Below are 45,302 nucleotides of genomic sequence, written 5' to 3'. Positions count from 1 at the left end.
TATCGGCGCTTTGGTGAAGGGGTGGGGCGAGGTCTCCCACGGTCTGTACTGCGGCTAACAGTCAGAATCGGCTTTGTCGTCCCACCACCCCTTCGAGTATCACCATACAAGCCGGCTTGCCGGCGATGGGGCCGCAACCGTCACATTTCGGTCACGCCGCTGTCGTAATCTGCCGGCCAACTCTATGCCAAAGGTAGCCCGGCATGCTGCGCCTGCTGCTCCTGCTCCTTCCCCTGCTGCCCCTGACGGCGCTTGCCGAACCCGCCCACCTGCGCGTGCAGGGCTCCAACACCATCGGTGCCGCCCTGATGCCGGCGCTGGTGCAAGGGCAGTTGCGCGCCCAACAGGCCAGCGCCATCGAACAACGCCCCGGTGCGCTGGCCAACGAGACCGTCATCACCGCCCACGACGCCCAGGGCCAGGCGCTGCGCATCGACATCGCGGCGCACGGTTCGAGCACCGGCTTCACCGCCCTGGGCCGCGGCGATGCGGACCTGGCAGCCTCTTCACGCCCCATCAGCGATGCCGAGGCGCAGCAGCTCAAGGCCCTCGGCGACCTGCGTGCGGCACGCGCCGAGCAAGTCATCGGCCTGGACGGCGTGGCGGTGATCGTCCACCCGGACAATCCCTTGCCGCAATTGAGCACCCAGCAACTGGCGCAGATCTATGCCGGGCAGATCCAGCGCTGGGAGCAGCTCGGCGTGGCCGGCGGCGCCATCCACCTGTATGCCCGCGACGACCGCTCCGGCACCTTCGAGACGTTCAAGGCCCTGGTGCTCGAGCCCCATCAGGCAACGCTGGCAGCCCAAGTGCAACGCTTCGAGGCCAGCGACGAGCTGGCTGCGCGAGTGCTCGCCGACCGCCAGGCCATCGGCTTCAGCAGCCTGGCGGCCGTGCACGGTGCCAAGGTGCTGGCCATCGCCGAAGGCGACGCCCCGGCCATGCTGCCCGAGCGCCCCTTGGTGGCCAGCGAGGACTACCCGCTGTCGCGCCGCCTCTACCTCTACCTGCCGGCCAACGCCAAGCCCCAGGCCAAGGCCCTGGCCGACTTCGCGCAGAGCCCGGCCGGCCAGGCCATCGTCGCCGAGCAGGGCTTCGTGTCCCAGCAGATCAATGCGCAGCCGGTGCCGGCCCAGGCCGACATGCCGCCGCGCTATCGCAGCCTGGCCCAGCAGGCCCAGCGCCTGAGCGTGAACTTCCGCTTCCAGGAAGGCAGCGCCAGCCTCGACAACAAAGCCCTGCGCGATGTGCAGCGGGTGGCCGACTACCTGCGCCAGGCAGGCAAGCTGCAAAGCAAGGCCGTGCTGGTGGGCTTTGGCGACCCCAAGGAAACCCCAGGCCGCGCCGCCCTGCTCTCGCGCCTGCGGGCCCAGGCGGTACGCCGTGAACTGGCGCGCGATGGCGTCGAAGTGCTGCAGGTGACCGGCATGGGCGATGAGCTGCCAGTGGCGGGCAACGACCTTGAGCAAGGGCGCCTGCGCAATCGCCGGGTCGAAGTGTGGGTGTACTGAGGCGCACAGCCGCGCCAGTGTTGCCGAGGGAACTGTTGCACGGCAGACAGCCCTTCAACACTTGTTCGTGCGGCGCAACACAAAGGCTGCGTTAGTCGCGCCAATCGCCTGATTTCAAAGGCATTTGATTCTGGCATGAGCCCTGCAGACATGGATTCAACCATCCAGTCTCCGAGGTCAACATGCCGACTGAAACCGTCTCTGCGCACTACGACATCCGCCACCCCAACGCCCACCTGATCGCCGACGACGACGAAGCCATCGCCATCGCCCACCGCGTCGCCGCCCTGCTGCGCGAAGGCGCCGCCGAGCGCGACCGCAACCGCGCGGTGCCCGCCGATATCGTCGATGCCTACTCCAACAGTGGCCTGTGGGGCATCACCGTGCCCCGTGAGTACGGCGGCGCCGAAGTGTCCTTCGCCACCCTGGCGCAGGTGATCGCCATCGTCTCTGCCGCCGACCCTTCGCTCGGCCAGATCCCGCAGAACCACTACTGCCTGCTCGAAGACATCCGCCTGCAAGGCAGCGAGGCGCAGAAGCGTTTCTTCTTCGACCTGGCCTTGAAAGGCAACCGCTTCGCCAATGCCCTTTCCGAAACCGGCGGCAAGACCGTGCAGGACATCAGCACCCGGCTGGTCGCCGAAGGTGATGGCTACCGCATCGACGGGCGCAAAGGCTATTGCACCGGCTCGCTGTACGCCCACTGGCTCGGCGTGCTGGCCCTGGACGAACAGGGCCGTGGCCAGCTCGCCTTCGTCCAGCGCGGCACCCCTGGGCTGGTGATCGTCGACGACTGGAGCAGCATGGGCCAGCGCACCACCTCCAGCGGCACGGTGCTGCTCGACGGCCTGCGCGTGCCGGCCTTCAACCTGTTCCCCAGCTACCGCTCCTATGAAGGCCCGACCCTGGCCGGCCCGTTCGCCCAGCTGACCACCGCCGCGATCGACGCCGGCATCGGCCGCGCAGCGCTGGACGACACCATCGCCTTCGTCCGCGAGCACGCCCGCCCGTGGATCGACGCCAAGGTCGAGCGCGCCAGCGATGACCCGTTGACGATCATCCAGGTCGGGTCCCTGGAGATCCGCCAGGAGGCCGCCGAGGCCCTGCTCGAACGTGCCGGCTGGGTCATGGACAAGGCCAAGCCCGCGCCCGACGAAGACAACGTCGCCGCCGCCTCGCTGGCCGTGGCCAAGGCCAAGGTGCTGACCACCGAAGCGGCCATCGAAGCCAGCAACCGCCTGTTCGAGCTGGGCGGCACGCGCTCTTCGCTGACCCGCCACAACTTCGACCGCCACTGGCGCAACGCCCGCGTGCACACCCTGCACGACCCGGTGCGCTGGAAGTACCACCTGGTCGGCAACTGGGCCTTGAATGGCATCAAGCCGGCCCGCCACGACTGGAACTGAGGCCCGCGCCATGACCAAGCAGATTCGCCTCAACGCCTTCGCCATGAACACCGTCGGCCACCTGTCGCCGGGCCTGTGGCGCCACCCGCGCGACCAGGCCACGCGCTACACCGATATCCACTACTGGGTGGAGCTGGCCCAAACCCTGGAGCGCGGCTGCATCGACGGCCTGTTCATCGCCGACGTGCTGGGCGTGTACGACGTATATGGCGCCAGCGCCGACGCGGCCCTGGCCAACGCCGCCCAGGTGCCGGTCAACGACCCGCTGCAACTGGTGCCGGCCATGGCCGCCGCCACCCGCCACCTGGGTTTTGGCGTGACCGCCTCGGTGTCGTTCGAGCACCCGTTCCCGTTCGCCCGGCGCATGAGCACGCTGGACCACCTGACCCAGGGCCGCGCCGGCTGGAACATCGTCACCTCGTACCTGGCCAGCGGCGCACGCAACCTCGGCCAGCGCGACCAGCTTAGCCACGACCAGCGCTACGCCCTGGCCGAGGAATACCTGCAGGTCTGCTACAAGCTCTGGGAAACCAGCTGGGAAGACGATGCGGTGTGCGCCGACCGGGCCAGCGGGGTGTACGCCGACCCGCGCAAGGTGCATGGCATCGAGCATGAAGGCACCTACTTCAAGGTGCCCGGCTTTCACCTCAGCGAGCCATCGCCGCAGCGCACGCCGGTGCTCTACCAGGCCGGCGCCTCCAGCCGTGGCCGGGCGTTCGCCGCCGGCAACGCCGAATGCGTGTTCGTCGCAGCGCCAACCCGCGCAGTATTGAAAAAGCAGGTCGCCGACTTGCGCACGGCCGCCGTCGCAGCGGGCCGGGCGGCCGACAGCGTGCTGGTCTTCGAGCAGCTGACGGTGATCGTCGCACCAACCGATGAAGCTGCCCTGGCCTTGCTGCGCGAGTACCGCGAATACGCCAGTGCCACAGGCGCCTTGACCCTGATGTCGGGCTGGACCGGCATCGACTTTGCCAAGCTGGAACCGGGCCAGGTGCTGCGCGAAGTCCCAAGCGAAGCCATCCAGTCCGTCGTCGAGGCATTCACCCGGGCCGACCCTTCGCGTACCTGGACCGCCGCCGAGATCGCCGACTACTGCGCCATCGGTGGCGACGGGCCGGTGCTGGTCGGTTCGGCGCAGACCGTGGCCGACCAGTTGCAGGCATGGGTCGAGGACACCGATGTCGATGGCTTCAACCTGGCCAGCGTGGTGGCCCCGGAAACCTTCACCGCCGTGGTCGACCTGCTGGTGCCGGAGCTGCAGGCGCGTGGGCTGTTCAAGCGCGAATACGCCCAAGGCACCCTGCGCAACAAACTGTTCGGCCAGGGCGACCGCCTGCGCGCGCCGCATCCGGTGGCGACGCTGCGCCAGGAGGCACGGCGATGAACGAGCTGCTGGCGAACCTGGACTGGGTGGAAATCCTCCAGGCTTGCATCGACACGCTGAGCATGCTCGGCGCCGCGCTGGGCTTCACGGTGCTGTTCGGGCTGCCGCTGGGGGTGCTGCTGTACCTCACCGGGCAACGCCAGCTGCTGGCCAATGCACCGCTGTATCGCGTGCTGTCGGCGCTGGTCAACGTGCTGCGCTCGCTGCCGTTCATCATCCTGCTGATCGTGCTGATCCCGCTCACCACCGTGCTCACCGGCACCTCGCTGGGGGTGCGCGGCACCATCCCGCCGCTGGTGGTGGGCTGCACGCCGTTCTTCGCGCGGCTGGTGGAAACCGCCCTGCGTGAAGTCGACCGGGGCCTGGTCGAAGCCAGCCAGGCCATGGGCGGCAGCATCCGCCAGATCATCTGGCACACCCTGCTGCCCGAGGCCCGCACCGGGCTGCTCGCAGCCGTCACCGTCACGGCCATCGTGCTGGTGGACTACACCGCCATGGCCGGGGTGATCGGTGGCGGCGGCCTGGGCGACCTGGCCATCCGCTTTGGCTATCAACGCTTCCAGACCGACGTGATGGTGGCCACCGTGCTGCTGCTGATCGTGCTGGTGCAGGCGCTGCAGATGGGCGGCGACCGCCTTGTTCGGCATTTCACCCGACGCTGACTCCAAACCCTTTCAGGACACTGCCATGAAAAAGACCCTTGCTGCCCTTGCCACCCTCATCGCCGCCAACAGCTTCGCCGCGCACGCGGCCGAGCACCTGGTGGTCGGCGCCACCCCGGTCCCCCACGCCGAGATCCTCGAGTTCGTCAAACCCACCCTGGCCAAGGAAGGCGTCGACCTGGACATCAAGGTGTTCAACGACTTCATCCAGCCCAACCTGCAACTGGCGCAGAAGAACCTGGACGCCAACTACTACCAGTACCGCCCGTTCCTCGATGACTTCAACAAGACTCGCCACACCGACCTGGTGCCGGTGGTCGGCGTGCACATCGAGCCGTTCGGCGCCTATTCGGCCAAGTACAAGCGCATCGCCGAGCTGCCCGATGGCGCCAGCGTGGCCATCCCCAACGACCCGGTGAACACCGGCCGGGCCCTGGTGCTGCTGGCCGAAGCCGGGCTGATCGGCCTCAAGGAGCCAAGCAACCCGCAGTCGACCCAGCGCGACATCACCGCCAACCCGCACCACTTGAAGATCCGCGAACTGGAAGGCGCCATGCTGGCGCGCTCGGTGAAGCAGGTGGACCTGGCGTTCGTCTTCGCCAACTACGCCCTGGAAGCCGGCATCGATACCAGCAGCGCGCTGATCGTCGAAAAGGGCAAGGACCTGTACGTCGAATACCTGGTGGCGCGCCCGGACAACCTGCACGACGAAGGCCTGCAGAAACTGGCCAAGGCGCTGAATTCGCCAGAGGTTCGCAACTTCATCCTGACCCGCTACAAAGGGCAGATCGCCCCGGGTTTCTGACCAGCGAGAACGTCACCCATGACCCGCTTTCCCCAAGAAGTTCTGGCTGCAACCGCGCAACTGCAAGTGCGCGGGGTGCACAAACGCTATGGCGACCTGCCGGCGCTGCAAGGCATCGATCTGCACATCCGCCGCGGTGAGGTGTTCGGCATCATCGGCCGCAGTGGCGCGGGCAAGTCCACCCTGCTGCGCTTGCTCAACCGCCTGGAAACGCCCAGCGACGGGCAGGTGTTGCTCGACGGCGAGGACATCGCCGCGCTCGGGACTGCCGGCCTTCGTAACTTGCGGCGCAAGGTGGCGATGATCTTCCAGCACTTCAACCTGCTGGCCAGCCGCACGGTCGCCGATAACGTCGCGCTGCCGATGCAGATGGCCGGTGTGCCGGCGCCGGAGCGCACCCGCAGGGTCAGCGAACTGTTGCAACTGGTCGGCCTTGCCGAGCGGGCCAATGCCTACCCGGCGCAGCTGTCGGGCGGGCAGAAACAGCGGGTAGGCATTGCCCGTGCGCTGGTGCTGCAACCGGACATCCTGCTGTGCGACGAGGCCACCTCGGCCCTCGACCCGCAAAGCACCCGCGCCATCCTTGCGCTGCTGCGCGACATCAACCAGCGGTTGGGCCTGACCATCGTGCTGATCACCCACGAGATGGAAGTGATCCGCGACCTGTGCGACCGCGTGGCCGTGCTGGAGCACGGCAGCGTGGTCGAACAGGGCGAGGTGTGGCAGGTGTTCGGGGCGCCGCAGCATGCGGTCAGCCAGTTGCTGCTGGGCAGCCACGAGCGCCCGCGCCAGGCCACGGACGAGGCGCACCTGGAGCTGCATTTCACCGGTGTGAAAGGCATCGAGCCGGACCTGGGGTTGCTGGCCGCCGCCCTGGGCTCGCAGGTGCGCCTGCTTGAAGGTTCGATCGAGCGCATACAGGGCCGGGCCTTGGGCAGGCTGCGCCTGGCGGTGGCCGGTGAGGCTGGTGCTGGCGAACTGCTGCAACGGGCGCAAGCCATTGCCGACCGGGCGCAGTGGGTGCCTTGACCGCCGCCCTGGCAGGCAAAGTTTTGTAACATCGCGCCATTCGGCATCACGCTTTATTGGGTCTAGGCTCAAATCCACGTGATACCGGGCCCCTCTGACGGCAACCGCGCCGCCATGTCGGATCACTGTTGCCAAGCAACGTCGACATTCAAGGAGGGGCTCATGACAGCTCTGCAGACATTCCTCACTTCACCTTTGCTCGGCACCAGCACCTGGTTGTGGCTGGTGTTTCTCACCATCGTCATTGCCTTGCTGGTGCTCGACCTGGGCGTGCTGCACCGCCAGCACCGCGAAATCGAAATGCGCGAGAGCCTGCTGCTGTATTCAGGCTATTTCAGCGTCGGCGTGCTGTTCGGCGCCTGGGTCTGGTACGAGCTGGGCGCGCAGTCGGCGCTGGAGTTCTACACCGGGTTCCTGGTGGAGCAGTCGCTGTCGATGGACAACGTGTTCGTCATGGCGATGATCTTCGGCTTCTTCGCCATCCCCCGCCGCTACCAGCACCGGGTGCTGTTCTGGGGCATCCTCGGCGTGGTGTTCCTGCGCGCGATCATGATCGGCGTGGGCGCAACCCTGGTGCAGAACTTCGAATGGGTGCTCTATATCTTCGGTGCCTTCCTGCTGTTCACCGGGGTGAAGATGGCCCTGTCCAAAGAAGACAGCCATCCGGACCTGGCCAACAACCCGATCCTCAAGTTCGTCCGCCGGCACATCCGCGTCACCGACCAGATCCACGGCGCGCACTTCTTCGTGCGCCTTACCCCGCCGGGCCAGAGCAAGGCACTGCGCTATGCCACGCCCTTGTTCCTGGCGCTGGTGCTGATCGAGTTGGCCGACCTGGTATTCGCCGTCGACAGCGTGCCGGCGATCTTCGCCATTACCCAGGACCCGTTCATCGTCTACACCTCGAACATCTTCGCCATCCTGGGCTTGCGCTCGCTGTACTTTGCGCTTTCGGCGTTGATGCACCGGTTTGTGTACCTCAAGTATGCGCTGGCCTTGGTGCTGATCTTCATTGGCTGCAAGATCTTCTACCACGGCATGGTCGGTAAGGTGCCGGCGCTGTTGTCGTTGGGGGTGACGTTCGGGTTGTTGCTGGGTGGGGTGGTGGTTTCGTTGATCAAGACGCGGGGAGAAAAACCGGCGGTGGAAGATGAATCGATAGTGAGCGAAAACGCTGCGCCTCAGGTGAAGGAAAAGGATCCCGAGTTGCGGACTTGAACCTTCGAAGTGCCACATCAAGAATCACGCATGGCTAGCAACCATGCGTGATTTGTTTTTCTAAAGCGGCCTTCACTACTCTCATATCATAAGAAGAAAAACCCTACATTATGAAAGATTGACTACCCCTCTCCAAATTCCTACTTTCTCATTCCCACCCCTCGGAATGAGACCAGGCAGTTGGATACCCTTAATAATCCCTATCGATGGGTGATCTTAGTTACAGCCACATTCGCTCAAGCCTGTGCCTGCTTCTTCGTCCAGGGCTTCGGCTCCATCGCATCGAATGTCAAGTCCGAGATGAGCCTCAGCGACTGGCAAATAGGCATGCTGATTTCCGCTGCACAATTGATCCCGCTGGCTGGCCTTCTGATTGCAGGCGAGCTGCTGGACAGATACAGCGAACGCTTTGTTGTAGGCATTGGCACATTGATCGTGGGCGCCTCGCTGTGCGCGGCCGCGCTGGCTGACGCCTATGCGCAACTGCTTATAGCGCTCATCCTGTTAGGCTTCGGTTACAGCACTGCCCAACCCGGGGGGAGCAAGTCCGTCTCCAATTGGTTCAAAGGAAACCAGCTAGGTTTCGCCATGGGTATACGACAAGCCGGACTGCCCCTTGGCGGCGCAATGGCTGCACTGCTGCTTCCATTCATTGCCATCCAATATTCGGTTCATGCAGCTTTCCTCGCGGGCGGGCTGATCGCCTTGTTTGGTGCGCTTGTATTCATGGCGCTTTACAAAACACCCCAAACACAACCCCGCATCGCAAAAAAACCGATCGATCTAAAGTTGGCGGCGCTGTCACGACTGTCGATGGCATCGCACCCTTCCATGAGAAAGATCATGTTGTCTGGTGCCAGCCTTACCGCCTCCCAGTACGCCATTTCGGTGTTTCTGGTGTTATACCTCCACACTTCGCTAGGCCTTGAAAATTCCGTTGCCGCCATGCTGTTCTTCGTGGTGCTGGGAGCCGGTATCGCGGGCAGAATTATCCTGGCGGCCTGGAGCGACCGTTGCAAGGCTGGACGGTACTACCCCGTGATGACTTGCCTGGGCGCGGTAACCGCCATCTTGGTAGTTTTACCCTTTCTGCAAACCCAGAACCTGGCAATCCTGAGTGCTTTCATGGCGGTGACGGGCTTCTTTGCCTACGGCTGGTATGGCCCTTGGGTGGCCTATATAGCAGAGACCGCTCCCGAAGATCGCAAGGGTTTCGCGCTGGGGATGGCCATGACAGCCAATCAGGTTTCCGTAGTTCTGATACCGCCGATCATTGGCCTATCGCGAGACAGCCTTGGCACCTATGCCTATGGCTGGGGAGCGCTGGCGCTGGTTTCTGTAATTGTGCTGTTCACTACCAGCACCTACAGAAACTGCGAAAAGACTGCTCAGAAAGAGTCCTGAACCAGCAATGCGGGACAACCCTTGCGCCTGTCCCGCAAAGCAATCAGCTACCGCCCGCTACGCATCATCTGCGCCGGCACATACTTGCCAATCTCATACTTGCCGATCGCCGCCCGATGCACTTCATCCGGCCCATCCGCCAAGCGCAAGGTGCGCTGCATCGCATACATGTACGCCAACGGGAAGTCGCCGCTCACCCCTGCCCCGCCATGCATCTGGATCGCCCGGTCGATCACCTTCAAGGCTACGTTCGGCGCCACCACCTTGATCTGCGCGATTTCGCTGCGGGCGACCTTGTTGCCGGCCGTGTCCATCATGTAGGCGGCCTTCAGCGTCAGCAGCCGCGCCATGTCGATTTCCATGCGCGAGTCGGCGATCTTGTCGACGTTGCCCCCCAGCCGCGCCAACGGGCGGCCGAAGGCGGTGCGGGAGACGGCGCGCTTGCACATCAATTCCAGCGCGCGTTCAGCCATGCCGATCGAGCGCATGCAGTGGTGAATGCGGCCCGGCCCCAGGCGGCCCTGGGCGATCTCGAAGCCGCGGCCCTCACCGAGGATCACGTTGTCGTAAGGTACGCGCACGTTCTCGAACAGCACTTCGGCGTGGCCGTGCGGTGCGTCGTCGTAGCCGAACACCGGCAGCGGCCGGACGATCTTCACACCTGGCGCATCGGTTGGCACCAGCACCATCGAATGCTGCTGGTGGCGCGGGCCATCAGGGTTGGACAGGCCCATGAAGATCATCACCTTGCAGCGTGGGTCGCATGCGCCGGAGGTCCACCACTTGCGGCCATTGATCACCCACTCGTCACCCTCGCGCACGGCGGTGGCGGCCATGTTGGTGGCGTCCGAGGAGGCCACGTCCGGCTCGGTCATGGCGAAGGCCGAACGGATCTCGCCGCGCAGCAGCGGCTCCAGCCACTGCTGCTTCTGTGCTGGGCTGCCATAGCGCACCAGCACCTCCATGTTGCCGGTGTCAGGTGCCGAGCAATTGAATGGCTCCGGCCCCAGCAGCGAGCGGCCCATGATTTCCGCCAGCGGCGCGTATTCCAGGTTGCTCAGGCCGGCGCCGTATTCGGACTCGGGCAAGAACAGGTTCCACAGGCCCTCGGCCTGGGCCTTGGCCTTGAGTTCCTCCATGATCGCGGTGGGCTGCCAGCGGTCACCTTCGGCGACCTGGCGCTCGAACACCGCTTCTGCGGGGTAGACATAGGCGTCCATGAACGCGGTGACACGCTCGCGCAGTGCCTGGACCTTGGGCGAATAGGCGAAATCCATCGGGGCTACCTTCACGGTTGGAAGTACATGGGCAGAGCCTAGAGCAGCCGGCCTCAATCCACCTAGTCTATTTTCTACGTGTATAAACATTCATAACCGATATATGATCGGCCGATAATTCCAACAAAGAGCGGCGCCCATGAACCTCAGCAAGGTCGACCTCAACCTGTTCATCGTCTTCGACGCGATCTACACCGAAGCCAACCTGACCCGCGCCGGGCAAATCGTCGGCATCACCCAACCTGCGGTGTCCAACGCGCTGTCGCGGTTGCGCGAAACCTTCAACGACCCGCTGTTCGTGCGCACCGCCCAGGGCATGGTGCCCACGCCCATGGCGCAGAACATCATCGGCCCGGTGCGCAACGCCCTGGCGCTGCTGCGCACCTCGGTGCAGGAAAGCCGCATCTTCAACCCGCAGCAGGCCAACAAGACCTTCCGCATCAGCATGACCGACCTCACCGAGGCGGTGATCCTGCCGCCGCTGTTCCAGCGCCTGCGTCGCCTGGCCCCGTCGGTGCTGATCGAAAGCTTCCTGTGCAAGCGCCGAGAAACCACCAAGGAGCTGGCCGCCGGGCGCCTGGACTTCGCCGTCGACGCGCCGCTGAACACCGACCCGCAGGTGCGTCATGTCAAGCTCATCCACGACCGCTACGTCTGCGCCCTGCGCCCGGGCCACCCGCTGGCCGACGCCAAGCTCACCCTCGATGCCTACCTGGGCATGACCCACATCCATATCTCCAGCCGCCGCAACGGCCTGGGCTATGTCGACCTGGCGCTGGGCAAGATGGGCGTGCAACGCAAGGTCGCCCTGCGCTCGCAGCACTACCTGATGGCCTCCCAGGTGCTGCAGCAGACCGACATGGCGATGACCGTGCCCGAGCGCTTCGCCCGCCGCCACCAGTTGCGCTACCACCCGCTGCCAGTTGACGTGCCGCCGCTGGAAACCCACCTGTACTGGCACGAAAGCACCGACCAGGACCCGGCCAACCGCTGGATGCGCGAGCAGATCATCGAGTTGTGCGAGCGGGTGGTGGCCGAAGAAGAACGGGCATTGGCGCCAGCTTGAATTAATTTCTACTTGGCTGACATAAAGGAGAAAAATTTTCTCCACCCAACCCCTCAAGCATCAAGAAAAGGACAAAACCATCTCGCCAAGCGCGGGTACGCTTGCTGCCACGATCGACGATTCCACGACGACAGCAACGGACCCGCCCCCATGCCTAGCGCCCCCCTCTATTTCGACTACGCCGCCACCACCCCGGTCGACGACCGGGTGATCGAAACCATGCTCACCTGCCTCGGCCAGCAAGTGAATTTCGGCAACCCCGCCTCCAGCGGCCATGCCTACGGCCAGGCAGCCCGTGACGCGGTCGAGCAGGCCCGCGGGCAAGTGGCCGAGCGCGTTGGCGCCAGTGCCGACGAACTGGTGTGGACCTCGGGCGCCACCGAGTCCAACAACCTCGCGCTCAAGGGCATCGCCCAGGGCATCGGCGAGCCCGGCCACCTGATCACCAGCCAGCTGGAACACAAGGCCGTGCTCGATACCGTCAACGAACTGGAGCGTCAAGGCTGGGCCGTCACCCGCCTGGCCCCGGACGCGGCGGGCCTGATCCAGCCTTACGCGGTGCAAGCGGCCCTGCGCGCCGATACCCGCCTGGTGTCGCTGATGGCGGTGAACAATGAACTGGGCACCGTCACCGACTTCGCCACCATCGGTGAGCGGGTGCGCGCCCATGGCGCACTGCTGCACGTGGACGCGGCCCAGGCGGTAGGCAAGCTGGCCATCGACCTGCGCAACACGGCGGTCGACCTGATGTCGTTTTCGGCGCACAAGGTGTATGGCCCCAAGGGCATCGGTGCGTTGTACGTCGGCCCGCGTGCGCGGGCGCTGATGCGCGCGCAGATTCACGGCGGCGGCCACGAGCGTGGCCTGCGTTCGGGCACCCTGCCGACCCACCAGATCGTCGGCATGGGCAGCGCCTTCGCCCTCGCCGGGCAGCCGGGCGATAGCGAGCACCAGCGCCTGGACCAGCTGGCTCGACGCCTGCGCGAAGGGTTGCTGGCTTTGCCTGGGGTGAGCCTCAATGGTTGCCCGCAGCAGCGCATCCCCCACACCCTCAACCTGTGCATCGAGGCGCCGGGGTTCAACAGCCTGGCCCTAGCCAGCGAGTTGGCATTGTCGACGACTTCGGCGTGCAATTCGGCGAGCAATGCAGCATCGCATGTGCTGCTGGCCATGGGGCTGGATGAGCAGCGGGCGCGCAAGAGCGTGCGCATCAGCATCGGGCGGTTTACCCGTGAGGCGGACGTGGACAAGGCGATCGAGGTGTTTGCGCGGGTGGTTGCGGCGGGGGCGGGGGCGTTGTGGTGAGGTGAGGTGCTGTGAGCTGAGGCCTGGCTTGAGATCTTTTGTGGGTTTTAGACCGAGCGCCGCCCGCGCGGCGCATCGCGGATAAATCCGCTCCTACATTTGTTGCAACGTGCCAATGCCTGATAGGCCATGGTTGCCAGCCTTGTTTGTACGACGCAATATCTCGGCGGGCGGCAAAAGCGGACAACTATGGCCTGACAGACCATGGCACGTTGCAACAAATGTAGGAGCGGATTTATCCGCGATGCGCCGCGCGGGCGGCGCTCGATCTCGAGTACACCATCACAATCACGGCATACACCTTCACGCCCCCATCAAAGGAAGGTGAACACCTTGGCAGCCGGCAACCGCGACTTGTTCAACCCGGCATTGAAGTCCGCCTCGCTGCGATAACCCAGGCTCAACACCACCACACTGGTGTACCCCTGCTCACGCAGCCCCAGTTCGGCATCCATGATCTTGCTGTCGAAACCCTCGATCGGCGTTGCGTCCAGCCCATGGGCGGCGGCGCCCAGCAGCGCGGTGCCCAGCGCCAGGTAAGTCTGCTTCTCCATCCAGTGCTGCACATCCTTGTGCTCGAAACGATGCAGGTTCACATAGTGACGGCGGCTCTGGTTCTGCCCGGCGCGGGCCTGCTCATCGCGAAAACGCCCGTCGGCGGCTTCCTGATCGAGCAGCGTGTCCAGGTGCGCCTCGGTCATCTCGGTGCGGGTGCAGAACACGATGACATGGGACGCATCGACAATCTTCGGCGTGTTGTAGGCATACCCGTCGACAGTGCTCTTGGCCAGGCGCGCCTTGCCCTCGGCGCTGTCGGCGACGACGAAGTGCCAAGGCTGCGAGTTGACCGACGAGGGGCTATGGCGCAGTTGCTCGAGCAAGGCATCGATGGTGGCCTGGGGGATCTTGCGCGCAGCATCGTAGGCCTTGGTGGTGTAGCGGCGCTTGGCCAGCGAGACGGTATCCATGGGGTGACTCCGATAATGGGATGAGGACATGGGCCGCATACTATCTTTCCTGCAGATAAGAAAAACCGGCAAAATGCAGGAACACTTTATCTTCTGGAGTGAAAATGCTGCGCATCACCGACCTCGAACTCTTCGTGCGCAGCAGCGCCTTGGGCAGTTTCACTGCCGCCGCCCACGAGGCCGACCTGTTGCCCGGGCAAGTCGCCGCCGCCATCAAGCGCCTGGAGCGCGACCTCGATGTGCGCCTGTTCGCCCGCACCACCCGCAGCCTGCGCCTGACCGCCGAAGGCGAGCTGTACCTGCCCACCGCGCTCAACGTGCTGGAAAGCCTGCGCCAGGGGCGCGACAACCTGCACGGCGCGCACAGCACCCTGCGCGGCGTGCTGCAGGTGTCGGCGCCTTCGGACCTTGGGCGTAATATCCTGCTGCCGTGGTTGAGTGACTTTCGCCGCGACCACCCCGACCTGAGCCTGCGCTTCTTTCTTTCCGACCAGGTCGCCGACCTGTTCCGCGACCCGGTGGACGTGGCCATCCGCTACGGCCTCAACGAGCACGCTAACTACATCGCCCTGCCGCTGGCGCCGTGGAACCGCCGGGTGCTGGTGGCCTCGCCGGAGTACCTGGCGCGCCACGGTCGCCCGCAGCAGCTGGACGACCTGCAACAGCATGCCTGCCTGCTGTACCTGCAGCTGGGGCGCGTGTATGACAAATGGCGCCTCGGCAACCGCACGGTGCAGGTCAGTGGCCCGCTGTTCAGCGACGACGCCGATGTGGTGCGGCGCTGGGCGTTGCTGGGTGAAGGCATTGCCTACAAGTCGTGGCTGGATGTCAGCGCCAACGTGGCGGCCGGCGAGCTGCAGGTGCTGCTGCCGGAGCACCCCGGCGAGCTCACCCCGGTGACCCTGGTGTGCCCGCACCGCAAGCAGCTTTCGCCTGCGGTTTCGCAGCTGCACCTGTGGCTGCGCGAGCGCTTCAGCGCCCTGCAGCCTGCACAAATGTTCTAAACCCGTCGGCGCCGACGCGCTAAGGTGTACTGCCCTGTACCACAGCAGCCCCACCGCCATGCCCAACTGGATCGACCTCAAGCAAGACGCCGGCACCGGCATCGAGTCGGTCCGTGCGCATTTCGTCGGCCATGCCTACGACCCGCACTGGCACGACAGCTTCCTGGTCGGCTTCACCGAGCAAGGCGTGCAGCAGTTCGATTGCCGCAAGGTGCGCCACCACAGCACGCCGGGGCATGTGTTTCTGCTCGAACCCGGCGACATCCACAATGGCCACGCCCCCACCGAAGAGGGCTTCACCTACTCCACCCTGTACCTGCAGCCGCACTGGCTGGAGGCCGAGTTGCGCGCGCTGTTCGAGCAGGCGCCAAGCGACAGCCTGCCAAGCATCGCCGACCCGCTGTGCCACGACCTGCGCCTGGCCGGTGCCACCGCCCGCGCCTTCCAGGCCGTGCATGGCGAGGAACTGCGCATCGTTCGGCAGACCGCCACCGATGACCTGCTCAGTTGCCTCACCCGCCACCTGCACTGGCGCAAGCGCCTGAACCCCGACCCGCGCCTGCCATTGACCGCTCAGCGGGCGCGGGACTACCTGCATGCCCACCTCGACCAGGACATCAGCCTCGACGACCTGGCGCAGGCCTGCAGCGTCGACCGCTTCCGCCTGACCCGGGCGTTCAAGGCGGCCTTCGGCCTGGCGCCGCACGCCTACCTGATCCAGTTGCGCCTGGCCCGTGCCCGGCGCCTGCTGGCCCAGGGCCAAACGCCCAGCGACGTGGCCATGGCCCTGGGCTTTGCCGACCAGAGCCACCTGGGGCGCTGGTTCCGCCGTGCCTACCAGCTGACCCCGGCCGACTACCGCCGGCGCTGCTCAAACCTTCCAGACTGACGCCAGGCAATCGCCGAGCATGGGGCTCTGATCATTCGGAGCCGTTGACCATGTCCCATTCGTTGTTGCCGTTCATCCTCTTCGCCCTGGTCGCCAGCATCAGCCCAGGGCCGACCAACTTGCTGATCCTCGCCCATGGCGCGCGCCTGGGCCTGCGCGCAAGCGTGGCGCCGATCCTGGCCGGTTGCGCGGCGGCGGCGGCCGTGGTGCTGCTGGTCGGGCTGGGCCTTGGCGAGTTGCTGCTGCGCCACCCGCTGGCCCAGCAGCTGATGAGCTGGGCCGGCGTGCTGTGGCTGAGCTGGCTGGCGTGGCGCATTCTGCGCAGCGCGCAGCAGCCGCTGGAGGTCGGCGCAGACAAGCCGTTCAGTGCCTGGAGCGCCGCGTCCCTGCAGGTGGTGAACCCCAAGGTGTGGATGATGGCCGTGGCGGTGATAGGCGTGTTCGCGGCGCCTGCATTGCCGGTGTGGCAGTTGGCGCTGGTGTTTCTGCTGATCGCCCTGCCGTGCATGACGGCCTGGGCGCTGCTGGGGGTGGGCAGTGCGCGCTGGCTGCAGGCACCGGGGCGGTTACTGTGGTTCAACCGGGGGTTGGCGGGGATGTTGCTGGTGTCGGCCTGGGCCGCGCTGCTGGGCTGAGCTTCTAGGCCGGCTCCCACAAAATACTGGAGTACCCGTGGGAGCCGGCTTGCCGGCGATGGGCCCTAAAGCTCAATCACCTGCCAAGCGCCTCGCGAAAGCGCCGGGTACTGGCCACCGCCAGCAGCAACCCGGCCACCGCCACGCTGCCGCCGACCATGCCGATATCGGCCACGCCCATCTGGCTGCTGACGATACTCCCCAGCAACGCCCCGCCGCCGATGCCGATGTTGTAGATCCCGGAAAACAGCGCCATCGCCACATCCGTGGCATCGGACGCAAGCTTCAGCGTCTTGGACTGCAACGACAGGCTGAAACTCAAAATCGCAATCCCCCAGAACATGCTCAGCGCGGCAAAGGCATAGAAGTTGCCCGACAGCGGCAGCAGCAACAGCAGGCAAGCAGCCAGCAAGCCGATCGAACCCACCAGGAAGCCATGCGGGAAGCGGTCGCTGTAGCGGCTGAACAACAGCGAGCCGAACACCCCGGCGCCACCGAACAGCAGCAACACCAGCGTGGTGCGCTCGCCACCGATCTGCGCCACATGCAGCGCGAACGGCTCGATGTAGCTGTAGGCAGTGAATTGCGCGGTGATCACCAAGGTCACCAGCGCATAGGTAATCACCAGCGCCGGGCGCTTGAACAGGACCGGCAGGCTGCGCAGCGAGCCGGAGTTCTGGCTCGGCAGCAGCGGCAGCGATTTCATCAGGCACAGCATGGTGGCCAGCGCCACCCCGGCAATGCTGAGGAAGGTCACCCGCCAGCCCAGCGCCTCACCCACCACCCGCCCCAGCGGAATGCCCAGCACCATCGCCAGGGTCGTGCCGGTGGCCAGCAGGCCCAGCGCCTTGGCCTGCTGGCCAGGCGGTGCCACGCGCACCGCCAGCGAGGCGGTGATGGCCCAGAACACCGCATGCGCCAGGGCAATGCCGATGCGGCTGAGCAGCAGCATGGCAAAGCTCTGCGCCAGCCACGACAGCACGTGGCTGGCGATGAACACCAGGAACACGAACAACAGCAGGCGGCGGCGCTCGACGTTGCGCGTGAGCAGCATCATCGGCAACGAAGCCAGCGCCACCACCCAGGCGTAGATGGTCAGCATCAGGCCGACCTGGGCGGTGCTCATGTCGAAGCTGCTGCCGATGTCGCTGAGCAGCGCCACCGGCACGAACTCGGTGGTGTTGAAGATGAAGGCAGCCAGGGCCAGCGCGATCACGCTCAGCCAACTGCCGCTGCCGACCGTCGGTGGCAGGTCGTTGGGTAGGGGTCCGTTCATGGGTGGGATGCTTTCTCCGCAGGCATGGCGAAAGGACGCGCGTCAGGGGCCAAGTATCGGCCGCGCTGAGGCACGGGTTTGTTATTGGGGGAATGCGGGCATGGTACGCGCCAATGCCGGGCCTCACAACCGTGGGCGGATTGCGGGTACCATGCGCGGTCTGTCTGAAGGCAAACGGAACAAGGAGTGTGATCCGTCCATGGACAAGCAACACCCCCAGCAGCAGTGGCAGCAAGCGGTCACGGCCTATGCCCAGGCCATCAACCACTACGTTGCGCAAGGCCGCGAACACGGTTGGGACGACCTCGAAGAACCCCAGGCCCCGGCCACCGAACACCTGCTCGAGGCCTGGCAGGCGGCCCTGCAGGCCATCAACCAGCCAGGCGTCGACGAAACCCGGCGCCAGGCCTTCCGCGCCGCCTGGCCGCCCGCGCACCAGCCGCTGGTGCCACTGCTCGATCAACACGGGCAAGGCATCTGCACGGTGCTGCTGCTCGATGACGGCAGCCTGCTGGCACGCATCGGCATGCCCTACGAGAAAGGCCAGGTGGTGCGCATCGGCGAACACGGCGTGACGCCGGTGATCGGTATCGATCATTTCGGCCGTTGCCCGCAGCGCCGCTATTTCGCCCTGGCCAACGCCGAAGGGGTCAGGGTCAGCGATGGCTGGGGCGGCCCGCTGGTCGCCCGCCTGCCCTGGCCCAACGGGTTGGAGGGGTTGCCAACGGGTTATCCGTTCGACCCTCTGGACCTGCCGCCGACCCCCACCACGCTGGTGCCCTTCGCCGATGGCCAGCGGGTGCTGCTGGTCAGCGCCGAGGGCATTTTCGTGCTGGCCGCCGAGGGCGCCACGCGCCTGCTGCCCAGTGCGGCGCAGGTGCTCGAGGAGCTGGCCGAAGGCACCGACCCTGACGACATCGCCCTGGGCCTGTCCATGGAGCATGGCGCAGTCTCGCCAGATGGCCGGCTGATCGTGCTGGGTGAGCAGAGCAGCCGGCACCTGGTGCTGGACGAGCAGCTGCAACCCCTTGCGCAAATCGGCCCGGGCGGCGAATACCCGCACTTCGCCCTGTTCAACCGCAAGGGCGACCAGCTGATCGTCAACGCCTGCCATTTCTACAACGGCGGCACGCTGGGCGTGCGCGTGGCCGACCTGCCGGGGCTGGATACCGAGTACTACAGCGAAGACCCACGCACCCCGCTGCTGCAGGAGGGCGCGCGGGTGTACGCCGGGGTGGCGGGCAATGGCGAATACATCGTCGGCGATGCCTATGGCTACCTGCGGGCGTTTGGCGAGGACGGGGCGGAGCATTGGCAGCATTACCTGGGCTCGACCATCAGCGCCATGGACATCAGCGCGGACGGGCGCACCCTGGTTGCGGCGAGCCATGCCGGGTTCATATCGGTGATTGCCCTGGGCGCTGGGCGGCCTGAGTGGCAGATCGGTACCGGGGAGCATGGCGAGGTGCGGCGCTGGTTGTTCTGGAAGGGGTTGGACAGGGCGCTGGTCTGGTAGATCTGCTGCGCCGCCATCGCCGGCAAGCCGGCTCCCACAGGAAAGCCACTGCCCTCAGGCCTGTGCATCACCTGTGGGAGCCGGCTTGCCGGCGATGGCGGCGCAGCAGACAGCAATCAGCCCTGCAACGTGGCCATGTCGATCACGAACCGGTACTTCACATCCCCGGCAATCATGCGCTCGTAGGCCTGGTTGATATTGCGGATATCGAGCATCTCGATATCGCAGCGGATGTCATGCTCGGCACAGAAATCCAGCACTTCCTGGGTTTCAGCGATGCCACCAATCAACGACCCCGCCAGCACCCGGCGCTTGAGCACCAGGTTGGCCGCATGCAGCGCCGGGTCGATCGGCTCGATCAGGCCCACGAGGATGTGCACGCCGTCGAACTTCAGCGTTTCCAGGTACGGGTTGAGGTCGTGCTGCACCGGGATAGTGTCGAGCAGGAAGTCGAAGCGCCCGGCAGCGGCGCGCATCTGCGCATCATCCGTGGACACGATCACATGGTCGGCGCCCTGGCGACGGGCTTCTTCGGCCTTGGCCTGGGAGCGGGTGAACAAGGTCACTTCGGCGCCCAGTGCCTTGGCCAGCTTGATGCCCATGTGGCCCAGGCCGCCCATGCCGAGGATGCCGACCTTGTGGCCAGGGCCGACGCCATGGTGCTTGAGCGGCGAGTAGGTGGTGATGCCGGCGCACAGGATCGGCGCGGCGCTGGGCAGGTCCATGCCGGCCGGGATGCGCACCACGAAATGCTCGCTGACCACGATGCTGCTGGAGTAGCCGCCCAGGGTGTTGCTGCCGTCGACCCGGTCGGGGGTGGCGTAGGTCATGGTCGGGCCTTCCAGGCAGTACTGCTCCAGGTCCTTGGCGCAGGCCTCGCAGTGGCGGCAGGAATCGACCATGCAGCCGACCCCGACCAGGTCGCCGACCTTGTGCCCGGTGACCTGCGCACCGACCGCAGTGACCCGGCCGATGATCTCGTGGCCGGGCATCAGCGGGTACACGGCGATGCCCCACTCGTTGCGCGCCTGGTGGATGTCGGAGTGGCACACACCGCAGTACAGGATGTCGATGGCGACGTCGTCCGGGCGCGGGCTGCGGCGCTCGAAGGTCATGGGGGCCAGGGGGCTGGTGGGGGTTTGGGCGGCGTAACCGATGGCGGTATACATGCAGGACCTCGCATAGAAGTGAAACGATTCAGGCGGCGAATTCTGCGCGCCGAAAACCGCCCTGCCCACGGCAGATTCTCCGGCATGCATGCCTGATTCTCCGAACCTTGCCCTGGCCACCTGGCGCCTGGCCTTCAATCTGCGATGATGCCAGTGTCTGATTCTCTGCCCTGGTTCATCATGGAACTGACTCGCCACGTCGACGCCAACGCCACGTTGTGCACCCTGATCCGCTGCCTGGCCACCCGCCCAGGCTTCGTGCCCACGCACCTGCCCCAGGTGCAGGTGCTGAGCTGGGAGCACTATGTGGCCAGCAGCCCGCAGCTGTACGAGCCGAGCCTGATGATCCTGGCCCAGGGCAGCAAACTGGCGCGCCTGGGGCCGCGGACCCTGGAATACGGCGCCGGCCACTACCTGGTGCAGGCGTTGTCGGTGCCCTTCATGTGCGAAACCTTCGCCACCGCCGAGGCGCCGTTGCTGGGGGTGGCGGTGGATATCGACCGCGGCGTGCTCAGCGAGCTGGTGCAGAGCATGGGCCTGGCGCCCGGCGCGCCGGTGCAGGCGCAAACGCCCCAGTCGATGACTTCGGCTGCGCTGGATGCGCCGATGCGCGACAGCGTCGAGCGCCTGCTGCGCTGCCTGCAGGACCCGCTGGATGCCAAGGTGCTCGGCCCTGCGCGGGTGCGCGAGGTGCTGTACACCGCGCTGCGCGGCCCGCAGGCCGGGGTGCTGAGGGCACTGGTGGAACAGCAAGGGCACTTCGCCCGCATCGCCGCCGCCCTCGCCCACCTGCGCGAGCACTACAGCGAGCCGCTGAGCGTCGAGGACCTGGCGGCGCGCGCCAACATGAGCGTGTCGACCTTTCATGAGCACTTCAAGCGCTGCACCGACATGGCGCCGATGCAGTACCTCAAGCGCCTGAGGTTGCTCAAGGCGCAGCAGATGCTGATTGGCGAAGGGCTTGGGGTGGCGCAGGCGGCGCACCGGGTGGGGTACCAGAGCACCTCGCAGTTCAGCCGCGAGTACAAGCGCCAGTTCGAACGCAGCCCGGGGGATGAGCTGCCTTATCAGAGTTTGCCTGTGTAATTGCAGGGGCCTGTAGGAGCGGATTTATCCGCGATGGGCCGCAAAGCGGCCCCAATCAATCACCGCTTGACACCTGGATCCTACCAAAAGTAACTTACCAATAGTAGGTTACCTAAAGTAGATAACATCCCCAGGAGAACCCCATGCACGCCCTGATCGTCATCGGCCACCACGACCCACAGTCCCTTACCCACGCCCTCGCCCAGCAAATCGCCGCCGGCCTGGCCAGCGCCGGCCACAGCAGCGAGATCGTCGACCTCGCCAGCGAAGGCTTCGACCCGCGCTTCAGCTTCGCCGACCACGCCGTGCACCGCGGCCAGGCCGCACCACCGGCCGATGTGCTGCGCGAACAGGCGCGCATCGACAGCGCCGATACGCTGGTGCTGGTCTACCCGATCTACTGGTGGTCGCTGCCGGCCCTGCTCAAAGGCTGGGTCGAGCGCGTGTTCAGCCACGGCTGGGCGTTTGCCTACGACAACGGCAGCATCGTCAAGAAACTGCGCGGCAAAAAGGTGCACCTGGTGGCCATTGCCGGCGCCGATGCCGGCACCTTCCAGCGCCACGGCTATGGCGAAGCGATGCGCGTGCAGATCGAGCACGGCATCTTCGACTACTGCGGCGCCGAAGTGCTCAGCTCGACCCTGCTCGAAGACAGCGAAGGCCCCGCCGCCGCACTGCTGCTGCCCAGCGCCCGGCAGCTGGGCGAGCAACTGTTCGATGCCGCCCCATTGCGAGGCATCCAGCGACCCGGCTAATATTGAGAACGATTCACACTCACACTTGGATGTCAGCCGTTGGACAGCACGTCGACCCGCAAGCTGGGCTTTTTCTTCAGCGACCACCACCGCTGGCTGCTCCAACACATCCACAAGCGCCTGCGCAACCGCGCCGACGCCGAGGACACCGCCGCCGAAGCCTTCTGCCAGATGCTCGGCGCGCGCGTGGACCCCGACAGCATCGCGCAACCGCGCGCCTACCTCTCTACCATCGCGCGGCGCTTGATCTTCGATCGCCACCGCCGCCGCCAGCTCGAACAGGCCTACCTCGAGCGCCTGGCGCTGCTGCCTGAGCCGGTGGCCCCCAGCGCCGAAGAGCAACTGCTGCTGATCGAGGCGCTGGTGGCCATCGACCAGGTGCTCGACGGCCTGCCCGCCATCGTCAAGGCCGCCTTCCTGTACAGCCAGCTCGATGGCATGAGCTATGTCGACATCGGCGCCAGGCTGCAGATCAGCGAACGCACCGTCAGCCGCTACATGAAGCAGGCCCTGCGCCAGTGCTACCTGTGCGAGGTGCAGCCGTGAGCCGCGGCAAGCTCGACGCGGTCAGCGAACAGGCCATCGACTGGATGGTGGCGCTCAACGCCCGCACGCCCGACGACGCCCTGCTGCAACGCCTGGCCCACTGGCTGCAGCAGGACCCGGCCCACCAGCAGGCCTGGGAGCGCCTGCAGCGCCGCCTGGGCAAGCCGGTCGCCACCTTGCGCGCCCTGGAGCAACGCGCCCCGGGCCATGCCGCCGAGGCGCGCCAAGTGTTGCTGCAGCCCACCCACTCGCGGCGTGACGTGCTCGCGGCGCTGGCCAGTGTCGGGCTGTGCGGTGGCGCCCTGTGGGGCGGCTGGCGCAGCGACACGGCGCAGAACTGGCTGGCCGACCTGCATACCGGCAGTGGCGAGCGCCGCAGTTTCACCCTCGCCGACGGCAGCCGCCTGAGCCTCGACAGCGCCAGCGCCGTGGACCTGTATTTCGACGCCGGGCAGCGCCTGCTGGTGCTGCGCCGGGGCCAGCTGCTGATCGAGGTTGCCGCCGACCCCCGCCGCCCCTTGCGCGTGCGCACTGCCCAGGGGCAGGCCCAGGCCCTGGGCACGCGTTTTCTGGTCAGCCAGGAAGCCACCGCCACGCGGGTCGTGGTGCTCGAGCACAGCGTGCGCACCAGCCTGCCCGACGGCCAATGGCTCGACCTGCAACAGGGCCAGGCGGCGCTGCTGCACGGCAACGCCATCGAAGCGCTGGCCGATGAGCAACAGCAGCGCGCCGCCTGGCTGGATGGCCGCCTGGAAGTGCTCGACGAACCGCTGCAAGCGGTGATCGATGCCCTGCGCCCATACCAGCGCGGCTACCTGCGGGTCGCCCCTGCGGTGCGCAACCTGCGGGTGCAAGGCGTATTCCCCCTCGACCAGCCCCGGCAAGCCCTGCAGGCGCTGGCCGAAAGCCTGCCGATCAGCGTCGAGCACTATGGCCCGTGGCTGACCCTGATCGGCCCTGCGCAAAAATAATCATGAAAATCATTATCAAGCGTGTCCGGTTTTCATTTCTCGTTGCACCTATCTCCTGACAAGCCAACACAATCGGGAGAATTCCGTGCACAACCTCTGGCCCCGCGCCCTGCCCCTGGTCGCCGCCCTCACCAGTTTCCACGCCCTTGCCCAGGCCCAGGCCCTGGCGTTCGACCTGCCGCCCGCAAGCCTGGCCACCACCCTCAACCGTATTGCCAGCCAGAGCGGCACCATCATCGCCCTGGAACCTGCGCTGGTACGGGGCAAGCAGGCCCCGGCCGTGGTCGGCCAGATGAGCGCCGAGCAAGCCATGCAAGCGGCCCTGGCCGGCAGCGGCCTGCAATTGCGGGTGAGCAGCAGCGGGCACTTCAGCGTGGCCCCGGCCAGCCAAGGCGGTGATGCACTGGAGCTGGGGAGCACCAGCATCACCGACGACTACCTCGACGCCACCAGCGAAGGCAGCGGCTCGTATGCCGCCCGTGCGGTCACCCTGGGCAAGGGCACCCACAGCCTCAAGGAAATCCCCCAGTCGATCACGGTGATTACCCGCAAGCAGCTCGATGACCAAGGCATCACCGACCTGCAGGACGCCCTCAACCACACCACCGGCATCGTCGGCGCCCAGGGCATCGGCCCGGGCGTGGTGGTGACCTCGCGCGGCTTCCAGATCGACGACTGGCAATACGACGGCGTGCCGATCCCGCGCAACAACTACTCGCTGGGCAACTGGGCGACCCAGGACCTGGTGTTCTTCGACCGCGTCGAAGTGCTGCGCGGCGCCTCGGGCCTGCTGCAAGGCACCGGCAGCCCGGGTGGTGCGATCAACCTGGTGCGCAAGCGCGGCCAGGCCACGCCGACCGTGAGCGTCACCGGCAAGGCCGGCAGCTGGGACCACTACGGCCTGCAACTGGACGCCGGCGGCCCGCTGACCGACGACGGCCGGGTGCGCGGCCGGATGGTCGCCGACGAGGACCAGAGCGACAGCTTCATCGATTACCAGTGGGGCAAGTCCCACTCCTTGTATGGCGCGCTGGACATCGACCTGAACGACGCCACCACGGTGGGCGGCGGCATCAGCTACAACCGCCAGCAGTCGCGGCCAATGCTGCGCGGCATCCCCCGCTATGCCGACGGCAAGCCGGTCGACCTGCCACGCTCGACCTTCACCGGCGCCCGCTGGAGCCGCGCCGAAACCGACGTCACCACCTACTACCTGGACCTGGAGCACCGTTTCAACGACGACTGGGCGTTCAAGGCCGCCGCCGTGCGCATGGACGAAACCAACACCTCCACGCACCAGCGCGTGCAGTCCACCGGCCAGGGCGTGAAAGCCGATGGCACCGGTATCACCTACGCCGACTGGATCACCGATTTTCACAACACCAAGCTGGGCCTGGACATGAACCTGGTCGGCCACTTCGACACCGGCCCCCTGGCCCACGAAATCACCGTCGGCGGCAACTACTCCAAGCTGACCTCCGACGACGCCTACTGGCGCAACTTCGACGCCTCGGGCGACAGCCTCTTCGACATCGACCACCACCGCCCCGAGCCCAGCCGCGACAGCCTGCTCGACGGCAAGCTGGCACGCGCCAACAAGGCCAGCTACGACATCCGCCAGAAGGGCCTGTATGGCGTGTGGCGCATCAAGCCCAGCGACGACCTGACCCTGATCGTCGGCTCGCGGGTCAGCTGGTTCGACTACAGCTGGGACTCGATCGACTTCGACAGCCATAGCGACCCTGGCACCCGCTACCCCACCAGCCGCATGACCGAGACCGGCGAAGTCACGCCCTACGCAGGTTTCGTCTATGACCTGACCCACGAATGGGCCTGGTACGCCAGCTACACCGACGTGTTCGTGCCGCAGACCGAACGCGCGGTGAACAACCAGCCGCTCAAGCCGGTGATCGGCAGCAACTACGAGACGGGTCTGAAGGGCGAGCTGCTCGATGGCCGGGTCAACGCCTCGCTGGCGCTGTTCCGCTACGACCAGGAAAACCGCGCCGTCACCGACGTGGCCTCAGGCTTTGCCTGCGATGACTGGTACTGCTCCACCGCCGCCGGCAAGGTGCGCAGCCAGGGCATCGAGGCCGAGATCAGCGGCGAAGTGCTCAGCGGCCTGCAACTGTTTGCCGGCTACACCTACAACACCACCAAGTTCCTCGACGACCCGGAGGAAGAAGGCCGCGTGTACAGCCAGTGGACGCCCAAGCACATGCTGCGCGCCTGGGCCGACTACACCCTGCCGCTGGACGGCCAGCGCTGGAGCACGGGCCTGGGCTTCACCACCCAGAGCCACACCCTGGGCTACGAGCGCACCTACACCGTGCCCGGCTACACCGTGTGGAGCGCGCGCCTGGCCTACCAGCTGACGCCTGAAGTAAGCCTGGCGGTCAACGGCAACAACCTGTTCGACAAGAAGTACTGGGTGGCCGGCTTCAACCAGCTCAACGGCAGCAACAACTACGGCGAGCCGCGCAACTTCATGTTCACGGTCAAGTACACGCCCGAGTTTTGATCCGCTCTCATGCCGTCAACGGCCACTGCGCCAGCGGCCAGTACTGGCCTTTGCGCGACTCGAAGAGCGTGAAGTGCCGGGCCGTCAGGAAAAAGTCGGGCGCCACCGTGGCTTCAGGCGCCTGGCCGCGAAACTCGCGTGACAGGGTCAGGTGCGGGCGGTATTCACGGGCCTGCTCGGCAAAGCCCATGGGCAGCAGCGCCTGCTGCAGCCCATAGACCAGCTGGCGCAACGCCGGCGGCGCCTCTTGCGGCTCCAGCACCAGCACATTGGCCCGTGGCCAGGCCTTCAACTGGTCGAGCAGCAGGCGCAGCGGCGCGCCCGGGCGGGCGATGTTGTCCACCGCGGCGCAGATCGCCGGCACCTGCGCGGCGTCCACATCGCCCAGAAACAGCAAGGTCAGGTGGAAGTTCTCGCTCGCCACCGGCTTGCCGCTGCGCAGGTTCAGGCCGCGCCGCCACTGGGCCAGCGCCCGGCGCTGGGCATCGGCAACCGGCAAGGCGAAGAACAGCCGCTTGAAGGGGGCGCCGCTGGGGCGCATGGCCTGAACCATGGTTGCTCCTTGTACTAAAACGTTTGTGCAGTCTGCAGGGCATTACACCTAAGTCGCCCGTCAATCGGCCAACAATATCTACAAACTCGCCCCATGATTGTTTATGCTGGCGGGCTTATGCCATGGCGCATGGCCATTTTTCGACAAAGAATCGTCCATGAAAATTGCACTCGTACTGATCTTCGTCCTCTCGATCGCCTATGTTCACCTGCGCGGTCGGGTACGTCACAAGCTGACTCGCCAGCTCGGTGACCACTCAAGCTTCCTGGCCCCGGTCAACAGCTTCCTCTACCTGTTCTCCAAGCACCCGGCCAAGCCCTACCTGCCGGTGCAAGCCTTCCCCGAGCTGCAGCCGCTGCAGGACCATTGGCAGGAGATTCGCGAGGAAGCCCAGCGCCTGCTGCATGTGGGCGAGATCAAGAAGTCCGACAATTATGACGACGTCGGCTTCAATTCGTTCTTCAAGACCGGCTGGAAGCGCTTCTACCTGAAGTGGTACGGCGAAAGCCACCCGTCGGCGATGACCCTGTGCCCGCGCACCACCGAGCTGCTGCAGGGCATCGGCACGGTCAAGGCGGCGATGTTCGCCACCCTGCCGCCAGGCGCCAAGCTGGTGCGCCACCGCGACCCGTATGCCGGCTCCTACCGCTACCACCTGGGCCTGGACACGCCGAACGACGATGGCTGCTACATCGACGTGGACGGCGAGAAGTATTCCTGGCGCGACGGTGAGGGTGTGGTGTTCGACGAAACCTACATCCACTACGCCGCCAACACCACCGAGCACAACCGCATCATCCTGTTCTGCGACGTCGAGCGCCCGCTCAAGTACCGCTGGGCCACCGCGTTCAACCGCTGGTTCAGCCGCAACGTGATGGCCGCGGCGGCAGCGCCGAACGATGCCAACGACAAGACCGGCGGCATCAACCGCCTGTTCACCCGCATCTACAAGATCCGCGAACGCGGCAAGGCGCTGAAGAAGCGCAACCGCATGCGCTACTACCTGGAGAAATGGCTGGTGGTGGCGGCGCTGGTGCTGGTGTTCGTCTATATCTGATTGGCCCTTTCGGCCCTATCGCCGGCAAGCCGGCTCCCACAGCTACACCCCGTGGGAGCCGGCTTGCCGGCGATGAGGCCCGCACAGACCCCGCCATCTTCGACTAGCCTCATAGCTCCACTCGCAACCTCCCCAAGGTGAAGACGATGAGCATGATGGACTGGGACGCCTACCGTAAGCAGTTGATGGCCGGCATCGGCGATCTCAAGCAGTTGTCCCCCGACACCGTGGCCGGCTACATGACCGCCAGCGGCGCCGGTGCCAAGACCAACCACCTGGATGCCAAGACCCGCGAGCTGATCTCCCTGGCCGTGGCCGTCACCACCCGCTGCGACGGCTGCATCGCCGTGCATTCGCAGCAGGCGCTCAAGCAAGGCGCCACCCGTGAAGAACTCGCCGAGGCCCTGGGCGTGGCCGTGGCGATGAATGCCGGTGCCGCGCTGGTCTACTCGGCCCGCGCCATGGACGCGGTGGGCAAGGCCGGCGGCTGAGCCGCCTGCGGCGTCGCCGCCCTTGCGCGACGGCGCCGCGCCTCTCAGACTTGGCGCCCTAGCCCCCACAGGTACCGCCATGATTCACATCCGCCCCATGACGCCCGACGACTTCGCGCGTTTCTGGCCCACCTTCCAGGCCATCGTCCAGGCCCGTGAAACCTACGCCTACGACCCGGCCCTGAGCCTGGAACAAGCCCGCCAGCTGTGGCTGGAGCTGCCCGTGCACACGCTGGTGGCCGAAGCCGACGGTGAACTGCTTGGCAGCTACTACCTCAAGGCCAATGCCGCCGGCCCCGGTGGCCATGTCGGCAACTGCGGCTACATGGTCGCCGAGGCCGCCCGTGGCCGTGGCGTGGCGCGCCTGATGTGCGAGCACTCGCAGAAGCTGGCGCGCCAGGAAGGCTTCCTGGCACTGCAGTTCAATTCGGTGGTGGCCAGCAACGAAGCGGCCGTGGCGCTGTGGCACACGCTTGGCTTCGACACCGTCGGCCGCCTGCCCAAGGCGTTTCGCCACGCCCGCCTGGGCCTGGTGGACTGCCTGGTGATGTACAAGTGGCTGGCCGACGAGCCGGTGGTGGAGAAACCACCGTTGCTGATCGGCCGCAAGAACATCGAGGCCCGGGTTTCGCGGCGGCGCGGGCGCTAGGTTTCAGCAGGCCTTGGAGGCCTCGCACACGCGGTGATAGGCACGGTTGAAATACACCAGCCCATCATCGGCGCCGCCGTGGCGGATTTCCTCGATCTGGCAGTAGAAGATGCTGTGCGAGCCCACCTCGTGCACCTGGACGATGCGGCAGTCGAAGTTCACCAGTGCTTCGTGCATCACCGGCGCGCCGCTCTGCAGCACGGTCCAGTGGGTGGTGGCAAAGCGCTCTTCCATGCTCAGGTGGCGGTTGGCGAAGGCCCCCGACAGGTCCTGGTGGGTGCCGGCCAGCACGTTCACGCACAGCGCACCGTTGGCCTTGAACTGCTCGTTGGAATACGAGGCGCGGTTCATGCACACCAGCAAGGTCGGCGGCGCGTCGGTGACGCTGCACACCGCCGAGGCGGTGAAGCCGAAGCGCCCGGCAGGGCCATCGGTGGTGATCACCGAGACGGCGCCACCGAGCATGGCCATCGCGTTGCGAAATTGGGTTACGTCAACCATGGTCATGCTCCTCAGATATCCAGCACCAGCTTGTTGGACTTGGCCCGCGAACAGCACACCAGGATCTGGTCGTTCGCGGCTTTTTCTTCATCGGTCAGGTACACGTCGCGGTGGTCCGGCTCGCCTTCGAGCACTTCGCACATGCAGGTGCCGCACACGCCCTGCTCGCAGGAGATGTCGATCTTGATGCCAACCTGGGCCAGGGCCTCGAGGATGCTCTGGCCCTCGGCCACCTGCACGGTCTTGTTGCTGCGCGCGGCGACCACTTCGAAGCTGGCGCCACTGGCATCCACCTCGACCTGGAAGTACTCCTTGTGGATGTGGTCCTCGGCGTAGCCCTGCTGGCGCGCGCCGCCGATCACCCAGTCCATGAAGCCCGACGGCCCGCAGGTGTAGACGTGGGTGCCGGCCTGGGCGGCGCCCAGCACCGCAGGCAGGTCCAGGCGCTGGGCGGCGTCTTCGTCGTCGAAGTGGGTGGCCACCCGCCCGGCGAAGGGCGCACTGGCCAAGGCCTCGAGGAAGGCGCTGCGGCTGCGCGAACGCCCGCAGTAATGCAATTCGAAATCGGCGCCCTGCTGGTGCAGGGCATGGGCCATGGCGATCATCGGCGTGATGCCGATGCCGCCACCGAGCAGGATCGAGCGGCGTGCATCGGGAGCCAGCGGGAACAGGTTGCGCGGCGTGCTGATCTGCACCTCGCGCCCTTCCACCAGCACCTCGTGCACCCCCACCGAGCCGCCACGGGAGGCCGGGTCTTTCAGCACCCCCAGGCGATACAGCGAAGCGTCCGCCGGGTCGCTGCACAGCGAGTACTGGCGCACCAGGCCCGGGGCCACGTGGATGTCCACGTGCGCCCCCGCCTCGAAAGCAGGCAGCGCCGCGCCATCGGCCCGGCCCAAGTCGAGGACCAGCACATCGGCCCCCTGGATCTCGCGCTTGCGCACGATCACGTTCAACAGTTGTTCGTTCATCAGCGGTGTCCTGTTGTGATTCATCGCATGTACAGGCCGCCGTTCACGTCCCAGGTCGCCCCGGTGGTGAAGTAGGCCTCGGGGCGCGCCAGTTGCACGATCAGGTCGCCAAGAAAATCCGCATCGCCCAGGCGCTGCACCGGGATGTTCGCCAGCAGCCCCGGCAGGCGCTCGGCCGGCACCGCGGCATGCACCGCCGGCGAGTCGATCGGGCCTGGGGCGATGGCATTGACGGTGACGCCGCGGGCGGCGAATTCCTTGGCGAAGACCTTGGTCAGGGTGACGATCGCCCCCTTGCTCGCCGCGTAGTGCGCGCCGGTGGCGGTGCCGCCGTTCTGCCCGGCCAGCGAGGCCATGTTGATGATCCGCCCGTAGCCGCGCTCGGCCAGGTGCGCGCCGAATACCTGGCAGCCGAGGAACACGCTGCGCAGGTTCAGGCCGACCACCGCGTCGAACTCTTCCGGGCTGATCTGCATCAGCGGCGTGGTCTTGGTCACCGCCGCGTTGTTGACCACCACGTGCAGGGCGCCGAAGTGCTCCAGCACCTGGGCCAGGGCCTGCTCGAAGTCCGCCTTGCTGGCGACGTCGAGCTTGACTGCCAAGCTACGGCCGCCCTGCCCTGCGAGCTGCTCGGCCGTGGCCTGGGCCAAGGCCAGGTCGCGGTCCGAGACCACCACGTCGAAGCCTGCGGCGAGCAGCCGGGCGCAGAAGCGCCGGCCCAGCCCCTGCCCGGCCCCGGTTACCAATGCAACTTGGTTCATGGCCGGGCCCTCACAGGATGTAGCCGATACCGGCAAGGGTATCGTCGCTGTTGATCAGGCTGATCACCTTGCGCGCGATCTTGAACCCACCCTCGGCGCGCATCAGGGTGTAGGTCAGGTCGGCGGTGTAGTGCTTGAGGCTTTCCTTGCGGAACTCGCGGATGTTCTGCGCGGCGCGCACGGTCACGTTGACCCCGTCATCGCCGAGCACGCGAATGCGCGAGATGCTGCGCACGGTGCGCGGCTGCGGGCTGGTGGAAATCGACTCGCCGCCAATCAGCCGCTGCACGCGCAGGCGGCGCATGTGGTGGTCGTCGTAGGCGTAGTTGAGGGTGTTCTCGTAGTCGGTTTCCTTCGGGTTGATCGGGATGATGTACGTCCCCTTCGCGGTCCATTGCGCCAGCCACGCTTCGTACTCGCCGTGGTCGAGCATGTCGCCTTCCTGCCAGATGAACGCGGTGACTTCGTTGAGTAGGTTGAGGTTCATCACTTGGTCTCCGCGCTCATCATCTTTTTCCACTGCTGGTACGCCGCGCGCATGCCGGTTTCGGCACTCACGTCGGAAACCAGGCCATCTTCGCTGGCTCGCTCGCCGGGCAAGCCACGGTTGAGCATGATCCACAGGTTCTCGCCGGCACTGGCGCCCTTCTGCACGCGCTCCCAGGCCTCGGAATCGTCCGGGGTACCAAAGCCCATCGGGCCCTGGAAGTGCTCGTGCAGGCGCAGGCGGTAGCGGTTGGCCGCCGCCGGGCCGCCGTCCATGGTGATCACCGAGTGGTGGATCTCGGTCTCGGTCACCGAAATCGGCTGCAGCACGCGGAAGAACGCCATCGAGCAGGCCACGTTGGGGAACAGGTTGAGGTTGAAGCCCGACCCGCCCACCGCACGCACGATGCGCCGCACCTGCGGCTCGTCGATGCCCTCGTCGCGCAGCTCGGCGGCCAGCGCTTCGAAGCGCTCGGGGATCGGCTTGTCGAGGTCGGCTTCCAGGTCGACCAGCTCGGGGATCATCACCATCACGCTGTGGCCGTTGCCCAGGTCCTCGACGTAGCCAGGGCCTTTGACGAAGTCGAACAGCTCAAGGGTCTGTTCATCCACCGACGACAGGAAGCTCTTGTGCACCAGCGGGAAGTGGTAGGCGTCGGTGGTGTTCTCCAGCTGGATCTTCCAGTTGCCGGGGAAGCGGAAGCGGTGCTCGCCCGGCACCTTGATGCCGTAGCCCGCGCCCTGCTTCATGAACAGGTCCATCCACTTTTTCGCAGCGCCCAGGAAGTCTTCCAGTGGCTCGATGTCGTCCTTGAAGGTGGCGAAGATCATCCCGGCGTAGCTTTCGGTACGCAGGCTCACCAGTGGCAGCTCGGCCTTGTCCAGGCAGTCGCCGTAGCTTTCCGGGTGCGGCACGCCGCGCAGCGAGCCGTCCAGGGCATAGCCCCAACCGTGGTAGGGGCAGACGAAGCTGTTGGTCTTGCCCTTCTTGTGCTCGCACACCGTGGCGCCGCGGTGGCGGCAGCGGTTGAGCAGCACGTTCACCGCCTTCTTGCGGTCGCGCACGACGATCACCGGCTGCTTGCCGATGTAGGTGGTCTTGTAGCTGCCGGCCTCGGGGATCTCGCTCTCGTGGGCGACCCAGATCCAGGTGCTGTGGAAGATCTTTTCAAGCTCGGCGTCAAACAGCGCCGGGTCGGTGTACAGCGAGGTGTGGACGCGGTCTGGCTGCACCAGCTCGGCCGGGTCGACGCTCAGGTTGACGGCGGGAATCAGGTTGGTCACGGATAAGTCCTCTTCTCAGGCGCGCTGGATGATCAGTTCGCGGCCGACACGGGCCTCGACCTTGGCATAGCGCCACAGCTTGTACGGCCCCTCGCCCACGGCGGTGGTGCGGAACAGGTTGCAGGCGGCGTGCACGGTCTGGATGTCCGGCACATCGGCCAGCAGGTAGGTGGTCCAGGGGAAGCCATCGGACGGCCCGACCATGCCCTGGTCGTCGTCCATGTTGCCCAGCACGTTCACCCCGGGCAGGTCGTGGATGGCGTTCCACATCGCGCTGAAGGCGGCCCACACCTGCAGTTGCTCCTCGCGCGCGGCGTCGAAGAAGTTCTGGTTGATGCCCATGCAGAACAGCACGCGCAAGGCTTTGTTATCGCTCATGACTGGTATCCCGAGAGTTACAGGTAGCCCGGAAGGGGCTGTTTGCCGAAGAACATCGCCCCGGCGTTCTGGTAGGTGACGTCGCCCATGAAGGCGTGCTGGGTGACCACCTGCGCATCGTTGACGCAGCGGGCCAGCGGGCTTTCGTTGTAGATGCCGGTCATGCCCGACAGCAGCTGCGCACTGCGCGCCACTTCTGCGGCGACGCGCGCGGCATGGGTGGAGGACAGGCGCAACAGGTTGGTGACCTCGATCGGCACCGGGTCGCCGGCCAGCACGTGCTGCCAGGCGCGTTCGATCGATTCGTAGAAGAACGCCCGGGCCGAACGCAGCGCGGCCTCGGCCTTGGCCACATCAACCTGGGCCAGCGGCCGGTCGGCCAGGGCCGGGGCGCCGGTGACCGAGATGCGCCCGCTGGCCATGCCCGACAGCTCGTCGAGGGCGGCGCGGGCGATGCCCAGGCCGACCACCGACAGCACCTGGGTGGCGAACGACAGCGACGGGTAGCGGAAGAACGGCTCGTCCAGGTTCGGCTTGCCGCCGCGCACGAAGGTCCACTGCTCGCCCACCACCACATCCTCGACCAGCAGGTCGTGGCTGCCGGTGCCGAGCAGGCCGACGGTGTCCCAGGTTTCTTCGATGCGCGCCTGGCTGCGGGGCAGCACCGCCAGGCGCGGCAGGTCGAGCTTGTCGCCGTTGCGCGGGGCGATGCCGACGCCAACGATGTCGGCGCCCATGGAGCCGCTGGAGTACTTCCAGCGGCCATTGACCTTGAAGCCTCCGGCAACGATCTCGGCCGGCTGCGGCGGGAAGATGCCCCCGGCGAACACGGTGTCGGGGCTGTTGCCGTAGATCTGGGCGATGGTCTCCAGCGGCAGCGCCGCCAGGTACACCGGGCTCATGCCGAAGCTCGCCACCCAGCCGGCGGAGCCGTCGGCGTGGGAGATGCGCTCGACCATCTCGCAGAACTCGCCGGGCGAGCATTGCAGGCCGCCGAAGCGTTTGGGCACCAGGGCACGGTAGACGCCGTGGGCCTTGAAGGCATCGATCACGTCGCGGGAAATATGGCGTTGGCGATCGAACTCACCCAGACGGGCTCGATCACGAACCCCGTCCAGCAAAGCCTCGAAGGCAGGGCCACTGGCAAGCGCCGACTCGGGCGCAGCACGCAGGCAAAGCGAATCCATGGACTTTCTCCGTCTCAGGCGCGGTGTTGTGGTTCTGGCAGGTGTCGGTGGGCAGGAGGCGAAATGGCAGGGCTCGCTGCAGCAAGGTAGCGGCCATGCAAGGGGGCAAAGGCGGGATCGTGCGGCATGTTCTGTCTCTCTTGTTTTGGGTGCCGGTGACAAAAATCTGCGGCCAATTACGTGAATTGTCAATTGAATTTTCACGCTTAAAAACGCATTTTTTCGACGGACGCATGCCCGACCAGCACCGCAAAACAAGGCTATCTATCTGATTTTTATCGGCTTTAAAGATGAATTTCGAAGCAGCTGGCTAGCCAAAAAAACTAACCAGGCCTGGCGATATGTCGAAAAATTTTTAATACACTTTTCACATGATTTCGGAGATAAAAAAGCTGGTGTAGCATGGCTGGGCATCGCGCCCACAAGAACAATCAGAACAGCACCCCCGCCATGCCTGGCGTGCACACCCCGAGGTCGAGGCCATGCCCACCCGCCCCATCGAACTGCAGGATCACCGCCTGCGCTACCTGCACCTGAGCCACGACAAAGGCTCCATGCGCGCCGCCGCCGAAGCCCTGGGGGTCGCCACCTCCTCGGTCAGCCGGCAGATCGCCCGGCTCGAAGCGGAACTGGGCATCGAGCTGGTGCGCCCCGACACCCACCGCATCAGCCTGACCCACGCCGGCGAGGCCGCGGTGGACTACTACGTCGAGCGCCAGCGCCAGCACAGCCAGTTGCTCAGCCGCCTGGACGCCCTGCGCCAGCAGCAGCAGGCCTCGACGGTGATCGCCATCGGCGAAGGCCTGCTCGGGGCGCGGGCGATCAACGCGCTGCAGGGCTTTCTCCAGGCCCATGGCGCGCACAAGGCCGAGATCATCAGCGCGCCTTCGCTGGAGGTGCAGCGCCTGGTGATGAGCGACCAGGCCCACCTGGGCGTGGTGTTCGCGCCCAGCCCCACGGCCTGCCTGAGCCGGCTGTTCAGCCTGGCCCAGCCGCTGCGCCTGATCGTGCACCGGGACAGCCGCCTGGCCGAACGCAGCCGGGTCAGCCTCGCCGACATCGCCCGCGAGTCGCTGGTGCTGCCCGGCGCCAACTTTCGCGTGCGCGAGCTGGTGGACGACGCCTGCCAGGCGCAGGGGGTCGCGATCGTGCCGACGCTGACCTCCAACTCGCTGGCGGTGATCCTCGATTTCGTCCGCTCGGGCCTGGGCGCGACCTTGCTCGCCGAGCTGCCGATCATCGACGAGCTCAAGGGCGGCACCTTCAAGGCGCTGGCGGTCGACTGCGCGCAGATGAACGCCACCGACATCCAGGTCGTCACCCGCCGCGGCCGCACCCTGGACGACCTGAGCCGGGCGCTGGCGACCGAAATGGCCAAGGCCATGCGCAAGGTGCTGTGACCTTCGCCCAGGTCGTTGCGCTAAACGCAACGACTTTGCCCGCCCCTGTCATTGAGCCGCCTGCGCTGGCCCATTAGCGTTGCTGTCGTGCACCGCACACCCAAAACAACAAGAACAACGTGACAGACAAGCAGGCAACCGACCTGCGGCCCTTCCTGCCCAGTTGCATCACTGCCCCGGTACTTGTCCTGATCACACCTCCAGGAATACCCCCATGGAACTGCGATGGCCCCTGCGTGCAAAACCGTTGTGCCTGTGCCTGGCGTGCGCCCTCCCCCAGGTCGGCCTGGCCGACCTGGTCGATGACAGCCACCTCTCGCTGAACATCAAGAACCTCTACCTGAACCGCAACTACACCCAGCACGATGCCCCGGCGTCCAAGGCCGGCAACTGGTCCCAGGGCTTCGACCTGCAGTTCGAGTCCGGCTACACCGACACCCCAGTGGCGGTCGGCCTGGACCTTGACGGGCAATACGCCGTGCGCCTGGACGCCACCGGCAACGACGGCTCGCTGCCCTACAGCCGCCACCGCCAGAAAACCTCCGACGACTACAGCCGTGGCGGCGCCACGCTCAAGTTCAAGTACGCCAAGAGCGTGCTCAAGGTCGGTGACCAGCGGCCGTTCTACCCGGTCGCCTCCAACGACCCGAGCCGCCAGCTCGATACCCTCTACCAGGGCGCGGTGATCGAATCGCGCGACATCGACAAGCTGACCCTGGTCGGCGGGCGGTTCTGGTCGATCGTCACCCGCGAGTCGTCCAACCACGAACGCCTGTACCGCTACGGCACCAGCGACAGCCAGGACAGCGACGGCCTGGACTTCGCCGGCGCCACCTATGCACTCACCCCCGACCTGCAAGGCAGCTACTTCCACGGCGTGCTCAACGACATCTACAAGCAGGACTACGCCGGCATCAAGCACACCCTGCGCTTTGCCGACGGCTACCAGCTCAAGACCGACATCGGCTACTTCAACAACCAGGAAGACGGCGCCGCACGCAGCGGCCCGGTGGACAACCGCGCCTACTACGGCCTGGTGAGCGTGGAAAAGAGCGGCCACACCGTCGGCGTGGTCTACCAGCGCATGACCGGTGACACGGTGTTCCCGACCCTGAACGGCTACGTGCCGCAACTGTGGCTGCCGAACTGGGGCAGCATCCCGTTCCTGCGCCCGGACGAGCGCAGCTGGTCGCTGCGTTACGGCTACAACTTCGCAGCCCTGGGCGTCCCGGGCCTGAAGCTGTTCACCCGCTATACCCGGGGCACCGATGTGGACCGCGGCGCGGGCCTTGACCGCGACCAGGAAAGCGAGCGCGACATCATGCTCAACTACGTGGTGCAGAGCGGCCCGCTCAAGGACCTGGCCTTCGACCTGAAGAACATCCACACCCAGCAGAAGTACGGCGCCGACTACGACGAATACCGCCTGATCACCTCCTACACCTGGAAGTTCTGGTAGCCGCCGCGCACCGTTTTTGCCCGGGCCTTTCCGTGCGGGGAGGGTTCGGGCGCTTTTATTGCAAACCAAGGAACCACCGCCATGTCCGACCTTTACGAACTGCTGCGCTTCACCCTGCGTGTGCGCACCCAGGCTATGGCCCTGCCGCGCCTGCAAGCCGCCTTGCAGGAGGCCGGCGACGGGGTCGAGCTGGTCGGCTGCTGGCTCTCGGAAATCGGCCCGCAAAACACCATTGCCGTGCTGCGCCGCTTCACCGATGCCCAGGCCCAGGCCAGCGAACGCCAGCGCGTGCTGCTCGCCAGCGATGCCTTCGGCATCGGCGAGTTCATCCTCGAGCAGCACATCGACGACTACCGTCTGTTCCCCTTCCTGCAGCCACTGACACCCGGCAAGCACGGGCCGTTCTTCGAGCTGCGCGAGTACGACCTGGTGAGCTCGGGCCTGGCCCCGACCCTGGCCGGCTGGCGCAAGGCCGTCGGCCCGCGTACCGGGGCTGACTACTCCCAGGTGTACGCGGCGTTCTACGCCACCAGTGGCCGCGTGCCGCGCTACCTGCACATCTGGCCCTACGCCAGCCTCGAACAACGCCTCGACGTGCGCACCCGCGCCGTGCGCGATGGGGTGTGGCCGCCGGAAAACTCGGCGGCGCAACTGCAGAAGATGGTGTCGGTGGTGTACCTGCCCGCGCCCTTCTCGCCGCTTGCCTGAAGCCGCGATTGCCCAGGCGTGCCAACCTCTTGGCGCTGCCTGCCAATTGCCCGCGCAGGCATACCGTTGCCGCTGCCGCCCCGGTAGCCTGCCGCGAGCCCAATTCGCGTCGCGGAAAACAACGACATGACCAACGCCTTGAGCATCCATAACAAGATCACCCTGCTCGCCAGCCTGTGCCTGGCCACCGTTGTCGTACTGCTCACCACCCTCGCCCTGGCCCAGCGCCAGGCCAGCGAGGACCAGGCCAAGGCCAGTGCCAGCGACATGCTGCTGGCCGCGGCGCGGCAGAACCTGCGCGCCGAAGGCCAGGCCCAGGCGCTGCAGATTCAGCAGGGCTTCGCCCGCGCCTACACCTTCGCCGAAGGCGTCGGCCGCCAGGTCATGCACCTGCGCGAGCGCGCCGCAGGCGGCCGGGTGCCTGCGGGCGAGCTGCGCAGCGACCTCACCCAGGTGCTGCACCAGGCCCTGGCCGGGCGGCCGGAGCTGCTGGGGCTGTTCATCACCTTCGACCGCAACGCCCTCGATGGCCGCGATGCCGACTTCGCCGGCCAGCTGGCACGGGGCAGCAACGACCAGGGCCGTTTCGCCCTGTACTGGCTGCAATCGGCCCCCGGCCAGCTGCAGGCCGTGCCAGGTGACGAACAACTGCTCGCCGACACCTCGCCCGGCCCCAGCGGGGCGCCGTTCAATGCCTTCTTCAGTTGCTCGCGCAAGGCCGCCAAGCCCTGCCTGCTGGAGCCCTACGTCGACAGCTCCAGCGGCACCGCGCGGCTGGTCACCAGCCTGACCTTGCCGCTGCTCGACCAGGGCCGGGTGGTGGCGGTGATCGGCCTGGACATCGACCTGGGCGCGCTGCAGCGCGACGCCGAAGCCGCCAGCGCCGCGCTCTACGAGGGCCAGGGCGATATCGCCATCGTCAGCACCGCCGGCCTGCTGGCCGGTGACAGCCGCCACCCCGAGCGCCTGGGCAGCTTGCTCACGGCGCGCCACCCCGAACACGCCGCCGCCATGCTCGATGCCATTCGCGCAGGCCATGGGCAAACCTTCGAAGACGCCAGCGACATGCGCATGCTGGTGCCCATCCAGCCGCTGCCCGACGCCAGCCCCTGGGCCGTGCTGGTCAGCGTGCCCAAGGCCGTGCTGGGCGCCCCGGTAGCGGCGCTGCAAACGCAGATGCGCGCCCAGTGTCTGCGCAGCCTGGCGCTGCAGGTCGGCCTGGGCCTGAGCGTCGCGGTGCTCGGCGTGCTGATGATGTGGCTGACCGCCCGCAGCGTCAGCCGGCCGCTGCTGCACGTGGCCCAGGTGCTCGAAGACATCGCCGAAGGCGAAGGCGACCTGACCCGCCGCCTGGCCTACCCCGGCCGCGATGAGCTGGGGCGCCTGAGCCGCGCCTTCGACCGCTTCCTCGAACACCTGCAACCGGTGATCGCCCAGGTGCAGGCCGGGGTGCGCGACACCCGCGACACCGCCGACCAGTCGGCGCGCATCGCCAGCCAGACCAACGCCGGCATGCAGCAGCAACTGCGCGAGATCGAGCAGATGGCCGCCGCGCTGCAGCAGATGTCGGCCACGGCCCAGGCCTCGGCGCACAGCGCCGCCCAGGCTGCGGCCGCAGCGCGCAATGCCGACCAGGCCACCGGCGATGGCCTGCAGGTGATCGAGCACGCCAGCGCCAGCATCCAGGCCCTGGCCCATGACATGAGCGACGGCATGCAGCGCCTGCACGCCCTGGCCAACAGCGGCGAGCAGATCGGCACGGTGATGGCGGTGATCTTGTCGATCGCCCGGCAGACCAACCTGCTGGCCCTCAATGCCGCCATCGAGGCTGCCCGCGCCGGGGAAGCCGGCCGTGGCTTTGCCGTGGTCGCCGACGAGGTGCGCGGGCTGGCCCAGCGCACCCAGGCCTCGGTGGAGGAAATCGGCGCCATCACCGACGGCCTGCGCACCGGCACCCGCGAGGTGACCCGCAGCCTGCAGCACAGCCACGAGCAGGCCCAGGCCAATGCCGAACAGGCGCGCCAGGCCCTGGATGCCCTGGCGCAGATTCGCCAGGCGGTCAGCGTGATCAGCGACATGAACGTGCAGATCGCCTGCGCCGCCGAACAGCAGAGCAGCGTCGCCGAAGAGGTCAACCGCAACGTCGAAGCGGTGCGCGATGTCACCGCTTCGCTGTCGGGCCAGGCCGAGCGCTCGGCCGGCATCAGCCAGCAGTTGAACGACCTGGCGTCAGAGCAGCAAGGGCTCATCCAGCGCTTCAAGGCCTGATGCGAAGTACGGCGCCAGGCCTGCCTGGCGCAGCCGCTGCACCAGCGCGGCCAGGCGCGCCTGGCGATAGGCCGGCACATCGATGTGCCGGTAGTCGTAGAAGCCCAGCCCTTCGCGCAGCCCGTTGCGCCCGGCGGCCATGTTGTCGCGCACGGCCTGGGCCGCCTGGTAGCGCTCGCCCAGGTGCTGGCTGAGGTAGGCCGAGGCGTGGTGGAGGATGTCGCCGCCGCCCCAGTCGATGAACTCCAGCAGGCCGAGCACCGAAAAGCGCGGGCCGAAACCGCTGCGCACCGCCAGGTCGATCTGCTCGGCACTGGCCACGCCCTCCTCGACCATGCGCGCCGCCTCGTTCATCACCAGCGCCTGCAGGCGCGGCACGATGAAGCCGGGCGCCGCGTTGCACACCACCGCCACCTTGCCGATGCCCTGCAAGGTCGCCAGCAGCTCGGCAAGCTTCGCCTCGCAGGTCTGCGCGCTGCGCGACACCTCCACCAGCGGCATCAGGTGCGCGGGGTTGAGCCAGTGCGCGTTGAGCAGGCGCTGCGGCGCCGACACCATCTGCGCAAGCTCGGTGACCAGGAAGGTCGAGGTGGTCGAGGCAATGATGCCGTCGGCCGGGGCATGCCGGTCGATCCAGGCCATGGCCTCGCGCTTGGCCGCCAGCACTTCCGGCACCGCTTCGAAGACCAGCCGGCAGTCCGCCAGGGCCGGCTCGCCTTGCGCTCGGGTGAGCAGTTGTATGCGCGCCAGCAGCTGTTCGGCCTGCACGCTGCCGATCAGCTCCAGGGCCACCAGGCTGTGCGCCTCGGCTTCAAGATTGCGCCTGAGCGCCAGGAAATGGTCCGCCTGCGCCGCGCGCTGCTTGAGGTCGATCAGGCTCACCTGCAGCCCGGCCTGGGCAAAGGCCAGGGCGATGCCCTCGCCCATGCGCCCGGCACCGACCACGGCGATGTGCCGCAACGGGGCATTCATGGCGCCACCCCGCCGTGCAGCATGGCGGCCATCTGCGCCCGGTCGAGCGCCGCCAGGCCGAGGTTTTCCAGGGTTCGCCCTTCGCCGTACAGGTCGCGCCCGGTCACCGCCGAGGCCAACGCCAGCAAGCCTTCGGCCACCGGGGTCGAGACGCCGGCCCAGCGCCCGACCGACACCAGCAGCGACAGGCCCAGGCGGGTGTCTTCGAGCATGTAGCGGTGCTGCTGCAGGTCGATCTTCTCGCGCCAGTCGCCGCTGTCGTTGAGCTTGCCGTGGGCGCCGCGGCCATACATCCACTCATCGCCCTGGTCGGTGTTGTAGTGGTCGGCCAGCGGGAAGTGCGGGGCCGGGTAACCGAGTGCCTCGCGCACGCGCATGCGTTCGGCGTCGAGCTGGTTGGTGACCCGGCGGATCGACGGCTGGGTGCCTTCGTTGTGGATGTCCCACGACTCGAAATGCTCCAGGGGGCCGGCATTCATCAGGATCAGCGGCGGGTGGATGATCGGCCCGGCATTCATCAGCGCGCCGCTCAGGGCGTTCTCGATGGGCTCGACACTGGGGTAGGCTTCGCGCAGCACGGCGAAGGCATGGGCGGACAGCCGGCTGGGCAGCACGCCGGTGGGCAGGCGAGTGGCGTAGGCGCTGATCACCAGTTGGTCGGCGCCGTGCTTGCGCACCAGGTACGGCAAGGTGCCGGTTTCGGCGAAGGCGACTTCGGCGGTGTTGCCGCAGGCGTGCAGCGCCTTGGCGAACACATAGCTGCCGAAGGTGCCCGGCGGCAGGAACACCACCTGGCCATCGCGCAGCAACGGCGCCACCTCGGCGGCCAGCGCCGGATGGCTGGTGGAGGGCAGCGGGATGACGACCAGGTCCGCGCCTTCCAGGGCCTGGGCCAGGTCGGCGACCAGTGCAAAGCGCTCGCCCAAGGCGACCTGGCGGCGGCCGCGGTAGTCGCGCACGGTGAGGCTGCCAATCGCTTGCAGCGCCTGCAGCGCCGCCTGGTCGCGCCGCCACAGGCGGGTGTGGTGGCCGCGTTCGGCCATTTCGACGGCCGCTGCATAGCAGCCGTGGCCGCCGCCAAGGATCGTGACATTCATGGGGTTCGCTCCGCGTGTTGAAGGTAGGCCGATGCTAGCCAGCACCCACCCGGCCCGCGCATCCGATCACGCAGGCAGGCTAGCGATTGCGCAGTTTCGTGTCGCAGGGCCGGCAGCCGAAGCGCTGGCGGTAGTGGCGGGTGAAGTGCGCGGGGCTGTTGATGCCAAAGCGCAGCAGCACCTCGGTCACGCTGCCCTCGCCGCGCTGCAGCGCCTGGTTGACCGCGAGCAGGCGCCGCTCGCGGATGTATTCGACCGGGGTCTGGCCGAGGAACTTGAGAAAGCCGGTCTGCAGGGTGCGCACCGACACGCCGCTGAGCGCGCACAGGGCCGCCAGGGTCAGCGGCTGGTCCAGGTGTGCTTCGATATGGTCGCGCGCCCGCCGCACGGGGCCGGGCAGCGGCGTGCCGGCACCCTGGCAGAGCGCATCGGAATAGTTGTGCGGCAACTGGGTCAGCAGCAGTTGCACCAGGTGGTCGGCAAGGCCCTGGCGCAGGGGTGCCAGATTCAGCTCCAGCGCCAGCAAGCTGCACAGGTAGTCCAGCGCAGCGGCCAAGGCGTGCACACCGGGGTGCGTCGCCGCCAGCGGTACGGCGAACGCCAGCGGCTGACGCAGGCTGCGCCCCAGCAGGTGCTGCAACTGCACCTCCAGCGCCTCGCGCGGCAGGCTGAGCACCGCGTTGCGGCAGGCGCCGCCGGTGACGATGCGGCTGCTGGCGAACGGCGAACTGACACTCAGCCCGCCCGCCGCCACCGCCGCCTGGTGGCGGCCGTGGGTCACCTCGCACTGCCCCTGCAAGGTGGTGCGGAACAGGTAGTGCGCGCCGCCACCGTCGAGGCTGACTTCCACCGGCACGTCATAGTCCAGCTCCAGCAGCCAGGCCCCGGCAAAGGCCACGCCGCTGGCCTGCAGGCGCGGCGGCGTGCCATTGAGCACGCGCAACCGGTGCGGGCAGAGGTAGCGGGCCAGTTGCACTTGCATCTGGGCCACATCGCGCGAGTCGAGCAGCGGGAAGCGCTCGAGCATCTCAAGCCTCGGCGGCGTGTTCGCGCTGCAGGCTGTCACGGAAGCACTTGCAGCCCTTGGCCAGCAGCACGATGGCCAGCAGCGACGCGCCGCAGCTGACGATCGACATCGACGAGCCGACCGCCGCCGGTGCGCCGAAGTAGCGGTCGGTGATCAGCGCCACCAGCGTGGTGCCAAGGCCCAGCCCCAGCAGGTTGCTGATCAGCAGGAACACCGCCGACACCTGCGCGCGCACCTGGTTGGGCGAGAGGATCTGCATGGCCGCCGTGGAGGCCGGCATCGGGAACGAGGCGAAGAACATCGCCGGCACCAGCAAGGTCACCGACAGCCACAGCGGTTCGACCTGCGAATACAGCACCGCCGGCACGAGCATGCCCAGCGCGCCGATCACCCCGGTGCGCATGGCCGCATCGCGGTAGCCACGCTTGGCCAGGTGGTCGGTGAGCCAGCCGCCGAACACCACGCCGGTGGTGTTGGCCAGCAGCAGGATGGTGCCGAGCATGAAGCCGGCCTCTTGCGGGCTCATGCCGTACTTGCGGATATACAGCGCGGGCGTCCAGCTCATCATGCAGAACAGCGCCATGGCGTAGAACGAAAAGCCCAGGTAGTGGCAGCTGAAGGTCTGGCGATGGCGGCCGATGAAGCGCAGGCCGTCGGTGAGCCTGACCTTGCGCACCTGGCCGTCGGCATCGAGCTGCGCGCCTTTGCGCTCTGGGTTGCGCACCGTCAGCCAGACCAGCAGGCCGACGATCACCCCCGGCAGGCCGACGATGAAGAACGCCAGCTGCCAGGCCTTCATGGCGCCGAGCACGGCCACCTCGATGGTTTGCGCATCCTTGAGCAAGGTGATCACGTAGCCGCCGACCAGGAACGCGACACCGCCGCCGACGAACGAGCCGATCGAATAGATGCCCACGGCGCGGCCGAGTTTTTCCTTGGGGAACATGTCGCTGAACATCGAATAGGCCGAAGGCGACAACGCAGCCTCGCCCACCCCCACGCCGATGCGGGCGAGGAACATCTGCACGAAGTTCTTGCTCAGGCCGCAGGTGGCGGTGGCGATGCTCCAGAAGATCACCCCCACGGCGATGATGCGCGGCCGCGAGAAGCGGTCGGCGAGGTAGGCGATGGGCATGCCCATGAAGGCGTAGAACAGCGAGAACGCCAGGCCATGCAACAGGCTGAACTGGGTGTCGCTGAGCTGCAGGTCGGCTTTGATCGGCTCGATCATCAGCGCCAGGATCTGCCGGTCAACGAAGGAGAAGATGTACGCCACCATGCACAGGGTGACCACGTACCACTCGTAGTAGTAGCGCTTGGTGGGGGTTTCGAGGTGCTGCTCTTGGGTGAGGTTCGTCATGCTCGAGGGTTCCTGATGGGACAGCCTGGGGAGGGATTACTAGGCAGTGACCTGTCAGCAACAGGCGAGCGAACGCAGGGCGGGGTTATGCATGACCAAGGACCTTTTATTGTTATTGGAATGGTGTATGGCAGTGGTATTGGCTGGGCGTGTACCGGCCCTATCGCCGGCAACGCCTCGGTCACGCGCCGTGGCGGCATCGTCGACGAAACGCAGCGCGCCGATCAGGCCATCGCGGGTGGCATAGGCGAAGTCGTCCCACAGGTACTTGTCGCCTTCGAAGTTGATCT

At 66.5% G+C, this 45,302-nt stretch carries 42 protein-coding genes and 2 pseudogenes; 27 read left to right on the top strand and 17 right to left on the bottom strand.

Annotation, left to right across the window (positions count from 1 at the left end; translation table 11 throughout):
* Window positions 1-203 precede the first annotated feature (203 nt).
* The 8 genes from L6D75_RS25380 (at window position 204) to L6D75_RS25345 (ending at window position 9,419) form a co-directional block, all read left to right on the top strand.
* On the top strand, window positions 204-1,511 hold the full coding sequence (locus L6D75_RS25380; RefSeq protein WP_176513182.1) for a substrate-binding domain-containing protein: 1,308 nt from the start codon (window positions 204-206) through the stop codon (window positions 1,509-1,511).
* Between the two features lie 182 nt (window positions 1,512-1,693).
* Window positions 1,694-2,917: an SfnB family sulfur acquisition oxidoreductase gene (locus L6D75_RS25375; protein ID WP_176513184.1), complete on the top strand. Its 1,224-nt coding sequence runs from the start codon at window positions 1,694-1,696 to the stop codon at window positions 2,915-2,917.
* Between the two features lie 10 nt (window positions 2,918-2,927).
* Window positions 2,928-4,301, top strand: coding sequence for an LLM class flavin-dependent oxidoreductase (locus L6D75_RS25370; protein ID WP_176513186.1), 1,374 nt, complete (start codon window positions 2,928-2,930; stop codon window positions 4,299-4,301).
* Window positions 4,298-4,963, top strand: a complete 666-nt coding sequence (locus L6D75_RS25365; RefSeq protein WP_176513188.1) for a methionine ABC transporter permease — start codon at window positions 4,298-4,300, stop codon at window positions 4,961-4,963. The genes L6D75_RS25370 and L6D75_RS25365 overlap by 4 nt, the downstream gene beginning before the upstream one ends.
* A 25-nt stretch (window positions 4,964-4,988) precedes the next feature.
* On the top strand, window positions 4,989-5,768 hold the full coding sequence (locus L6D75_RS25360; RefSeq protein WP_176513190.1) for a MetQ/NlpA family ABC transporter substrate-binding protein: 780 nt from the start codon (window positions 4,989-4,991) through the stop codon (window positions 5,766-5,768).
* An 18-nt stretch (window positions 5,769-5,786) separates the two neighbouring features.
* A complete protein-coding gene (locus tag L6D75_RS25355) occupies window positions 5,787-6,797 on the top strand; it encodes a methionine ABC transporter ATP-binding protein (protein ID WP_176513192.1) in 1,011 nt (336 codons plus the stop codon).
* A gap of 162 nt (window positions 6,798-6,959) precedes the next feature.
* Window positions 6,960-8,015 carry a TerC family protein gene (locus tag L6D75_RS25350; protein ID WP_176513194.1) on the top strand — a complete coding sequence of 352 codons (1,056 nt, stop codon included), beginning with the start codon at window positions 6,960-6,962 and terminating at the stop codon, window positions 8,013-8,015.
* 180 nt (window positions 8,016-8,195) lie between these two features.
* Window positions 8,196-9,419, top strand: coding sequence for an MFS transporter (locus L6D75_RS25345; protein ID WP_176513195.1), 1,224 nt, complete (start codon window positions 8,196-8,198; stop codon window positions 9,417-9,419).
* Between the two features lie 47 nt (window positions 9,420-9,466).
* Here L6D75_RS25345 and L6D75_RS25340 read toward each other — a convergent pair whose 3' ends face one another.
* A complete protein-coding gene (locus L6D75_RS25340; RefSeq protein ID WP_176513197.1) occupies window positions 9,467-10,696 on the bottom strand; it encodes an acyl-CoA dehydrogenase in 1,230 nt (409 codons plus the stop codon).
* A gap of 139 nt (window positions 10,697-10,835) precedes the next feature.
* Between L6D75_RS25340 and L6D75_RS25335 the strand changes: the two genes are divergently transcribed.
* Window positions 10,836-11,762 (top strand): LysR family transcriptional regulator, encoded by a 927-nt coding sequence (locus tag L6D75_RS25335; RefSeq protein WP_176513199.1) that lies wholly within the window; start codon window positions 10,836-10,838, stop codon window positions 11,760-11,762.
* 150 nt (window positions 11,763-11,912) lie between these two features.
* Complete coding sequence (locus L6D75_RS25330; protein ID WP_176513202.1) at window positions 11,913-13,067, top strand: cysteine desulfurase family protein; 1,155 nt, start codon at window positions 11,913-11,915, stop codon at window positions 13,065-13,067.
* Window positions 13,068-13,381: 314 nt separating this feature from the next.
* Here the strand turns inward: L6D75_RS25330 and nfsB are convergent, their stop codons facing one another.
* A complete protein-coding gene (gene nfsB, locus L6D75_RS25325) occupies window positions 13,382-14,035 on the bottom strand; it encodes an oxygen-insensitive NAD(P)H nitroreductase (RefSeq protein WP_176517442.1) in 654 nt (217 codons plus the stop codon).
* A 104-nt stretch (window positions 14,036-14,139) separates the two neighbouring features.
* On the opposite strand from nfsB, the gene L6D75_RS25320 reads away from it, so the two are divergent.
* The 3 genes from L6D75_RS25320 to L6D75_RS25310 are packed head-to-tail and all read left to right on the top strand — an operon-like array spanning window position 14,140 to window position 16,563.
* Window positions 14,140-15,039: a LysR family transcriptional regulator gene (locus L6D75_RS25320; RefSeq protein ID WP_176517441.1), complete on the top strand. Its 900-nt coding sequence runs from the start codon at window positions 14,140-14,142 to the stop codon at window positions 15,037-15,039.
* A gap of 58 nt (window positions 15,040-15,097) precedes the next feature.
* Window positions 15,098-15,928 (top strand): AraC family transcriptional regulator, encoded by an 831-nt coding sequence (locus L6D75_RS25315; protein WP_176517440.1) that lies wholly within the window; start codon window positions 15,098-15,100, stop codon window positions 15,926-15,928.
* A 50-nt stretch (window positions 15,929-15,978) separates the two neighbouring features.
* Window positions 15,979-16,563, top strand: coding sequence for a LysE family translocator (locus L6D75_RS25310; protein WP_176517439.1), 585 nt, complete (start codon window positions 15,979-15,981; stop codon window positions 16,561-16,563).
* 76 nt (window positions 16,564-16,639) lie between these two features.
* Here L6D75_RS25310 and L6D75_RS25305 read toward each other — a convergent pair whose 3' ends face one another.
* Entirely contained in the window at window positions 16,640-17,839 is a 1,200-nt protein-coding gene (locus tag L6D75_RS25305) for a sugar transporter (RefSeq protein ID WP_176517438.1), read from the bottom strand.
* A 199-nt stretch (window positions 17,840-18,038) separates the two neighbouring features.
* Between L6D75_RS25305 and L6D75_RS25300 the strand changes: the two genes are divergently transcribed.
* Window positions 18,039-19,355: a hypothetical protein gene (locus L6D75_RS25300; RefSeq protein ID WP_236193886.1), complete on the top strand. Its 1,317-nt coding sequence runs from the start codon at window positions 18,039-18,041 to the stop codon at window positions 19,353-19,355.
* Between the two features lie 116 nt (window positions 19,356-19,471).
* On the opposite strand, the gene calA is transcribed toward L6D75_RS25300, so the two are convergent.
* Complete coding sequence (gene calA, locus L6D75_RS25295; protein ID WP_236193885.1) at window positions 19,472-20,524, bottom strand: vanillin reductase; 1,053 nt, start codon at window positions 20,522-20,524, stop codon at window positions 19,472-19,474.
* A 180-nt stretch (window positions 20,525-20,704) separates the two neighbouring features.
* Between calA and L6D75_RS25290 the strand changes: the two genes are divergently transcribed.
* From L6D75_RS25290 to L6D75_RS25270, 5 genes are all read left to right on the top strand, one after another.
* Window positions 20,705-21,610 (top strand): AraC family transcriptional regulator, encoded by a 906-nt coding sequence (locus L6D75_RS25290; RefSeq protein ID WP_176517525.1) that lies wholly within the window; start codon window positions 20,705-20,707, stop codon window positions 21,608-21,610.
* Window positions 21,611-21,753: 143 nt separating this feature from the next.
* A complete protein-coding gene (locus L6D75_RS25285; protein ID WP_176517524.1) occupies window positions 21,754-22,365 on the top strand; it encodes an NAD(P)H-dependent oxidoreductase in 612 nt (203 codons plus the stop codon).
* A gap of 39 nt (window positions 22,366-22,404) precedes the next feature.
* Window positions 22,405-22,911: a sigma-70 family RNA polymerase sigma factor gene (locus L6D75_RS25280; protein WP_176517523.1), complete on the top strand. Its 507-nt coding sequence runs from the start codon at window positions 22,405-22,407 to the stop codon at window positions 22,909-22,911.
* On the top strand, window positions 22,908-23,882 hold the full coding sequence (locus L6D75_RS25275; RefSeq protein ID WP_176517522.1) for a FecR family protein: 975 nt from the start codon (window positions 22,908-22,910) through the stop codon (window positions 23,880-23,882). Before L6D75_RS25280 ends, L6D75_RS25275 begins: the two co-directional genes overlap by 4 nt.
* 85 nt (window positions 23,883-23,967) lie before the next feature.
* Window positions 23,968-26,403 (top strand): TonB-dependent siderophore receptor, encoded by a 2,436-nt coding sequence (locus L6D75_RS25270; RefSeq protein ID WP_176517521.1) that lies wholly within the window; start codon window positions 23,968-23,970, stop codon window positions 26,401-26,403.
* A 7-nt stretch (window positions 26,404-26,410) separates the two neighbouring features.
* On the opposite strand, the gene thpR is transcribed toward L6D75_RS25270, so the two are convergent.
* On the bottom strand, window positions 26,411-26,956 hold the full coding sequence (gene thpR / locus L6D75_RS25265; RefSeq protein ID WP_176517520.1) for an RNA 2',3'-cyclic phosphodiesterase: 546 nt from the start codon (window positions 26,954-26,956) through the stop codon (window positions 26,411-26,413).
* Window positions 26,957-27,113: 157 nt separating this feature from the next.
* Here thpR and lpxO point away from each other — a divergent pair, with 157 nt between their 5' ends.
* From lpxO to L6D75_RS25250, 3 genes are all read left to right on the top strand, one after another.
* On the top strand, window positions 27,114-28,013 hold the full coding sequence (lpxO, locus tag L6D75_RS25260) for a lipid A hydroxylase LpxO (RefSeq protein ID WP_176517519.1): 900 nt from the start codon (window positions 27,114-27,116) through the stop codon (window positions 28,011-28,013).
* A gap of 146 nt (window positions 28,014-28,159) precedes the next feature.
* On the top strand, window positions 28,160-28,504 hold the full coding sequence (locus tag L6D75_RS25255; RefSeq protein WP_176517518.1) for a carboxymuconolactone decarboxylase family protein: 345 nt from the start codon (window positions 28,160-28,162) through the stop codon (window positions 28,502-28,504).
* A gap of 79 nt (window positions 28,505-28,583) precedes the next feature.
* Window positions 28,584-29,153 carry a GNAT family N-acetyltransferase gene (locus L6D75_RS25250; protein ID WP_176517517.1) on the top strand — a complete coding sequence of 190 codons (570 nt, stop codon included), beginning with the start codon at window positions 28,584-28,586 and terminating at the stop codon, window positions 29,151-29,153.
* Window positions 29,154-29,156: 3 nt separating this feature from the next.
* Here L6D75_RS25250 and L6D75_RS25245 read toward each other — a convergent pair whose 3' ends face one another.
* Genes L6D75_RS25245 through iacA form a run of 7 tightly spaced genes read right to left on the bottom strand, consistent with a single transcriptional unit; the run spans window position 29,157 to window position 34,721 of the window.
* Window positions 29,157-29,654, bottom strand: coding sequence for a flavin reductase (locus tag L6D75_RS25245; protein WP_176517516.1), 498 nt, complete (start codon window positions 29,652-29,654; stop codon window positions 29,157-29,159).
* Between the two features lie 11 nt (window positions 29,655-29,665).
* Entirely contained in the window at window positions 29,666-30,625 is a 960-nt protein-coding gene (locus L6D75_RS25240) for a PDR/VanB family oxidoreductase (RefSeq protein ID WP_176517515.1), read from the bottom strand.
* A gap of 20 nt (window positions 30,626-30,645) precedes the next feature.
* Window positions 30,646-31,386 carry an SDR family NAD(P)-dependent oxidoreductase gene (locus tag L6D75_RS25235; protein WP_176517514.1) on the bottom strand — a complete coding sequence of 247 codons (741 nt, stop codon included), beginning with the start codon at window positions 31,384-31,386 and terminating at the stop codon, window positions 30,646-30,648.
* A 10-nt stretch (window positions 31,387-31,396) separates the two neighbouring features.
* Window positions 31,397-31,873 carry an aromatic-ring-hydroxylating dioxygenase subunit beta gene (locus tag L6D75_RS25230; RefSeq protein ID WP_176517513.1) on the bottom strand — a complete coding sequence of 159 codons (477 nt, stop codon included), beginning with the start codon at window positions 31,871-31,873 and terminating at the stop codon, window positions 31,397-31,399.
* Window positions 31,873-33,156, bottom strand: coding sequence for an aromatic ring-hydroxylating oxygenase subunit alpha (locus L6D75_RS25225; protein WP_176517512.1), 1,284 nt, complete (start codon window positions 33,154-33,156; stop codon window positions 31,873-31,875). Before L6D75_RS25225 ends, L6D75_RS25230 begins: the two co-directional genes overlap by 1 nt.
* A 15-nt stretch (window positions 33,157-33,171) precedes the next feature.
* Window positions 33,172-33,534, bottom strand: coding sequence for an IacB protein (locus tag L6D75_RS25220; RefSeq protein ID WP_176517511.1), 363 nt, complete (start codon window positions 33,532-33,534; stop codon window positions 33,172-33,174).
* Between the two features lie 17 nt (window positions 33,535-33,551).
* A complete protein-coding gene (gene iacA, locus L6D75_RS25215; protein WP_176517510.1) occupies window positions 33,552-34,721 on the bottom strand; it encodes an indole-3-acetate monooxygenase in 1,170 nt (389 codons plus the stop codon).
* A 482-nt stretch (window positions 34,722-35,203) separates the two neighbouring features.
* On the opposite strand from iacA, the gene L6D75_RS25210 reads away from it, so the two are divergent.
* The 5 genes and pseudogenes from L6D75_RS25210 (at window position 35,204) to L6D75_RS27560 (ending at window position 40,556) form a co-directional block, all read left to right on the top strand.
* Window positions 35,204-36,121: a LysR family transcriptional regulator gene (locus L6D75_RS25210; protein ID WP_176517509.1), complete on the top strand. Its 918-nt coding sequence runs from the start codon at window positions 35,204-35,206 to the stop codon at window positions 36,119-36,121.
* A 214-nt stretch (window positions 36,122-36,335) separates the two neighbouring features.
* A complete protein-coding gene (locus tag L6D75_RS25205; protein WP_176517508.1) occupies window positions 36,336-37,580 on the top strand; it encodes an OprD family outer membrane porin in 1,245 nt (414 codons plus the stop codon).
* Between the two features lie 81 nt (window positions 37,581-37,661).
* Complete coding sequence (locus L6D75_RS25200) at window positions 37,662-38,288, top strand: NIPSNAP family protein (protein WP_176517507.1); 627 nt, start codon at window positions 37,662-37,664, stop codon at window positions 38,286-38,288.
* A 126-nt stretch (window positions 38,289-38,414) separates the two neighbouring features.
* Window positions 38,415-39,698, top strand: a pseudogene (locus L6D75_RS27565) (methyl-accepting chemotaxis protein); the annotation flags it as partial.
* A 102-nt stretch (window positions 39,699-39,800) separates the two neighbouring features.
* On the top strand, window positions 39,801-40,556 hold the full coding sequence (locus tag L6D75_RS27560) for a methyl-accepting chemotaxis protein (protein ID WP_371871988.1): 756 nt from the start codon (window positions 39,801-39,803) through the stop codon (window positions 40,554-40,556).
* Here L6D75_RS27560 and L6D75_RS25190 read toward each other — a convergent pair.
* The 5 genes and pseudogenes from L6D75_RS25190 to L6D75_RS25170 all read right to left on the bottom strand — a co-directional run.
* Entirely contained in the window at window positions 40,518-41,528 is a 1,011-nt protein-coding gene (locus L6D75_RS25190; RefSeq protein WP_176517505.1) for a 3-hydroxybutyryl-CoA dehydrogenase, read from the bottom strand. The two genes, L6D75_RS27560 and L6D75_RS25190, sit on opposite strands and share 39 nt — an antisense overlap.
* Window positions 41,525-42,625 carry an NAD/NADP-dependent octopine/nopaline dehydrogenase family protein gene (locus tag L6D75_RS25185; RefSeq protein WP_176517504.1) on the bottom strand — a complete coding sequence of 367 codons (1,101 nt, stop codon included), beginning with the start codon at window positions 42,623-42,625 and terminating at the stop codon, window positions 41,525-41,527. The genes L6D75_RS25190 and L6D75_RS25185 overlap by 4 nt, the downstream gene beginning before the upstream one ends.
* 79 nt (window positions 42,626-42,704) lie before the next feature.
* Window positions 42,705-43,652: a helix-turn-helix transcriptional regulator gene (locus tag L6D75_RS25180; RefSeq protein ID WP_176517503.1), complete on the bottom strand. Its 948-nt coding sequence runs from the start codon at window positions 43,650-43,652 to the stop codon at window positions 42,705-42,707.
* A 1-nt stretch (window position 43,653) separates the two neighbouring features.
* A complete protein-coding gene (locus tag L6D75_RS25175; RefSeq protein WP_176517502.1) occupies window positions 43,654-45,012 on the bottom strand; it encodes a spinster family MFS transporter in 1,359 nt (452 codons plus the stop codon).
* 159 nt (window positions 45,013-45,171) lie between these two features.
* Window positions 45,172-45,302: pseudogene (locus L6D75_RS25170) on the bottom strand (dioxygenase family protein); the annotation flags it as partial.

This window comes from Pseudomonas faucium, assembly GCF_021602585.1.
Lineage (GTDB): Bacteria > Pseudomonadota > Gammaproteobacteria > Pseudomonadales > Pseudomonadaceae > Aquipseudomonas > Aquipseudomonas faucium.
Note: the sequence above shows the minus strand (reverse complement) of the source record. Positions and strands in the feature narration are given on the sequence as shown.

Bases quoted from the DNA above. Each gene is read 5' to 3' on its own strand.
- L6D75_RS25335 (WP_176513199.1), top strand. From the start codon at position 10,836: ATGAACCTCAGCAAGGTCGACCTCAACCTGTTCATCGTCTTCGACGCG.
- L6D75_RS25330 (WP_176513202.1), top strand. From the start codon at position 11,913: ATGCCTAGCGCCCCCCTCTATTTCGACTACGCCGCCACCACCCCGGTC.
- L6D75_RS25220 (WP_176517511.1), bottom strand. From the start codon at position 33,534: ATGAGCGATAACAAAGCCTTGCGCGTGCTGTTCTGCATGGGCATCAAC.
- L6D75_RS25350 (WP_176513194.1), top strand. From the start codon at position 6,960: ATGACAGCTCTGCAGACATTCCTCACTTCACCTTTGCTCGGCACCAGC.
- L6D75_RS25235 (WP_176517514.1), bottom strand. From the start codon at position 31,386: ATGAACCAAGTTGCATTGGTAACCGGGGCCGGGCAGGGGCTGGGCCGG.
- L6D75_RS25340 (WP_176513197.1), bottom strand. From the start codon at position 10,696: ATGGATTTCGCCTATTCGCCCAAGGTCCAGGCACTGCGCGAGCGTGTC.
- L6D75_RS25355 (WP_176513192.1), top strand. From the start codon at position 5,787: ATGACCCGCTTTCCCCAAGAAGTTCTGGCTGCAACCGCGCAACTGCAA.
- iacA (WP_176517510.1), bottom strand. From the start codon at position 34,721: ATGGATTCGCTTTGCCTGCGTGCTGCGCCCGAGTCGGCGCTTGCCAGT.
- L6D75_RS25315 (WP_176517440.1), top strand. From the start codon at position 15,098: ATGCCCAACTGGATCGACCTCAAGCAAGACGCCGGCACCGGCATCGAG.
- L6D75_RS25290 (WP_176517525.1), top strand. From the start codon at position 20,705: ATGGAACTGACTCGCCACGTCGACGCCAACGCCACGTTGTGCACCCTG.
- L6D75_RS25255 (WP_176517518.1), top strand. From the start codon at position 28,160: ATGAGCATGATGGACTGGGACGCCTACCGTAAGCAGTTGATGGCCGGC.
- L6D75_RS25180 (WP_176517503.1), bottom strand. From the start codon at position 43,652: ATGCTCGAGCGCTTCCCGCTGCTCGACTCGCGCGATGTGGCCCAGATG.
- calA (WP_236193885.1), bottom strand. From the start codon at position 20,524: ATGTATACCGCCATCGGTTACGCCGCCCAAACCCCCACCAGCCCCCTG.
- lpxO (WP_176517519.1), top strand. From the start codon at position 27,114: ATGAAAATTGCACTCGTACTGATCTTCGTCCTCTCGATCGCCTATGTT.
- L6D75_RS25250 (WP_176517517.1), top strand. From the start codon at position 28,584: ATGATTCACATCCGCCCCATGACGCCCGACGACTTCGCGCGTTTCTGG.
- L6D75_RS25360 (WP_176513190.1), top strand. From the start codon at position 4,989: ATGAAAAAGACCCTTGCTGCCCTTGCCACCCTCATCGCCGCCAACAGC.
- L6D75_RS25320 (WP_176517441.1), top strand. From the start codon at position 14,140: ATGCTGCGCATCACCGACCTCGAACTCTTCGTGCGCAGCAGCGCCTTG.
- L6D75_RS25285 (WP_176517524.1), top strand. From the start codon at position 21,754: ATGCACGCCCTGATCGTCATCGGCCACCACGACCCACAGTCCCTTACC.
- L6D75_RS25370 (WP_176513186.1), top strand. From the start codon at position 2,928: ATGACCAAGCAGATTCGCCTCAACGCCTTCGCCATGAACACCGTCGGC.
- L6D75_RS25205 (WP_176517508.1), top strand. From the start codon at position 36,336: ATGGAACTGCGATGGCCCCTGCGTGCAAAACCGTTGTGCCTGTGCCTG.
- L6D75_RS27560 (WP_371871988.1), top strand. From the start codon at position 39,801: ATGCAGCAGCAACTGCGCGAGATCGAGCAGATGGCCGCCGCGCTGCAG.
- L6D75_RS25185 (WP_176517504.1), bottom strand. From the start codon at position 42,625: ATGAATGTCACGATCCTTGGCGGCGGCCACGGCTGCTATGCAGCGGCC.
- L6D75_RS25300 (WP_236193886.1), top strand. From the start codon at position 18,039: ATGGACAAGCAACACCCCCAGCAGCAGTGGCAGCAAGCGGTCACGGCC.
- L6D75_RS25305 (WP_176517438.1), bottom strand. From the start codon at position 17,839: ATGAACGGACCCCTACCCAACGACCTGCCACCGACGGTCGGCAGCGGC.
- L6D75_RS25200 (WP_176517507.1), top strand. From the start codon at position 37,662: ATGTCCGACCTTTACGAACTGCTGCGCTTCACCCTGCGTGTGCGCACC.
- L6D75_RS25245 (WP_176517516.1), bottom strand. From the start codon at position 29,654: ATGGTTGACGTAACCCAATTTCGCAACGCGATGGCCATGCTCGGTGGC.
- L6D75_RS25190 (WP_176517505.1), bottom strand. From the start codon at position 41,528: ATGAATGCCCCGTTGCGGCACATCGCCGTGGTCGGTGCCGGGCGCATG.
- L6D75_RS25375 (WP_176513184.1), top strand. From the start codon at position 1,694: ATGCCGACTGAAACCGTCTCTGCGCACTACGACATCCGCCACCCCAAC.
- L6D75_RS25380 (WP_176513182.1), top strand. From the start codon at position 204: ATGCTGCGCCTGCTGCTCCTGCTCCTTCCCCTGCTGCCCCTGACGGCG.
- L6D75_RS25365 (WP_176513188.1), top strand. From the start codon at position 4,298: ATGAACGAGCTGCTGGCGAACCTGGACTGGGTGGAAATCCTCCAGGCT.
- nfsB (WP_176517442.1), bottom strand. From the start codon at position 14,035: ATGGATACCGTCTCGCTGGCCAAGCGCCGCTACACCACCAAGGCCTAC.
- L6D75_RS25310 (WP_176517439.1), top strand. From the start codon at position 15,979: ATGTCCCATTCGTTGTTGCCGTTCATCCTCTTCGCCCTGGTCGCCAGC.
- L6D75_RS25240 (WP_176517515.1), bottom strand. From the start codon at position 30,625: ATGAACGAACAACTGTTGAACGTGATCGTGCGCAAGCGCGAGATCCAG.
- L6D75_RS25175 (WP_176517502.1), bottom strand. From the start codon at position 45,012: ATGACGAACCTCACCCAAGAGCAGCACCTCGAAACCCCCACCAAGCGC.
- thpR (WP_176517520.1), bottom strand. From the start codon at position 26,956: ATGGTTCAGGCCATGCGCCCCAGCGGCGCCCCCTTCAAGCGGCTGTTC.
- L6D75_RS25210 (WP_176517509.1), top strand. From the start codon at position 35,204: ATGCCCACCCGCCCCATCGAACTGCAGGATCACCGCCTGCGCTACCTG.
- L6D75_RS25230 (WP_176517513.1), bottom strand. From the start codon at position 31,873: ATGAACCTCAACCTACTCAACGAAGTCACCGCGTTCATCTGGCAGGAA.